The sequence below is a fragment of the aff. Roholtiella sp. LEGE 12411 genome, from assembly GCF_015206995.1.
Taxonomy (GTDB): domain Bacteria; phylum Cyanobacteriota; class Cyanobacteriia; order Cyanobacteriales; family Nostocaceae; genus Komarekiella.
In genome coordinates this window covers 1-57,189 of record NZ_JADEXR010000016.1, presented here as the reverse complement: position 1 = coordinate 57,189, position 57,189 = coordinate 1, and the positions used below count along the sequence as shown (strand labels likewise).

Genomic DNA, 57,189 nt, shown 5'->3' with positions numbered 1-57,189 from the left:
ACAAAGTGAGCGTAGGCGCAGCCCAAGCTAGGTATCGCTATCTCAATTCACAAAGTCTGTTAGCCTCTTTTCCTATTGATAACCAGCTGCTTGCAACATAAACAACTTGGCATAATGTCCTTTTAGCTGTAACAACTCTTCGTGAGTTCCCTGTTCTATGACTTCCCCGTTTTCTATAACTACGATTTTGTCAGCCATTCGTACTGTCGAGAAGCGATGAGAAATCAAAAGTACCATCTGATTTTGAGTCACAGCACGAAAATGATTGAAAATCTCAAACTCAGCTTGGGCATCGATTGCTGATGTTGGTTCATCTAACACCAAGATATCTGCTTGCGATCGCATAAACGCACGAGACAGAGCAATTTTCTGCCACTGTCCCCCCGAAAGTTCCTGTCCTCCCTTAAACCAACGACCAAGCTGAGTCTGGAAGCTTTGGGGTAATTGGTCAATAAATGATTGGGCCATGCCTTTTTGGGCAGCAGTTTGCCAATGGGTTTTGTTATCGAGATGTTCTACATCACCCACGCCAATATTCTCACCTACACTGAACTGGTAGCGGACAAAGTTCTGAAAAATCACACCAATGCGACGCCGCAACACATCTACATCCCATTCTTGCAAGTCCAAGCCATCTAAGAAAATCAGCCCAGAGTCCGGAGTATAGAGTCGGGTAAGTAGTTTGATTAAAGTCGTCTTTCCAGAACCGTTTTCACCGACAATTGCTAGTTTCTCTCTGGGTTTCAAGTGTAGCGAAATGTTTCTCAATGCTGGCTTAGAACTTCCTGGATAAGTAAATGATACGTTCTCAAAACGGATACCATCTTGAGGATTTAAACCAATGATTGCCTTACCCCAAGACTTTGGTACTTCTTCTTCCAAGAAATCGTAGAGATTGGATAGATATAGGTTGTCCTCATACATTCCTCCAATGGAGGTGAGGGCATTGGAAAAAGTAGACTGTCCTTGGCGAAACACAGTGAGATACATTGTCATATCTCCCAAGGAAATCTTACCTCGCACTGTTTCCAAAACAATCCAAGCGTAAGCTAGGTAAAAAGCACCAGTACTGACTAAACCCAGGAGATAGCCCCACAGCCCTCGCCGCAGAGTCAAATCACGGTCTTCGCCATAGAGTTGCTCAAACAGGCTGCGGTAACGCCCTAGCAGCATCTTTCCCAGTTGGTAGAGTTTGACTTCTGTGACAAAATCTTCTCTTGCTAGCAGATTTTCTAAGTAATGCTGTTGACGTGTTTCTGGCGCACGCCAACTAAACAAGCGAAAGCCTTCTCCAGCAAACTTTGTCTCTGCAATAAATACAGGCATAGCTGCCAAAATCAGTACCACCACCGCCCAAACCGAGAAATTTACTAGCAAAACACCGTAGGTGACTAGGGAAAGGGCGTTTTGCACCAACCCAAAGGTGCGGCTTACTAAAGAAAGGGGACGAACTGATGCTTCTCGTCGGGCATTGGTTAATTTGTCATAAAATTCTGAGTCTTCAAACTGCCTAAGATTCAGTGTCAGCGCTTTTTCTAAGATGAGTACATTCACTCGCTGACCCATTAGCGCCCGCAATAACGACTGACAAATGATGATTCCTCGCTGACTACCTGCTAGTAAAATTACAGCGATCGCCTCTAATCCTACATAAAATAGGGAAGGATAAATATTGACAAAACCATTATTTTGTGAATTAGCTTGAGATGCAAATACCACTGCATCAACAATTAATTTACTGATATAGGATATCGCCGCCGGTAAAAGACCAGCAACTATTGTTAAACTAGCCAGAAGAATAGTAAGCGATCGGCTAGTAGTCCATACTAAGCTTACAGCCCGTCCACTGTAGCGGAAAACCGTCAGTGATTGGCGCAGGATATTTCTTTTTTTTTAATTTTCATCTTTCTTTGGGCAAGATACCCCAGCTTGGGCGGATCTTTCTAAATCTTTTAATCTTTATAAATTTTACATTTTTATTAGAATGTTGGCTGAAAACCCCGAAGTTGAAACCTAAAAACTAGTTTTGTAGGGTGTGTTATTCCGTAGGCTAACGCACTAGGGTGTTAACTTTGTACCATTTTAGGTGTTCAAAATTCAGTCTCTTTGTTGAGTCCGAGAGGTTGCTTACGGCGGGCGGGTGAACGGGGGCGTTCGGCGGCTGCGCGCGGCTTGGCATTGTCCATCAATAAGCAGCATTACTGTTTTAGTTGCTCCATCAGTGAAGCTGTACCTGAATAAAGGCGTACTTTTGGTTATAATTTCTACACAATACAGGGGAAAGACAACAAGTATTTAGACCGGAGAGTGTCAACCCCACAATCTCCGACCTGCTTTCCCACTCAATTTTTGATGAGTATCTGCTAATAAAGCTGGAATATCTAAATTTTCTGGACATCGTGGCAAACAGTCGCCGCATTCTGTACAGCGATTAGCTTTCATTCCAGCAAACCAGTGTCCAGCATTTTCAAACATTCCATAACGATATTGCCCATAGTCTGTCATATCGTATGCTACTGCGAGATTTCGTAATCGCAATACTTCAGGAATATTGATATTTTCTGGACAGGGTAAACAAGCATAGCATTGACTACATTTATTAATTTCTAAAGTAATTTTTTGGTGATTTTCTAACCGCTTAAAAGCACAAATTTCTGCTGATGTTAGCCCTCCATTACTGTCAGCAAATCGCAAAGGTTCTATTAATTCGTATGGGTTTGCTGGCCCTATACTTAAAGTATTAATACGGCTATCACTAAGTAAAAATCGGTAGTTTAATTCTAAAGGCGAATACGGCTGACATAGATCTTTGAGAATTTGCGATGGCGTGAAGAGGCGTCCTCCTTTATCAGCAGGGGAAATAATGAAAACGCCCATATCCTTCTTTGCTGCTAGCTGAATCGCTGATGCGTGCCGTTGGAAGAAATAGTAATAATGCAGATTGACAAATTCAAAAAAATCTGTGTTAATGGCCGCCAAAATTATCTCTAATGATCCGTGGGTAGAAAAACCAATGTGTCGCACTCGACCATCAGCAACAGCTTCTTGCACGGCTTGCATACAACCACCTTTAGCTTGCACCCACTCCAAATGTTGCCAAGTGTTTAAACCATGAATTCCTAAACAATCTAGATAATCTAGCTGTAATTTTTCCAAGGATTCATCAATACACCGACGCATGGTATCAGCATCATCTGTAGGAGGAATTTTGGTGGTGATATGAAGCCTTGTTCGAGGTACTGACAACCCAGCTTTTAAGACTCCACCAAGATACTCCTCGCTTTTGCCGTAGCCTTTGGCAGTTTCTATATGATTAATTCCTAGCGCTAAAGCCTGTTCGATAGTTTGCTGAGCATTTTCAAAACTAGCTAAGTGGCGCATTGTTCCCAAGGAAAAGACAGAGAGGCGAAGATTTGTTTTCCCAAAGCGTCGGTATTGCATAAATCGAGTCCTGTTAGCGTAGTGGGGCGTAGCCCGTAGTGAGTGCTGAATCCTGAGTAGAAACACGATTAATAGTGTCTGTACAAAAGTGAAAGGTGAAAAAGAAAGAATAAAAACCTTATTTTATTCTCTAAATTCTCTATTCTTTCTCAGCACTCATAACTCAGCACTTTTCTAGCTGTCGCCATCACCAAAACGCTTGATCAAATCTTCAGGACGGAGATTGGAAATAAATTCACGGAAGGCTTGCTGTTCAGCTTCATCAGCATCGCGGTCAACAGGGATAGAAGCATCAGCAATTACTTCTTCCATTACCCAAATGGGCGTATTTGTACGAAGTGCAACGGCGATCGCATCACTAGGACGAGCGTCGATTTCTTTTTTAACATCGCCTTGCTGGACAATTAAAGCTGCATAAAATGTATCCTTTTGTAGGGAATGAATGATAACTTTTTCTAGAGTCATGTTCCATGTCTCTAGCATATTTACAATTAGGTCATGGGTTAAGGGTCTGGGAGGCTTTTGATTCTCCAATGCGCCCATAATTGCCCTAGCCTGTTCCTGACCTATATAAATTGGCAAAGCGCGTCGATCTGAAGCATCTTTCAAAAGTACAATCGGGCTACGGGTTATGGCATCTAATGCTATGCCAGCGACTCTCATTTCAATCATTGGCTAAGCCTCTACAATCCTTTGAGCGATTGGGTGCTATGTAACAAACAATACTCTTTATTAAGTGAACTAGGGACAGGAATAAACATAGGCATTTGTTCTCTATAATTGCTTCTATTAAACTCCGAACTTGTGGTGAACACCAGAGTAAGACAAATTGGTCTAATTAGACAATAACCTTCTTACCCAAGTATGCCTTGTGCAGGATGCTAATGTATTAACAACCTTATAATGAATAAAGTCAGAAATTATACTCTAGATGTTCTGCATTATTGTGAGAATTACCAGTTAATTTCAGACAAAATTAAGCAATAAATAGAGTTAGTTTGGCAAAAAAGCCGTGTTTACAGGATTAATCCAGGCATTAGGAACAATGAAACCCTTAAGGGGCGATTCTTGGCAAATTACTTGTGTAAGTCAGCCATCTGAAGTAATTATGCGGGATTTGGCTTATGGTGACAGTGTTGCAGTAGATGGCGTTTGCTTGACAGTGGAAGAAGTTTTAAAAGACGGGTTTATTGCGACTGCTTCACCGGAAACGCTACGTCGCACAACCCTAGGAGGTGAGCAAACACAACAAAAATATGTCAACTTAGAAGCGTCGCTACGGGTAGGTAGTAAAGTCGGCGGTCATTTTGTTATGGGTCATGTAGACGGCATAGGTCGATTGCTAATAGCAGAACAAACAGCTAGTTCTTGGGAAATGACCTTTAAAGCATCCGAGGCGATCGCACGGTACATTGTCCCTAAAGGTAGTATAGCTGTCAATGGCATCAGCCTCACAGTAGCCGCTTATGAACCAGAACTCTCTCAATTTAAAGTGGCGGTAATTCCCCTCACTTATGCCGAAACAAATCTTCGCTATCTGGTTTCTGACAGTTTGGTGAATCTAGAAGGGGATATTCTCGGCAAATACGTGGAAAAATTCATTTATTATGACAAACCGCACGCTAAAACCCAAGATGACACCAGTTTAGATGACATTACACCTGCATTCTTAGCAGAACACGGGTATTTGTAATGGGGCATGGGGCATGGGGCATGGGGCATTAGTATATTCTTCCCCCACTCCCCTGCTCCCCTGCTCCTCTTTTAGCTACCTGGTTGCTGAGTTATCTGAGCTGTCTGTGAGACTTGTAACAACTGACCAAGAGCAGTTTGTAACTGAATGCCTGGGTCAACAGCAACCCACCCGTTCTGTGTCAGGTGGCGGACTTCAAAGTGTAAATGAGGGCCTGTGGAGTTACCTGTGCTACCAACCCGTCCAATGACAGTTCCGGGTTCCACCCACTGACCGGGTTGAACAAAGATTTCTGACATGTGACCGTAGAGGGTTTGTTGAGCAGATTGGTGGTTCAGAGTCACAGCCAAACCATAACCGCCCATATAGTTCGCAGTTTCCACTTGGCCTTTTGCGGCTGCCAAAACTGGTGTACCCATAGGCGCACCTAAATCTGTACCAGCATGGAAGCGTTGATTACCTGTGATTGGATGAACTCGCCAACCAAATAAAGAAGTAATGGGAGCGGGGATAGATAGTGGGTACATCATTCCCGTACCACCATAGGCAACTGCACCAGTGTAGGGAATTTGTGGTAATACTGATGCTAGCGAAAAGTCATAAGCGACAGTGCTGGGACGAGGTGCAACGTTACCGTCTGCCATTGGTGGAGGCAAAGTACCACCACTCGGTGCAATGGGAGTTGCACTCACTCTCGTTGTGGTGCTGAAATCGCCGGGATTAGGGATAAACCGATTAGGGCGAAATGCACTCTTGGTGGCACCACTAGAAACACTCCGACTAGCGCGCCATCCGGCGTTATTGCTAGTAGTTGCAATTTGCCGACTTGGTGGAACTGCTAACTGTGCGTTTTGACTTCTTCTGAGCCAATTTGGTTTACCGTCAGAACCAGCTACACGCTGATTGCGCGATGGTACTTTGGCGCAAACGCCACCCAATAAACCTTGTCCTGAAGGTAAAATTGCTTGACAACCACTAGAACGTTCTGTGATGATTACGGAATTTGGTGCTTGATAAGTACCCGTGGTACTACTGTCGTAAGTATTGGGGTCAATATAGGCGTTATTATAATCCTTGGTTTTCCCCGCTGTACCGTTGACAGTGCTGTTTGAGTTATTCGATGGCTGGGCAACTTCTGGGAGTTTCTCAGGTAAAGAACGAGGAGGAGCGGTGGGTTGGGCTACCTCTATTTTGGTTTTTTCCTCTCTGGTACTTGCTCTGGGTTGGAGTTCGAGCTTGGGTTTTTCTTGGCTGACCCTTGCAGGTGCAACCCGCGAAGTTTCTACCTGGGGAATAGAGCGTCTCAGACCAGTGGCAGGCGCGGAAGCTTCAATTTTGAGTTGATATTGTCTAACTGGTTCTTTCGATTGAGAAACCTCTTGCTTGCGGAGTCTCTGTCTAAGCAAGGTTCGCCGTTGGGAAAAGTCTGGCTGTGCTTGAGCTGCTTGCGGTGCAACAGTTGCTTTTTTTATGGGATTTGTAACTGCTGCTGGCTGGGAATTTTCAATAGTGGGAACGATATTATCTATTGATGTTTCCGTTTGAGCAAATACGAAACCGCCGCTAAGGAGGCTAACACTGCTAAGCCAACAAAGGCTTTGTGCTGGTAAGGTAGAGGCGAAGCGTTTCGTAGTTTGACCCCGCGGCCATGAGTAGTGCAAACGATTGTGGGCAGAGTGATTGCGCTGCGTCATTTGTTCTCTCAGTTGTGTGTAATTAGCCTAAACAGATGATGTCAGTGGTTTGTCTTGCCCAAAGAGCGAAATTTTAAACAAACCTCAAATTTAAACGGAAGATTTACTGTAACCCAAACTGATTGTACCGGGTTCAACGTAAATTTCTGGTTTTATTAGTTCGTTTGTATCATGTGTTTCTAGATCAACTCGTAAATTCCCCTGAGGAGTTACTCCAACTACAGTGCCTGAAAGATTATTGACGTATACCTTATCACCCATGTTTGTAAGCAAATCTAAATAGCGAGACAAGAGTATGCTTACTCCTTCTTGGCAAAGGCACTCGATACCGGATTCTATTCCCAGCAAAACCGTAGAGGTTAACATTTCCAGACAGAAAAGTGGACTGGAATGTTGCGAGGCTTGCCACGATTTCAGATTGATTCCCGTTTCTGGTACTGGGTTTGCCCAATTGATACCAACACCTATCACTGCTTGCGTGATTTTTCCTTTGTTTACTTTCGTTTCTGTTAGAATTCCACCTAATTTAAGACCATTTAAGACTAGATCATTAGGCCATTTAATTCCAACACTTACACCACACTTTCGTAATTGCCAAGCAACGCCCCAAGCACTAGCCAAAGTTAGCTGGTAGCTATCGGTAGCTTCTATTTTAGGAGCGATCGCAACCGAAAGATATAATCCTCCAGTAGGAGAAACCCATTGGCGTCCCCATTGTCCCCGTCCCGCGGTCTGTTGAGTCGCAATCACTACACACCCAGCTTCAGCTCCTTGAGCAAGCAACTCCCAAAGAATTTGGTTAGTAGAGGAGACGCTTTCAAAAATGTGTAGGGAAAATGGTAAATATTCAGACTTACGCCCTGCCTTTAGGGCTAATTCCAGGTTTTGCCGATCAAATTCCACAGCAGTTAGCCCAAATCGCGTTGTTCAAGTTAGCATTAATTGGCTGATAAGTGATTTCTGTTTAGGTTTGGTTCAAGATGCACACTTGGCATTGGCGCAATTGGAAAGGACTGCCCTATCTGACTTGTAGTCTCTTAGAATTTTGGCATCACGGCTTCTTTACCCAGCAATTTTGGCCGCGTTCGCCACAAAATCTGACAGAAGTACTGCAACCAGAGGCATCAGTCTATCGCTTGAAGCAAGTTCATGGCAATACTGTTCTCACCCCACAAGAAATTAATCAAAAGTTAAGTTCGGGTGAAGATGATTTAGCATCGGCAGATGGTTTAATTAGCGAGCAGCCTCTACAAGCATTATGGGTCGCTAGTGCAGATTGTACACCCGTGCTGATTGGGGATGTGAAAACTGGACAAGTGGCAGCACTACATGCAGGGTGGCGGGGTACTGCCAAGAAGATTGTACCCCTAGCGATCGCTCGATTACAATCCCAAGGCAGCAAACTCGATAATTTACGCATTGCAATGGGCCCCGCGATCGCTGGTGAGGTTTACCAAGTCTCTGTTGAAGTAGCTGCTGAAATTGGGGCTAGTATTATACCACACGAAGACGAAAAAAATATCGTGGCTGCGTTGCATAAGCTATCCAATTCACCCTTGTTAGAAGATCCAAATCCAGGTAAGGTAAGGCTAGATGTACGACGGATAAATGCTTTACAGTTAGAAAATATGGGGATTAGTGCAGAACAGGTTGCGATCGCTCCATACTGTACTTACCAAACTCCAGAGCATTTCTTTTCTTACCGTCGAGAAAAAGAGAAAAAAGTTCAGTGGTCAGGGATTGTTAGCGGCAAAACAAGTCACTAGAATTGCTGCTATATTCTCATCACAGGATAGTTAGGATGCTCAGGATTCGGGATAAGTCGCTGATTTCTACAATCCACTAGCAAATCTAGTGTCTCAAGCACCGTTTGTCCAATCAGGACTATATTACCTGTAACTAATGTTGCTTCAGTAGTTTCCCGTCCTGCCAATTCAATAATTACGGGTTCAGTCACGCCGATTGATTCTTCACTACCATTGGCGTATTGAGCTACCTGCTGTCCTCGAATTCTCAGACCAAGTTGTTGCACAATAGACATGGGTAGTACAGTACGTACTGCCCCAGTATCTACGAGTGCTTCTGTTTCATACACCCGCAACATATTTGGATTGAGCATTCCTCGGCTGACAAGTGCTTCATCAATAGCATTGGTGAGCTTGACTTGGACTCGAACTGCACCCATAGGTTGATTGCTGGCAGGATGGGAACGATTGAGATTTACCATAATCGGTGTATTTTGGAAAATCATTGAATCTATTTCTAGAGTATCCCGCTAGGTATTATCTATAAATTAGTGCTGCATTGCTAACTATGAACTTTTTACAAATGCCGTAGAAAAGATTGGGGATTATTTAAAAAAGCTTTTGTTAAAGGAAGATTAAAGGGGAAAGAATCAATATTTTTATTGACTTTTTTTTAGCGATCGCTCTTAAATGGATCGTTTAATCATACTTACCCATTTACAGCACAACTATATAATTGTGCCGCATCTCAGCTAGGCTTGGTACATTAAAAGATATAATTCCAAGAATCCTTCTATGAACCAGACTTCAACTAATCAAGTACGATGGACAACTGCCGATTTAGAGTTGTTGCCAGACAACGGCAATCGCTATGAAATTGTAGACGGAGAATTATTTGTGACACGCGCACCACACTGGGGTCATCAAAAAATTACTGACAATATTTGCATGGAGTTAAAACTATGGTCACGGCAGACTGGTTTGGGAGAAGCAGTAACGGGTGCTGGGATTATCTTTACCGATGCTGATAACGTCATACCTGATGTAGTTTGGATTAGTAATCAACGATTAGCTTCTGTGCTGGATGATGCTGGCCATTTAACAGCTGCACCAGAGTTAGTAGTTGAGGTACTCTCTCCTGGACAGGAAAACGAACGACGTGACCGACAGGTGAAGCTAAAACTCTGCGCTGCTCAAGGTGTCCGAGAATACTGGATTGTTGATTGGCAGTTACAGCAAATTCAAGTTTATCGACCAGAGCAAGCAACACTGATACTAATAGAAACGTTGTTTAGCAACGATAATCTGAGTTCACCGCTATTACCTGGGTTTACTTGCGATATTGCGCGTTTGTTCAGTTAAGTTAATCTTTAGCCAGTGCTTCATACAATACTTCACTATGCATTAACGCCCGATCTACCAAAGATTGAATTTGCTCAGATGATAACGGCTCACCATTAGCGTAATGCTCCATCCAAGTTAGACTAATCGAATTGGGATCATCTGGCAAATTCGCCAAATCCCACCCAGGTATCGCCAACTCTTCCATCAGACGATTTACCTTGGGGTCGTAACTCAGGGCAAAACAGCGACAACCTTCAGCAGCAGCCATAATCAAGCTGTGTAGCCGCATTCCAATTGCCATTTCAACACCGCGAAATACACCTTTTAAAAGTTGCGGGTCTTCCAAACATAAAATCTGGCTGACATCTTTAAGATGTGGTTGAATAGCTTCGGCAATACTCAAATCTTCACTTTTCTGAAATGGCAGCAATAAAATAAAAGCCTGGGTAGCTTTTTGAAAGTCAACCAAAGCACGAGTTAAATTTGCTAAACGTGTTTCCGTTAGTTGGGGATGCGATCGCAAAGTCACAGCAACTCTAGGGGCAGGTAAATCCCAAAGTCCTGGTACTGGTTTAGACTCCAACGCCCAAACTGGGTCAGGAGCAAGGATACAAGGAATTTGCCAATCAGATAATAAACTAGCACTGGCGCGATCGCGGACACTAACTCTGGTACAATATCCGAAGGAGTATTGTGCCAAAGCGCGAGTTTGTGCGCGTGTTAACGGGCCGATACCCTGCGCCCAAGCAACGGTTTTTAATCCCATTTTTTGAGCCAATGCCATCAGTCCCCCATAATAAAATGGGCTGATGGTACTGGTAACATCCTGAATTAAACTTCCACCACCCCAAATCAAAGCATCGCAAGAGCGTAAAGCTTGCAGCACAGGTAAAGGAGCCATGCGATTGTGGGTTTCTACATTGTAGCGATCGCGGGTTTCCTCTGGATTGCCCGAAAGAACTACAGGCATTACGTGAGATGGTAACATTTGCAGAAGCGTTGCCAACAAAGCTTCGTCACCACCATTGCCTTTGCCGTAATACCCAGATAATAACGCCCGTATCTTTGCCATTTTGGATTTTAGATGATCAACTTTTTTCTCAATAGTTCAGCACTTACGCAAAATATCTCTCAAACTCTTATTTATCCGTGTCGCGCCAGTTGCTACAACGGGGGGAACCCCCGCAACGCACTGGCTTCTCTGTGCCTCTGCGGTAGCCTGCGGCAAGCCGCTTCTCTACGAGACGCTGCGCGAATACGTCTACGTTATTCCTTAAGGCACTTGCCAAGAATAAATCAGCCCAGCCGTCGCTTTCGCCTTGAGGGCGAAAGCGCCTAAATCTCTCGGTTTTGCCAAAAATATTATTGATACGGCTGGGCTGATTTATTTATTGGATCTCCCTAACTAGTGCGTAAGTCCTATAGTTGACGAGATGTTAACCATCCTGCCAACAGAAAATGAATTTTCTTGTGGGAAGATGATGTTATGGAAAAACAAGATAACTAATTACTCTTGATTATTGACTATTGACTTTTTTATGCACGCCCTTTCGATTCCCACTTGGATTATTCATATTTCTAGCGTTATTGAGTGGATTGCCGCCATTTGGTTAATCTGGACTTACGGCGAACTCACTAATAACCGCACTTGGTGGGGATTGTCCCTTGCCATGTTACCAGCTTTGGTCAGCGCTATGTGCGCTTGTACCTGGCATTATTTCGACAATGCCGAATCTCTAGAATGGCTGGTAACGCTTCAAGCTACCATGACCTTAGTTGGTAATTTTACGCTTTGGGCAGCGGCATTTTTTATTTGGCGCTCTACCAATGCCAATACTGTAACTAAAACTGTTGAGCCAAAACCGATTAAATCAGAATGATGTCTAAAGAAACCCTGTTTGCCCTTTCACTGTTTCCCTACTTGGGTTTCTTGTGGTTTATCAGCCGCAGTCAGCAAATGCCGCGTTTAGCGCTATATGGGTTTTACGGCACTCTAGTGTTTGTTGCCATCACTATCCCAGCGGGAATTTATGCTGTATTGCATTATGGCGAGTCTTTGGCAAATGTAGATTGGTTGCACGGTGGTGCAGAAGTTTTTTTGACGCTTTCTAATATATTACTTGTGCTGGGTTTCGGCCAAGCTGTCAGGCAATTAAAAACGGAAAAAACCCAGCCATAGCAAGATTTTCACTGGATTGAGTTATGAGGAAAAAGTAAATGGATGTAATTCCAGCGATTGATTTACTAGAAGGTCGCTGTGTGCGACTCTATCAAGGAGACTATCAGCGATCGCAAGTTTTTAGTGAAAACCCTGTTGATGTTGCCAAACAGTGGGTTGATCAGGGTGCTACCAGATTGCACATAGTTGATTTAGATGGTGCAAAAGCAGGTAAAGTAGTAAATCTGGGCGCAATTGAAGCGATCGCTCAAGCAATATCAGTGCCTATTGAAGTTGGTGGAGGGTTGCGCGATCGTGCTAGCGTACAACAAGTATTCAATTTAGGCGTACAGTGGGCAATTCTCGGAACTATTGCCGTAGAACAACCCCACTTAGTACAAGAACTCTGCCAAGAATTTCCCAAACAGATTATCATCGGCATTGACGCCCGTAATGGTCGAGTAGCAACCCGCGGTTGGCTAGAAACCTCGGAGGTTTTAGCAAATCAACTGGCTGTACAAATGCAAGAATTGGGCGCAGCTGCCATTATTTACACTGATATCCACCGTGATGGTACTCTCACAGGGCCGAATTTAGAAGCTTTGCGAGAACTTGCTACGACGATTTTCATACCAGTAATTGCTTCTGGTGGGGTGAGTTCCGTTACCGATTTGTTAAGTTTATTGGCGTTAGAACCACAAGGCGTGACTGGTGTAATAGTAGGTCGTGCGCTGTATACTGGAGATATTTTGTTGAAAGAAGCATTGCAAGCGATCGGGTCAGGGCGAATTCAGGATATTCCACCCAATCTGGGTTTCTCTACCTTTGCTTGACGTTTTCTGTTGTTACTAAAAGATTTTGCTCCATCTCAACGAATGCACAGATATGTCTTTATGTCGAGACATATTTGTGTGAGAATTGTTTTATGTTTTCAAGCTTCCTCAGAGTACAGCTAACTGGCTCTACAACAATCCTGCACTATTTTTTTTCAAATTTCCGGATTTGCAATTTGTATCCTTGTATCCCCACTTGTAGAGGATTCATACTCATTGAGTCTGTTCTCATAAGCTAACAACTGCTTAACAATGACAATCCACATAAAACTGAGCTTGATAATGCTCATTTGAAAAGTAAAAATCAACTGCTTTAAATAAATTTACTAATAACTAAATTTAAAATATTAGCTAAAAAACTTATTTTATATAATTTTTATTTAGACTTATTAAAAATAAAGGGTTTTCTCTTTTATAGAGACGTAAAAATTACAATGTCTCTATTTTTTTATTTTAAATTAAATTTATTATGATATTTTTCTGGAATATATCATACTTAGAATGTAGCTAAAATCGTAATTAATTCAAAAATTTAGTTTTATGTCTAACCAAGAACACGACCAACAACCGAGAGGAGAGAAACCACAGCCCCCTAACACTTTAGGAAAACCCCGAAAGACTGAATTTAAAAAACCAATCAAAAAACCTCAAATATAAGATCATAGTTATTTATAGAGACGTAATTAGAGCTACGTCTCTATGAAACAAATGGTTGTATTAGTTGTTGTTTGCTGTCCTTAACTGTAACTTTAGTCATAACTTCAACTCCTTTAAAAAAACAATGAACTATGGGATAGCAAGTCATACCAAGAAATACTTGATGCAGACATCAAGGTAGCCTTAAAACTAGCATTTTTAGCGCAGTATAAATACTGGAATGATTAATTATACAGATAACACTTGGTTATGGACTTAATTATTTAGTGCAGTATTAAAAGCATAGTATTTTTGTACTAAAACAATGCCCTTAAACTCATCTCCTATTGTCAAGACAGCATCAAATTTATTTGGTAATTCCAAGAATTATAAAGATACAAATACCATTGGTGGCTTGCAGCCACATTGATTTACAATATAGAGGCTACTGTTATATATGTTACGTATTGTCAAGAAATTCTCTACCCTAAAAGTGTGGATGCACTGAGACTAGATAATTGACTCAATTGCCATATTGATACAAATACAGTCCCAGAGTTTTATGATATCAATGTATACTAGTGAATCGACAAAGTATTCTACCAGAGCCGACATCGGGCAAACCAGCCGTATTCTAGTAGTAGAAGATGAAGAACTAATTCAGGAAATGCTAGCTGTAGCATTGGAAGAGGAAGGTTATGGTGTAATAACTGCCCCTGATGGGCGGTCTGCCATAGAGTATCTCAAAAATTTTGAACCCAACTCAGGAGATCTTCCCTTTGATTTGATCATTCTTGATTTGATGCTGCCTCAAATCAATGGGCTAGATATTTGCCGCTTGCTGCGTCATCAAGGAAACCCAGTACCAATTTTAATGCTTAGCGCCAAGGGTAGTGAAACAGACCGAGTTCTGGGGTTAGAAGTAGGGGCAGATGATTATCTTACCAAACCCTTTAGTATGCGCGAGCTAGTAGCGCGTTGTCGAGCTTTACTCCGCCGCCAACGTTTAAGTACTTTGCCACAATTACCTGTGTTAAAGTATAAAGATGTTGCCTTGAACCCTCAAGAGTGCCGCGTACTGGTTCGCGGTCAAGAGGTGAGTTTGTCCCCTAAAGAGTTCCGCTTGCTGGAACTGTTCATGAGTTATGCTCGTCGGGTATGGTCGCGGGAGCAATTGCTGGATCAGGTTTGGGGGCCGGATTTCGTCGGGGATAGTAAAACTGTAGACGTTCACATCCGCTGGTTACGCGAAAAATTAGAGCAAAACCCCAGTCACCCTGAATATATTGTGACTGTGAGAGGTTTTGGCTATAGATTTGGATAATTGGTTGAGATAGTTGCTAGTTTTTAGTAATCACCAAGAAACTAACAACTCAAATGCTCTTACTGGGATTTTTTTTGGGCTTGGCGATAGGCATTGGGTTTTGGGTTTGGCAACAGGTTAAATTGAACCGCTACCTGGGGCAAGTACTCCAACCGCTATCCTGCCGCTATACTAAGGTGGATGTGCCACTTATACCTAGCCTTTGGCAAAAAGTAGCAATGGTGAAGCAGCTGCGGCAAGATTTGCAGCAGTCGTTACAAACTTATCAAGATCTGTTAGATTTTGCACCAGTGGGATATTTGCAGGTGGATGAGGAAAATCAACTGTTGTGGTGCAATAAGCAGGCGCAGGAGATTTTGTACTTGCAAAGATGGCAACCAGGACAAGTGCGCTTGTTGCTAGAGTTAGTACGGTCTTATGAACTTGATCATTTAATTGAGCAAACTCGTGATTGGCAAAAACCCCAAAAGAAGGAGTGGGTATTTCATCCTTCTTGTGATAATGCCGCAGAGATGCAAACAATAAAATCTCTCACTTTGCGGGCGTCTAGCTTACCTCTACCCCAAGGACAAGTAGGAGTATTTTTAGAAAATCGTCAACCTCTGCTGGATATACATCAAGCACGAGATCGTTCTTTTTCTGATCTAGCTCACGAACTGAGAACACCACTAACTTCGATTCGTCTGGTTGTGGAAACGTTACAAAACCGTTTGGAACCACCTTTAAATCGCTGGATTAACCGCCTGATGCAGGAAGTTGATCGGCTGATTAACTTGGTACAAAGCTGGTTAGAACTGACTCAAATAGAAGCAAATCCAGCTATTCAATTGCAAGCTGAATCTGTGGAATTGCGATCGCTAATTGCATCTGTGTGGGAAACACTAGAACCGTTGGCACAGCGGCAAAATCTGTCTCTTACCTATTCTGGCCCCGATCATCTTTGGATTAAAGCAGATCAAGCCCGCATTTACCAGGTTTTTCTAAACTTGCTGGACAACAGCATTAAGTACAGTCTTCCTCAGACAATCATTCACGTCCAAGCAAAAATCTTATCAAAAGAGGATACTGATCAGGGCAATCCTGCTTACCCAACTGTGGAAATAAATCTTATTGATTCTGGAGTAGGTTTTTCGCAAGCAGATTTACCCCATGTTTTTGAACGATTTTACCGAGGAGATAAAGCGCGGACTCATTCCCCGTTGCCAGAAAGTAATTCCATAGGAACGATTGTTGGTAATGGGTTGGGTTTGGCGATCGTCTGGCAAATTGTTCTCGCCCACGGTGGTTCAATCAAAGCTATGAACCATCCAGAAACTGGTGGTGCATGGATACAACTCCAACTTCCGGAAGTTATGGCAAACTCCCAAAGCCAAGACTATAGTTAATAGTATCTTCACGTTTTAGACTACAAGTGTGAAAGCTGTCCATTACAGTCCCGATCCTCAAAGATCACACCAGCTGGCGCGCGCCATGAGGCGCTTAGAGCGGGATGTATTGAGCATGGGAGCTTTGGTAGAAAACTCATTTCGCCTCAGCCACCAAGCCTTATTTGCCCGCAACTTAACAACCGCAGAGAAACTTCCCCGGTTAGATAAAAAAATTGATCGCTTTTATAGACAAATAGAATCAGACTGTACAGCAATCATGACCCTACAAGCGCCTACCGCTCAAGATTTACGATGCTTGAGTGCCTTTATGCAGCTTGTGCGAGACTTAGAGCGTATTGGCGACTATGCTAAGGATTTAGCTGAGATTGCAATTAAAATTTTTCCTTATCCGCCTCATACGTGTTTATCAGAGATTGAGGCCATGTCTCTTCACGCGCAAGCAATGCTAGCAACTAGCTTGGGGGCTTTAGCAGATTTGGATGAAGCTGGTGGGCGAAGTTTAAAGCACTTGGATGATACTGTAGATGATGCCTATGAGCGTGTTTATCAGACTTTAGCCCATCAACGAGATATTCAAGGAGTTGTCGAGCCAATTGTGCTGCTGGCGCTGGCAATTCGTTGTCTAGAACGCATGGCAGATCACGCTACTAATATTGGTCAAAGAGTGGCATACATTGTCACTGGTCAACGCTCTTAATTAGAGCTTATAAGCTGTTACGCATTTAAATTATATATTTCGCGCTTAGGTTGTCAAGAGTCAAAAGTCCACAGTCAAAGGCTAGTTTGGACTTTTGACTCTTGACCTTGGACATCCTAAGCATAAGAATATTTGATCTAGACGCGCATCAGCTTATCAAGGTTGTCATTGTTTGTCATTCTGAGCGTAGAGAATAATCTCACTAGATGCTTCTCTACACTGCGTTTTGCTCAGAATGACAAAATAAAAATTTCTCAATTCAGGCGACTGTCTCCGATGTTTTATCTGATCTATAAGTTGTATTTAATACTTGTTTTGAAAAAATTACTTAATGAATTTTGTTTTACAAAAGATTAAAAATTAGTTAACTAACATATATTTCACTAAAAGCTTACCTATTCTTAAACTTACACGATTAAAGTAACCAGAGTTGACTGTTTAATAGCATCTGTATCTTTATCTTTAGGCTAAATTTGCTAATTACAGGTACTAGTATTCAATGATCCTGAAGTTATTCAGCATAAAATCATGGCTTATAGAAAATTACCAGGACACATCCGATAAATTTTAAATTAATCAAATGGTTCCGCTCTCTCAAACCCTGCAATCATGTATTCCACAAGTTTTACTCCTAATTATTCTGTCGCGTCAAATAACTCTGTTTTAGGCGGACAGTTATCTCAACGTCTATTTACCCGTCGAGAAGTTATTCCACCTCAGAAGAACGTGCTTTGGCGCATTGAGCGCGGAGCAGTTCGTACCTTAACCTGGAGTGAAGACGGAACATTTGTAACTCTAGGTTATTGGGGGCCAGAGGATCTGATTGGTTATTCTTTTTCTAAAGTCATGCCTTACCAGATTGAGTGTCTTACAAGCGTGGAAGTTAGCATTGTACCACCTCATCTTTGGCATCAAGATGTCAATGCTTTGTTATCTCACATTCAGCAGGCAGAAGAACTGTTAAGCATAGTACATCGCAAACCTATGTCGTTACGTCTATGGCAATTTTTAGTGTGGTTAAGTGAAAAATTTGGTCGTGACGTAGAACAAGGCAAGCTAATCGACCTAAATGTTACTCATCAAGAAATAGCAGAGGTATTAAATACTACACGAGTAACCGTGACGCGTTTATTACAGCAGTTTGAGGAACAGGGAGCACTTTTACGCCACAAACGTCGCATTGTTCTGCGTTTACCAAAGCAATTAACTAAACTATAGTTCAAAACTGTAGCCTTGACTTGTGATAATTGCTGGAAATAAGGTATAATTAATGCTGAAATTGTGGGTATAATTCCTGAAAAACTTTTTCTTGTAATTTTACCATGAATTGAACTTATTAGGTGTGAGTGAGAGTAAAAACATGACAAAACTATTTTGGAATGTGTTGAAGGTCAGTCCAGTCATTTTCGCAGCCACATTTTTTGCTGCTAACAGCACTTTAGCTGGGGAAACCAAAGAACAGGTAACAACTGTTGCCCAGTTGTCTCAAGAAGAGTCTAATAGCTTTGGTCAGGTAACATCCGTTTCTCAGTTCTCGGATGTACAGCCCACAGACTGGGCATTCCAAGCTTTGCAGTCCCTAGTTGAGCGATACGGCTGTATTGCAGGTTATCCCAATGGTACTTATCGTGGTAATCGTGCTTTGACCCGTTATGAATTTGCTGCTGGCTTGAATGCCTGTTTAGATCGCGTTAATGAACTGATTGCCACAGCTACAGCTGACTTGGTAACTAAGCAAGACCTAGCTACCTTACAGCGTTTACAAGAAGAATTTTCTGCCGAACTAGCAACCCTGCGTGGTCGCGTTGATGGACTAGAAGCTCGCACATCTGAACTTGAAGCTAATCAGTTTTCCACCACTACTAAATTGGTTGGAGAAGCGATTTTCAACGTATCTGATGCTTTCGGAGATCAGAGAGCTGGCGGTGCCGACTTGAATTCCAATACCGTTTTCTCCGATCGCGTACGTTTAAGTTTAGAAAGCAGCTTCACTGGTAAAGACAAGTTGCAAGTTCGTTTACAAGCCGGTAATATTGTCCAAAATAATACTGTAACGGGTACTAACATGACCCGCTTGGGTTATGAGGCTGATACTGGCAACGGTGTTGAAATCGATAAAATTAACTATGCTTTCAACCTGAGTGACGCAATTAGAGTCAAGATTGATGCTAACAACGCTGAGTTTTTTGAGAACACCAACGTCTTTAACCCTGACTTCAGAAGCAGCGGTTCAGGTGCTTTATCCCGCTACGGACGTTTCAGCCCTATTTATCGCCAAGGTGCTGGTGGTGCTGGTGTTACTGTTACCTTCAATCCTAATGATGCTCTTAGTTTGACGGGTGCTTATCTGGCTCCCAGATCTAGCAACCCCAACGACGGTTTCGGAGTTTTCGACGGTGATTATGCAGCCTTTGGACAGATAGCATTCCAACCTAGCAAAGCTTTCAACATCGGTCTAACCTACGCCCACACTTATGACGGTGGTAGAGATCCTGACCTCACGGTTGCTGGTAATCCCAACGATATTAACCTTACAGGAAGTACAGGTAGTGCTTTCGCCGCTCGTCCCTTTGGCAATGGTGTCGCTACTTCAGCAAACCACTATGGGATAGAAGCTACCTTCCAACCCAGCTCTAAATTGACTGTTGGTGGTTGGGTTGGTTATACAACTGCAAAATCGGAAGCTGGTGCAACTAGAGGTAGTGATGCAGACTTGTTCTTCTGGGCTGCTACTGTTGGTCTTAAAGACTTTGGTAGAGAAGGCAACTTGCTTGGTTTGATCTTTGGTCAATCACCCAGAGTCACTAGTAATGATATCGCGGGTAGAGAAGATCCGGACACCTCTTATCATGCAGAAGCCCTCTACAAAGTGAAACTCACCGATAATATTGCCGTTACTCCTGGTGTATTGGTGATATTCAATCCTGAACACAACGACGCAAATGACACTATTTATATAGGTACACTACGTACTACCTTCACTTTCTAAAATTGTTTATGGGTTAGTGGTGAGTACTTAAGTGCTCACCATTAGCTAATCAGATAAACACAAACCCGCCTTGGTGCGGGCTTTTGTTTAGGAAAAATGGGGTTATGTAGGATTATAATCTCGCTGATTAGATATATCTGTTGGGGGGCGATCGCTACTCCAAGCCCACCACACACAATCACAATGACAGTAGTAAAACTCCTGCCATTTGCGGCGACGGTCTTCTGTGATTACAGGCGATCGCCGATTCAGCCAAACTTTTGCAGCTTCTAGGCTGCTTGAGTGGCAGTTAGGACAACAAAAATCGTAAGCGTGTGTTGCCTTGTTCGTCCATTCAGGCGGGATGGGAGCAAAAGCGTCCATGTAGTTATAAAGTGTAATCTTAATGGTTATCCTAAATTTGGAGGTTTTGAACTTGGGGGCAAACGGATACCATAAAATCCCGCCATCTGATAAAACCACTCAACCAGTATTTTTTTAGTGTTTGTTCTATTTGCAAACCGTAATTTGCCCAGGTTTTCACCAATAGAATATTTCTTTTGAAAAACTATCACAACGTTTTACAAATCAAAGATTAACACGAAAAGTTTATCTTTTGCAGAATTAGTTACCATGCATATTATGGCTAATAATTAAAAATATGGAGCCAAATGTTGAAATTCGCCGTTTGTTAGATGTCATGCCTGCTTCTGGTCGAATGACGACAAAAATCGTTAGTAAGCCAGAGCAGACAAAGGTAATGCAAGCTTCTTTTCCTCTACCCTGGAATCGAGAACGACCCATATATATTAACTTCGATTTGTGGCGTCGCCTGACGAAGCCGCAACGTGATTTGCTGTTATTGCAAATGGTTAGCTGGTTGATGGGAGTGAAATGGTTTAAACCCGATGTTTATCAAGGTGTGGTACTGGCGGGACTTTTGGGTGGATTAGTGGAATCAACACAGTCAGATGTCGTGGGTATAGCTGTGGCTGGGGGATTAAGCGCGATCGCCTTGGTTCGCATTTGGCGCACAAATAAGTCTCAAGAGTTAGAATTAAATGCCGATGCTGTAGGAATTCGGATAGCACAACGGCGTGGTTACTCAGAAACTGAAGCAGCGGAGCATCTGTTATCTGCAATTGAAGCAGTAGCTAAGATTGAAGGGCGTTCTGGTTTAAATTTTACCGAGTTGATTCGTTGCCAAAACTTACGGGCGATCGCAGGTTTGTCGCCAGTGGGTGTGCCAGAAAGTTACAAAAAGTAATTTTGCTGCGATTAATTTTTCCCACAATGATAAATTTTGTACTCATAGCCGTTCACTACTGGCAAAGATTGGGTATGAGCAACACATTTTTTGACTTCTTCTGCTACAGGAGCGCGAAAATTCACCAGCCACAAGTCAAATGGTCGTGGTAGCTTCTTTAAGTTCTTTTCTAAAGCAATTGTAGAAGCGTTAGGGTCTTGGTCTTGATGGGCGAGGAGAAACAGAATATTTGGGAAGCGGGAACTCTGCATTTTAAACTCTCTGGCTACTCCCATCATCTCCCCAATATGTACATGAGTTATTTGAGTGGTAGCAATCAGTACTGGAACTTGGGATGTTTGTTGAATTAGTTGTGCAAAAAGGTCAGGGCGATAATATTTTTGATAACCAAGATTGCAGATGACTGTTACGGCGCTAAAAAATCCCATCAACCAAATAAGCATCACGGCTTTTTTACCAGTTATTCTCCTAAAGTTCCAAGGCTCAATTTTCGATTTCCGGACTTCTTTCCATTGGCCTATCTCTTTGGAAGTCCTTTTCAAAGAAGGCTGAGCGCCCAATTTATTTTTATCTCTCTCTGCTATTAATTTTTTGGGAGAATGCCAACAAACTGCGAGACTTGCTCCTAGTAAAACCATGACAGCCGGAAAGTAAACAAAGTTATAACGAGCACCCCTTGTCAAATCAATACCAAGAAAGTACGTAAAGATAAAAAATAAAGCGATCGCCCCTACAACTACCCCAGCCAATACTTGAGTCATCAAGCGATTTTCTGAATGCCGTAGCTGAAATTTCAGCCCACGAACTAGGATTGGTGCTGCCCAAATCAAGAACATCAGCATTACCAGCCCAGAACCAATTACAATCGCTAACTGTGGTGCTTCAACTGGTAGCAAGTAAATCATGGTTATCCATGCCGCAAAAGCTTGGAAAATTGGGCTTAACCAAGCAAATCCCACACGTGGTTGCTGTATCCAATCTGTCAGTTTACTGCCATAACTGTTGTGCAAAAATATTGGTAGCCAAACTGCACCTGCGACGAAAGTGCCAATTGCAACCGCATAAATGCGCCCCCAGGGAGAGAAAGATGGAGAGAATTTTTTGAACCAATTCCCAGTTTTCTCTTGTTTAAACTGTGTGTGGTATTGCCAAGCCAGAACAATTAAAACTAGAGCTTCAGCACAGAGTGTGAGAGCGAAAAAGTAATGAGTAGCAATACCCAAAGCATTAATTACTACCCAGGAAATTGCTAACCAGACGGGTAGTTGTATGCGATTTTGGATGTGACGTGTGGTAATTACCAAACAGGCGAGGGAAGCAATCACCCACAAAATTGCCAAAGTGTAATGACGCGCTTCTTGTGCTAGAAAAATGCCGTAAGGTGATACTGCCATCATGGCAGCTGCTAAATGGCCAACCAAGCGAGAGCGAAAGCTTAGCCAGCCTAAAGTATAGATAGCTGGGATAGATACAGCACCGAAAAGAGCCGCAAGCGATCGCGCCCCCCACAAAGAAACTAGACCTCCTTGTGTGGGAAATAACTGCATCCACCAGTGAGCAAGGAAAAAGTAAAGTGGGGGATGATTAGTCTCATGACTCAAGTGCGCCCATACGTCTTGGATGTTAGCGGTGGGTTGTGGTTGCAGTGGTTGCAATAAGATGTCAGGGGCGATCGCTTGATCTAGGGGTACTTCTAAAAAACTATTCCCCAAACTAAACACTAAGGTGGAAAACTCATCAGTCCAAGGAGGCTTTGCAGTCAAGTTGGCTAGGCGCAAGCTGATACCGATGATAAACCACATCAGGCAAAGCAAGGGGTGAAGCCAGCGAGAGGATAGAGAAGCCCGCCAATTATACAAATGCGTTTGTTGTGAGGCAGAAGTTTCACCTGCCAAAGGTACACGGCGGTTAGCGTCGGTAGGTAGCAACGAGATCATCCTTCTGTAAAAGTGAGATACACTCCAAAAAATAGCTTTCATAGCCGTGCCATCAACAAGTCAATATACATGACGACTTACCACCGAATCTGCGCCCCTTTTAATCGTACGATACACTTGCATCAACACCTCCAGTGGATGCTGCAAATCATTATCAATCACTCTTAAAATCAGCCCTCCAGTCGTCTCCAACCTGGGAATCTAGTTCAACAAACTCTATATTTTGAGTAATGTCAATTTAGTCAAAATATTTTATTTATCATTAAATCAAGATAATTTTATCGTAAACTGTTGTTGTTTCTCAGATTTAATAAACTGAAAAATAACAACATTTTATCTAATTTTGTAATAATGCTTATTATATTGCCTTTACTCTGTCTAATCAATATTTTTTTGATAATTAATAAACACCGGACTGATTGGCGTCAGGCTCTGATATTATCAACTACTTACTGGGGAGTTTTACTCACTGCAATCACAGAAATCTTGAGTTATTTTAAATTAATTACTTTAGTTTGGCTTTTAGCAGTTTGGGGAGTAATGTGTATAATCTTAATTTTTACAAATTATCGACTTAATTCTAAAAATGTTGATATTTTAATATCAAATAGTTGTTTTATAATTAACGATTTAAAACTAAGTAAACCATTAAAAAATCTATTATTCGGCATAATTTTTTATGTAATTACAGTTGGATTAATTGCTATTATAGCACCACCTAATAACTGGGATTCTATGGACTATCACATGAGTCGTGTTGCCCATTGGATACAAAATCACAGCGTAGCTCATTATCCAACAAGTTATACGCCACAGCTATATCAAAACCCTTGGTCAGAGTTTGTAATTTTGCACTTTCAAATTTTGAGTGGTGGTGATTACTTCGCTAACTTAGTTCAATGGTTAAGTATGATTGGCTGCATTATTGCAGTCTCATTAATTGCAAAACAACTAGGAGCAAATTTACGAGGTCAAGTTTTCTCTGCTGTTGTAGTTGCAACAATTCCTATGGGTATTTTGCAAGCATCAAGCACTCAAAATGATTACGTAGTTGCTTTTTGGGTACTTTGTCTTGCTTATTATCTGCTATTAACTGTACAAGCTAATAAAAACAGCAATTGGATTAATTGGTTCCAAGTTGGTAGTAGTATAGGACTAGCGATTTTGAGCAAGGGAACAGCTTATTTTTATATATTTCCCTTCTTACTTTGGTTGTGTTTCTCCCAGATTAAACGCTTACGTTGGCAAGTGTGGAAACCAGCTTTGATGATAGGTAGTATATCTTTATTGATTAATATTGGTCATTATTTCCGTAATTATAATTTATTTGCCTCGCCGCTTGGTGAACCAAGTAGTTATAGAAATGAAATACTTGGTATTAATACACTTTTTTCCAATATACTCAGAAATGGGGCTTTGCATATAGGCACACCAATTGGTTTATGGAATGGGATAGCCAATAAATTAATCCAAATTATACATATATTTATTGGTCTAGATGTTGATGACCCCCGGATAACATTTTCTCGAACATTTTTTGTGCCAGGAGGTTGGTCAACAGTTGGAATACCTGGTAATGAAAACAGTGCTGGCAACCTCATACACTTAATTTTAATAATTATATCTATTACTGTTTTTATAACTCAACCAAATATCCGTAAACAAAATTATATTCTTCCTTATTTGGTTACTGTAATTTCGACCTTTTTTATGTTTTGCTACTTGGTAAAATGGCAAGCCTGGAATAGTCGTCTGCATTTGCCTTTTTTTGTGTTGATGTCTCCATTTATAGGCGTTATTTTATCCAAGATAAAAAAAGACAAAATAGCATTTTATATAATAACATTTCTACTAATATCATCATTAAGCTGGGTATTTTTCAACAGATACAGACCGATAATTGCTAACAATAGCATACTGAAAACAAACAGGATTGAGCAGTATTTTAGTAATAGACCATATCTCCAAAAAACTTACATAGGAGCAGTTGGATTTTTAAACTCAGAAAAATGCTCAAATATTGGGTTATCGATGGGGAATGATCCTTGGGAATATCCGTTGTGGGTAATTTGGCAACAAAATAAGCAAGAAAGGGTTCAAATTCAACATATTAATGTAAATAATATTTCGGCATTTACAGAAAAAGAGTATCCTTATAAAGAATTTATACCTTGTGGAATTATTTCAATGGAAACTAAAAGAAGCAAGCAAAAGAAACGCCAAGAGATTAGTTTTCAAAATAAGATTTATGTTCGAGCCTGGGATTCTCCAGACCTTGGTGTATTTACAAACAAGTAGGATTTGGAATAATTTTATTGGTTACATCATCACAAATTTAAGATTTACTGAGAAAATTAAAAGAGTGATACTTTAGTTTTCGAGATGTAATGTGACGAAAAGTGCTGTCGAAACAATTCTTGAGCGTGCTCTGATGGGGTACGATTTATCTCCTTCAGAGGGAGTGGTATTATTAAAACAAACTGATCCAGAGGCGATCGCAGCGATTCGCGCCACAGCTGACAAACTCCGCTACAATCAAGCAGGTGACACAGTAACCTACATAATTAACCGTAATATCAACTTTACTAATATCTGTGAGCAGCACTGTAGTTTTTGTGCTTTCCGTAGAGATGATGGTGATGTTGGTGCGTATTGGTTAGATTGGGCGCAAATTTTAGAAAAAGCTACAGATGCAGTGCGGCGAGGTGCGACGGAAATCTGTATGCAGGGGGGATTGAACCCACAAGCACAGATAAACGGCAAATCTTTAGCTTATTACCTCAAGGTAGTGGAAACCATCAAGCAGGAATTTCCCCAAATACATTTACACGCTTTCTCACCGCAAGAAGTGCAATTTATAGCCAGAATTGACGGACTTGAGTATGCGGATGTAATTACCGCTTTGCGAGATGCTGGTGTTAACTCAATGCCAGGAACAGCAGCTGAAGTGTTAGATGATGAAGTACGGCGGATACTATGTCCAGAGAAAATTGACACAGCCACTTGGCTAGAAATTGTCAGTACAGCTCACAAATTAGGCTTACACACCACTAGCACTATGCTATCTGGGCATATTGAAACGCCAGCACAACAAATCGAGCATTTAGAAAAATTGCGATCGCTCCAAAAAACTGCGATCAATCAGGGATATCCAGCTCGCATTACTGAATTTATTTTATTACCCTTCGTCGGGCAAGAAGCGCCTAAGCCCTTACGTCGTCGTGTCGGACGCAATCAACCAGTTTTAACTGATGCGCTACTACTAGGAGCTGTAGCGCGGATTTTCTTAGGTAATTGGATTCCTAACCATCAGCCAAGTTGGGTAAAGCTGGGGCTTGCGGGTGCGAAGGAAGCCTTAGTTTGGGGTTGCAACGATATCGGCGGTACATTGATGGAGGAGCATATTACCACAATGGCAGGTGCTCTAGGTGGCACATGCATGGAAGTGGAAACCTTGCAAGTGGCGATCGCTTCTTTAGGAAGACCTTACCAACAACGAGATACTCTTTATCAAACAGTTAGGAATTAAATAGGACTTACGCAAGTGTCATATTTTTTTCGTGGACAGGACGCAAGTGTCATATTTTTAACGCCAGAGGTTGTCCAGAGTCAAAGGTCAAAAGTCCAAGAAACCTTGATTCTTGACCCTTGACCCTTGACTCTTATACCAGAAGCTTTGTGTGCCAGTTGCGTAAGTCCTAGTGGAGATTGTCCAGAGTCAAAAGGAGCCATTGCGTTGGGCGGGTTCCCCTTGACCCTTGACTTCTCACTTAGCACTGAATTGATCCCCAAGATACCAATCCAAGATACGATGGACGTTGATTTGCGTAGTATTTCACTTAATGCATATGAAGCGCTATTGGTCGCGTCTGCTTGCACTGGCTTTGGTTCTAACCATTGGCTTAATGGGCTGTTCTGGTAGTCCAGATAGTTTAACAGGGGATTATCGCCAAGACACCTTAACTGTAGTCAATTCCATGAGGCAAGCTCTAGATTTATCAGAAGATTCACAAAACAAAGCAGCAGTTCAAGCAGAAGCGCGTCAAAAAATTAATGACTTTTCAGCTCGCTACCAGCGGGTTAACTCTGTTTCTGGTCTTAGCTCCTTTACAACCATGCGAACAGCTCTCAACTCCTTAGCTGGACACTACAGTTCTTACCCAAATCGTCCCGTACCCCAAAAACTCAAAAATCGCCTAGAGAAGGAGTTACAGCAGGTAGAGACATCACTGAAGCGTGGCGCTTAACCATCCGCTAACCTACTATCAAAAGTCAAAAGCAAAGTCGAAGGCGCTCCGCCTTTAGTCAAGAGTCTAAACCTTTAACTCTTGACTACTTTGTTATTTTTAGCTAAGTTTTGCTTTGAAATTTGGAATCGCAATAAAATAAATAATCTGCACCGATTTTCAATTGAGTAGATTACAACAAATAGTTCCTTGATTATAGGGTGGGCAGTATAATGCCTACCCCACTGTAGTGTATTCATATTATTTTCCAAAAAGCAGGTTAAGCCTGCTTTTTGTTCAGAGTTTTTGCACTTCTTGTTATTATATTTTTCTCAAAAAATCTGGCAACAGAAATAGGAGTTTAGCAGTCTTGAAAAAGTAGGCTAAAAATTCCTTATTACCTAGAGAATTTAATATCATGTCGCACCATAATGATCTGAATTTAGGAGCGATGATTGTTTTGTCCATCTATAGGATTCCTATTTGATTTTTGAAAGAACTGCGTACACCTCTAACTCCCTTTTTTCGCATTTCCCATTCCCTATCCCCCATTCCCTGTCTCTACAAGTCAGTTCACGAATCAAATCGGATTACTATATATCTGTACGTATGTCTAATCGTCCATTGAACGTTACAAGACCAATATTATTTTGGCAACGCCTGTGTACTGTAGTTTTCAGTAGTAGTTTGTTGCTCTGCAACTTAGGGAGTCAACCAGCAGAGGCGCAAGTTACCCAATATTGTCAGTTATCACCAGCTGCGGCGCAAAAAAAAGAAAACTTGCGTTTGTTAACTTTCAAAGGCAATCAAGATGCCCAGACTAGCTACCAAAAGCTGGTGCAAGAACAAGCACAGGAATTGCAGGAGTGCCGCACTCGTACTTGGCCGCAAATTCAAGCAATCTGGTTGCGCTTGTATCCCTGCGACATTCGTCCGGGAGCAATTGAGCAGATTATGGATCGGATTGTCGATCGCGGCTATAACCAAGTTTATTTGGAAGTATTTTACGATGGACAGGTATTATTGCCATCTGGCGCTAATCCTACGGTTTGGCCTTCTGTGATTCGCACCCCAGGAACTGAAAACATCGATCTGCTCTCAGTTGCGATTCAAAAAGGTCGGCAACGCGGTTTGAAGGTCTACGCCTGGATGTTTACCACCAATTTTGGCTATACCTACGCCCAGCGTCGAGATAGAGAAACAGCGATCGCCCGCAATGGCAAGGGTCAAACAAGCCTATATGTAGTAGCTGACGGTAGTCAAGTATTTATCGATCCCTACAACTTGCAAGCAAAACGCGACTACTACCAAATAGTACAGGAAGTGCTGCGCCGTCGCCCAGATGGCTTGCTATTTGACTATGTGCGCTATCCTCGACAAACAGGAAGTAATTCCATCGCCACCAAAGTCACAGATTTGTGGCTATTTAGCCCAGCAACTCAAGAAGCTTTATTTCAACGGGCACTAAATTACAAAGGGCTGGATATGATTCGGCGCTTTTTGAGTAGGGGATACATCACATCGGGAGATATAGCTGAAGTCGATAAACTTTACCCCCAAGAAAAAGAACCCCTCTGGCAAGGCCGCATTCTTCCACCACAACAAAAGTCAATCGTGCCCGCAACCGATAGACAACCACTTTTGCAATGGGAGTTGTGGCAACTCTTTGTTGCTCATGCCATGCAAGGAATTCTAGATTTTGTAACCATAGCTAGTTACCCAGCAAAGCAACAAGGTATTCCCGCAGGGGTGGTGTTTTTTTCCGATGGCAACCAAACATTAGGGCAAGGGTATGATTCCCGGTTGCAACCTTGGGATAGATTCCCTAGTACGCTGGAGTGGCATCCCATGTTATACGCGACTTGCGGTAACGTCAGTTGTATTGTGGCGCAAGTACAGCGGGTTTTGAGTATGGCAAAACCAGGTACGCAGGTGATTCCAGCTTTAGCTGGCAAATGGGGACAACCAATCAGTAATCGTCCACCGCTAGAAGCACAAATGCAGGCACTCCGCCAATTTGCTCCCCAACTGAAGGGAGTGAGCCATTTTGCTTATTCTTGGCAATACCCTGAACATGATAGCGATCGCAAATTCTGCCGTACTCGTTAAACAATTCTAGGCATTAATTTACTTGGTCTCCATCCAATTCTCACCTGCACGCACATCCACTACCAACGGCACACTTAACTGCACCGCATCTTGCATCACAGACTTAATTTGCGGTTGTAATTCTTCCCACTCATGATGAGGGACTTCAAACACTAATTCATCGTGAACTTGCAACAACAAACGCGCCTGATATTTATACAAAATCTCATGCAATCTTACCATCGCAATTTTGATAATATCAGCACTCGAACCTTGAATTGGTGCATTAGCAGCAGCGCGTAGTAAACCTGCATCATAAGCCCCCAAATTCTTCAATTTACTCAAGTCAATCTTTTCTGGGTTCTTACCTTTTAATTGACGTAAACTGTTGTTAGTAAACTCTACATAACGACGACGACCGAGAATAGTTTCTACATAACCTTGAGCGATCGCTTGCTTTTTTACCCCTTCCAAATATGCAAAAACTTTAGGATAGCGTTCGTTAAATCGCTTAATGAACTCGTTGGCAATAGCTTTATCTATCCCTGTTGAACGTGAAAATCTCAGAGAACCCATTCCATAAATCACACCAAAGTTGATGGTTTTCGCTAACCTTCGTTCATCTGATGTTACGTCTTCTTTTTCAAATACTAAGCGAGCCGTTACTGTGTGAATATCTTCATTTTGCTGATATGCTTGCACCAATATCGGCTCTTGACACAAATGAGCCAAAATTCGCAACTCAATTTGTGAGTAATCAGCAGCCACCATTAACCAGCCTGGTTCTGGCAAAAATGCCTTACGAATCTGGCGACTAAAAGCTGTGCGAATAGGAATATTTTGCAAATTTGGATTAGAAGAAGACAACCTACCAGTTGATGTTGCTGCTTGATTAAAATCAGTATGCACCCGCTGGGTATCTGGACGCACTAATGCTGGCAGAGCATCTACATAAGTAGACTTTAATTTAGATAGGGTGCGGTACTCAATAATCGCATCAACAAACCCTGTCTCATCAACTTCTCCAAGTTTCTCTAGTGTTGCCGCATCTGTAGAGTAACCAGTTTGGATTTTGCGAGAATGCTTGGTACTTAATCCCAATTTTTCAAACAATATTTGGCTCAATTGTTTAGGAGAACCCAAGTTGAATTTTTCCCCAGCTATTTCAGTTGCTTTCTGTTCCAACTTTGCTAAATCTGTCTCTAATTGCTGAGAAAGCTCTTGAAGATAAGCTGAATTAATGCGGACACCTGTATATTCCATTTCCGCTAAAACTGCTTCTAGCGGTTGTTCTACTTCCAACAATAGCTGATACAAAGCTGGAACTTTTTCCAGTTCCTCTCGCAATTTGGGTACTAAACCAAACGTAGAATAAACATCCATACCGCAGTAATCTCCTACAGCAGGAATATCTATATCAGCAATAGTTTTACCTTTAGGAACTAAATCTACATAACTTTTCCCAACTAACCCTAAATATCGCTGTGCCAAGCTACTCAGATTATGGCTAGAATCTGGATTTAAAAGGTAACTTGCCAGCATCGGATCAAACACTACTCCGCTCAAGTTAATTCCTTGACAGCGAAAAACTAAGCGGTCAAATTTGGCATTCTGTAAACTTTTAGGATAATCAGCACTTTCAAGAATTGGGCGTAGTGCTTCTAGCGCCATATCTTTTTTGAGATTTTCCCCGGTTTTATGTCCAAGGGGAATATAAGCTAATTCGTCTAGTTCCGTTCCCCAGCAACAACCTATTCCCACTAACTCAGCATCTCGTGGTTCTAAGTCAGTGGTTTCAGTATCCCAAGCAACAGGCCTCTCTGGGTTGGTAAATTTTTGCAAAAGTTTCACTAACTCAGTTAGTTTGGCTTTTGTGTCGATGATGCGTGGTTGAATTGGAGAAGCAGATTGCTGTTGTGCAGCTTGTGTCTCGGCAAAACTAAAAAACGCAACATCTTCGCCTTCAAATTCCGGTTCTGTATCAGCTGTATCGGCTGTTTCTATTTTTGGCGTTGCTTCAACTTTGCCACCAAACCGTTGCTGAAGTTCGTTAATTTTGCCTAAAAAAGTTTTGAATTCTAACTTTTCTAAAATTGCTGCCAGGACACTTGTATCAAAACCTTTTAATTTACAATCTTCTAAATCAATTTCTATAGGAACATCAATAACTATAGTTGCTAAATAGCGAGATCTATCGGCGTCTTCTTTACCTGATGCCAGTTTTTTCTGAGTTGCTCCTTTAATTTCATCTAAAGCAGCATAAATATGGTCAAGAGAACCGTAGGCGTCCAGCAGTTGTACAGCTGTTTTTCCGCCAATTCCCTTGACCCCTGGGATATTATCTGATTTATCACCGCAAAGAGCTTTGAAATCAACGATTTGCGAAGGCAAAACGCCTAATTTTTCTTTAACTTGTTCTATCCCAAATTCGGTGATGCTGTTGGTGGAACGCTTAAGTGCATCTGGACTAAAATTTAGAACAGTGATTTCCTTGTTAGGGTCAATCAACTGAAATAAATCGCGATCGCCAGTGAGAATCTTCACTCTGTACCCAGCATCAGTTGCTCGTTGTGCTAAAGTTCCCAAAACATCATCCGCCTCGTAACCAGGGGCAGTTAAAATTGGGAGATTAAAGCCATTGAGCAACTCGTGCAGGTTTGCTAAGTCCGGAACAAAGTCTTCTGGTGTCTCTGGACGATCAGCTTTATAAGTATCGTCAGCTTCGTGGCGGAAGGTTGGCAAACCCAAATCAAAAGCGATCGCCATTGCTTGTGGCTGTTGTGTTGCCATTACTTCCAGCAGGCACTTTAGAAAACCAAAACATATACTAGTCGGAATGCCCGTTTTTGTACGTAGTCCTCCATCTCGCCCTTTGGCAAAAGCAAAATATGAACGATAGGCAAGGGAGTGCCCATCTACGAGGATGAACGTGGGGCGTGTTGCGGTTGCGGAATCGGAAGTCAACTGATTAAAAGAAGTTTCAGACATAACCCTATTTTAGCCAGTGGCTTCCGCCGCGTGAACAAATAGTCTAATTTAAGCTGACTCTTCAACTGTGTTTTGGCGACGGCGACGCAGTTTCAACATACCAATTGCTCCTACACCTAACATCGCTACTGCTGTAGATGGTTCTGGTACAGAAGAAGCTATCGTATTGTCTTTGCCAAAATCCACAACAAAAACTACGTCATTGAAGTCGCGATCTGTAGGGCTGATATTACCGCCATCCATCGAACCTAATGAACCATACAAATCCTCAAACCCAATTAGAAGATAACCATTATATTCATAAGCAACCAAGTGTTCTAGTCCGTCTGGATTTGCAGCGTCAGGAGCACCGTAAACATTGTTAAAAGTTCTGTTGGGGTTAGCTCCATCTGCATTCAACCAGAAGCTGACTTGTGTACCACTAGTGATTCTCCCTAAATCAACATAATCACCGACGTTTAAGATTCCATCTTGACTGGGTTTTTCGCATAGATTACCTGTTATGCAAGAGGCATCTTCAAAAATCAATCCTTTTTGGGACTGACTACCATTGATTGTTTGATAAGCTAACTGATTTTTATAGCTAGCGCCTTCGTTGAGAAACCAAACGCGAACATTGGTGTCAGATTTCAAAAAAAGCTTAGTGGGATCTAGTTTATTGAGATTTTCTAATGCTATTCCTTCTGGTTGCACCAATTGTTGGAAATCAGGAATCAAAGATTGGAACCCTGATGTGTCAGTTGCTCCACTTTGAACGCCGGAAGTTTTAGCATTCCAATCACCCCAAGTAAAGTCGGCTGCACTTGCAGGAGCCATTACAGAAATTACACTAGTTAAAGTAGCCGCTACCGCAATTAGTCGAGTCAAGCCTTTATTGTTCATTAAAATCCTTGTATTATTCACTCGATTTATCGAATTTTTAACTTCACTTAGCCCATAAATGAGCTTTCAAAAATGACTAAATTTAGCCTTGAAAACTTACTTATAGTGAAGTCAATTAGGTTGATCATTTAATTGATAACTCTAAAAACAACAAAATGTCTACATTTGTTAACTAGTTTTTGATATTTTTAAGAATTTTGATAATACAAATACAAAAGATAGATTATTTCCTATTTTTTATTAAAAAAGTATAATTACTGAAACTTATTAGTAAGATTACAGAGTTAATAATTTCCAAAAATTAAATGCCAATTTACACTTGTGTAATTCTTCTTGGTTAGACTTAGTATCGTTAACAAAATTAATACAATATTGTGCTAACCCTGCCCAGATCATCGTTATGTATGTAGTCGATTTTTTCAGCATTAGCGTAGAAATTCAGTTGCATGTTCTAGTTGATCCATTTTTTTCCTACTACTCCCCGCTAGCTACTAGAGCCTGTTAACCTCATACTGGGAGTTAAACCTAGGGAATTTATGGAGAAAACATCTGCTAGCCATTTGGCATCCACTGGTAATCAGATCATGGCTGCAAGAGATATAAAACTACTAGTTGTAGATATTGATGGCACCATCGCCGGAAAGTCTAACAACTTAAGCGAGGCTGTCAAGCAAGCGATTTTTGCGGTACAAGCACGAGGAATTCAAGTGGCGATCGCCACAGGTCGCATGTATCGATCAGCCTTGCGATTCCACCGAGAAATCAGCTCTGTCCTACCATTATTAGCCTATCAGGGAGCCTGGATTCAAGACCCAGCCACTGAAAAAATTCATCGTCATTTGGCTGTTTCCAGAGAAATTGCCCACCAGCTAATTGACTATTTTGAACAACCTCAGTTGCGATCGCTTCTATCTGTTCACTTCTACATCAATGACCAGCTCTATGTGCGGGAGTTAACAAGAGAAACCCAAATTTATGCAGAACGTTCTGGCATTAATCCCATTCCGGTGGGTGATTTACGTAAAGTCTTAACTAATGAACCCACAAAAGTTCTAGCTTTGTGCGATGACACAAATTTGATCAATGAGCTATTGGGGAATTTACGCCGTCAATACACACCGGCTGAACTCTATCTCACAACATCTGTTGCTACCTTCTTTGAAGCAACTAACGCCTCTGTTAACAAGGGATATGCTGTGCGTTATCTAACTGAAGAACTGTTGGGATTACAAAGAGCTAACGTTATGACTATTGGTGATAACTTCAATGATGTGGAAATGCTAGAGTACGCTGGCCTTGGTGTAGCGATGGGCAATGCACCAGCCAAAGTTCAAGCGATCGCCCAGTGGGTAGCTCCTGGTGTAGAAGAAGACGGAGCAGCAGTAGCAATTGAAAAGTTTTTACTGTAGTTAGAGCACTCTTTTAAATGTGCCCCACTTAAAATCAGAAAGGACACCGACGACTGGCCGTGTTTCGTCTCGGTGCCCCTACTGGTTCGCTCCTCACACACCTGCCAATATAGCTGAGGTGATTTACTGAGTCAATAGCTGTTATAAAAATTTTTGTTTTTTATCCAAAAAATACTAATTATTCATAGCTCCAAGGGTGCAAAAACCTCTAATTTGTCTTCTAGTAAAAACTTCAATACAGACTGAGTAGCCATGATCAATCCGAGTCTAGCTTGAGCTAGCTCTAATGAGGTGATTTTCACCTCGCCCCAAATGCGGCAATTACACCAGAAGTTTTCAAATGCTCGGCTCAGATTTAGCGCTGCTTTTTTCAAGTTCAAACAACTGCTCACCTCAGGGCATTTCATGTTGTCTACCACTTGCACTAACTCGGCAATTAGACGACGCTCATCTGGGTGATTTAGGTGTAGTTTTCCGTCACAGTTGAGCCAGGGAAGGGGGTTGGAGGAGATCAGACTCCAAAAAGCTGGACTAGTATTTGGAACTGGTTCCCTAAGTTTAATTAATCCCTCTTGGTGAGCTAATAATATCAGAGAGCAACAGCGTGCGTGAGCATATTGAACAGCAAACAAAGAATTGGGAAACTTAGAGTCCTCTTTTAAAATTAAGCATTTTTCCTGATCCCCGACTCTCCTCATCCCCCACTTTCCCCATCCTTCACTCTCTCCATCTACCTCTGAATGCCCGACAGCGAGACTTTGTAACCAAAGCGCTAAGCAAGAGTGAGTTAATTCTAAATGTATCAAACCGGGGGGAACTATTTGGATGCTGAAAACGTCGCCACAGATCGCTGATAAATGAGAGGCGATCGCATTGGCAAGCTCCATAGGTTTTTTATTCTGAGATTTTGATAACCGCAGAGCCATACCTGAGATATACATTACTCTCATATCATTTCTATCTTTATACAGATGAGTTTTTTTATCTTCTGTGTATATGTTTTTATTAGTTTTAGTATAAATACTTAGCGCATTTGCTAAATAACCATATATTAACCATTTGATTGCTATATATTTGCTAATTAGTAGTCTATAATGCACGTATTTTTGTGTAAATAAGTCTTTATTTCTTATTTGTTGATTTTCAGACATCTATCTTGAGATATAAGTTTAATCTCGATGAAGAAAAATGAGAGTACGATAAAATTTGATGAATAATCGATGAATAGTAAGTAAACTTTACTACCATCATTGTACAGTAGGAAGTATAACAAAAGAGTGGAAGGCAATTAATTTGCTTTTTGCTCTTTGTATGGCTGGCGCTGTTAGGCGTTAAGCCTATCTCGCCAACACAAAGACACTCCTTGCACCTTTTTATGACGTCTTTGTCTTCAGCCGAACGCTCTTTGTTACCTATGCAATCTCCATCCTCCTTTTCAGAGGCTTCACGGCCTTTCTTAACTTGGCAACGAATTCTTGATTGGGCTCAAGAACACTATCGCTGCCGCACCTTTAGCAAAGATGAGCGCATTCCAGCCCGACCTGGATTGCTATATTTGGTGCAAAGGGGTGCGATCCGTATGGTAGGAACCGCCCAGGTTAGTGCTACTGCCAGTCAGCTAACGTCTCGACGAATCAATAGAACTCCAGAAGAAGCTTTCTTGGGTTTTGTGGGAGCGGGACAGCCATTTGAAATTGTTGCCCAATCACCATTCACACTCCAGGCTTACGCCCATGTTGATCAAACTGCGGTGCTGTGGATGTACTGGCACGATTTAGATAATTGGCCTCACTTCCGCCGCGAAGTTATGGATGCCTTTAGATATCAGCACCAGCGCAAGCTGCTGTGGCTGAGTGCCTTGGGACAACGACGCACAATTGACAGACTCTTAGGATTTCTCACATTGTTGATTGAAGAATATGGAGAGCCGGCAATGAGCGATACTGATCCCGATGTGATTCGCGGCTATTGTCTGCCTTTCCCCCTCACTCATGCCCAAATTGGTAGCGCGATTGGTTCGACTCGTGTCACCGTCACCCGCTTGATGGGTAAACTGCGTCAACGCGGCTTAATCCTCACCCAAGGGGATAATCTTATTTGCTTGCCAGCAGAATCGATTAATAGAGCCAGCTAGAGCATCAATAGCAGGTGTCAGCGAATCTTGACGAACCCAGTTTGGGTAATCAGTTCCTGTCCCTGCTCAGTCAGCAGTAAGTTGGCATAGGCAACACCTGCTTGTTCCTCAGCTTGACCATTCTGTTTGACCACCACAAACAGATTGCGGGTAATCGGGTATTTTCCTGACTGGAAAGCCTCAATGTTCAATTTGTTCCTTTTACCAGGACATTCAGAAGGGAGGACAAATGGTTCTTGGTAGGGAGCAATGTATTCCCCTTGCGTCCGCCCCAACGGCAAGGGCTTGATTGAACACTGAGGAACTACCTCTGGTGCAGAAGCGTAGTAAATGCCACCAGGACTAACAGCCAATTTTTGCAAGGCTTGGGTGGTTGTAGAAACAAACTCCACATTAGAGCCAAAAGCTTGATCACCCAATATGTCTTGGACAAAAACTTCAACCGTACCGCCATCAGCAATGCGGCGGGAATAAGGCTTAATTGGGAGATTAGCACCGCCCAATTGATTCCAATTATTAATTTTTCCTGTGTAAATTGACTTTAACTGGTCTATCCTCAGTCCTGAGATGTTAAGACTGGGGTTAACTGCTACTGCCAAACCATCAATTGCCAGAGGAATTTGTTTCAAATTAAAGCCACGCTGCTGGGCACGGCTTAACTCCTGATCTAGAACTGGTCGGGAGGACTGGGCAAAAGCTAGTTGTCCATCTATCAGCGACTGTATCCCAGTACTAGAACCAGGAGATGCACTGTTAGGTTCTACATAACGCAACCGAAGCTCTGGTCGCGCTGCTTGAATTGCTGGATCAACCACCAATCGTATCGGTGCCCAAGATGTACTACCTCCATAATTGAATAATCCCGTAGGAACATCCTTTACTGAGGCAAAAGTCGTGGCGTTAGGTTTTTCTGATAAGGCTTGAGGCATGTTGGTGCTATCTAAATTAATTTTATTTAGGTCAAGACCAGATTTTCTGTTAAACCACCAAAATCCACCTGCTATAAGCCCGACCGTGATTAGGATGGATAAGACAAGAATAGGTATTTCATTTTTTTGAGACATAGCAAATCACCCCCACGTCCATTCAATACAAGTACTTAATAAATGCTTACTATAGGATTCCTATTTGATTTTTGAAAGAACTGCGTACACCTCTAACTCATTTCCCATTCCCTATCCCCTATCCCCCATTCGGTGTCTCTACAAGTCAGTTCACGAATCAAATCGGATTACTATACTTGAGATTGTATTTGGAGAACGGGTATTTTATTAGCGAATTATGTTAATTTTACCTATGTAAATGTCTTTGAGTTGAGCGACAGTTATACCAGGGATGTTGAGATTGTAGTTGACAGCGATCGCAATGCCATCAATCCCCACTGGAATTGCTTTCAAACTAAATTCTTTTTGTAATGGTGATGACAGCGGCTAAAAAAAGTTAATTGTTTTGTTTTTCTGAGATATAGGTGGCTGTTAGCACCAAGAGTTTTTTAAAGTATGAGAGATAGTAATTTATAAATAAGTCGAAATATAGCTGTCACTGAAATGGCAACTAAGCCTGCTACAACTGATAAAATTACTACTGTTTGAATGTCAAGACCCCCTTGTAAAAAGGGGATAAAAAAAATAATAGCAAAAGTTATTGTCGGAATAATTAATAAATCGAACTTTTCAATCCACCGCTTAGTTTGGGCAAATATCAATATTCCCAAAATCACAGATGCAATACTTAAAGTAACTATTGATGATTTGACTAGACTGAAGAGAGCGATCGCTATTAATGCCCCCTCAAACCCACTAAATGCCGCCCCACCCAATAATTCCACTATAGTAAACGCTGGTTGATTTGGTTGCCGGGGAGGGACAGGATTAGAAGTTTTTGGTAGTCGTGGCGGTAGTGTTACAAGGTGCTGATTGAGTTGTGTAGGGGCTAGAGGCTGTAAGTCCAGTGCATCTAAAACTTCCTGGGCTGACTGAAAGCGTTGATTAGCAGCAGGTAAAAGCATCTTGTCTAAGATATCAGCAAGGCGAGGGTTTACAGTCGCTTTCATTCGCCATTTCCACTGGTTGCTATAGGCATCAAACAGTTGAATTGCTTCCTGACCTGTTAGCAAGGTAAGAATGGTTACAGCCAAAGCGTATAAATCTGTAGATGGGAATACTTGACCTCCAGCCATTTGTTCAGGCGGTGCAAATCCCATGGAATAAATTCCTGTGGAAGAAGCAGCAGAACCAGATGGGACGTTTGTTACTTGCTTAACTGCACCAAAATCTAGCAGAAAAAGTTTACCATCACAACGGCGCATGATGTTAGAAGGTTTGATGTCTCTGTGGATTATGCCTCTGTTATGAACAAACTTTAGTACTTTGAGGATTTCTTGCAGTAACTCTAATACTTGCTGTTCAGAAAATTTGCCCTTTTGAACTAATTCTTCTTCTAGGTTTTGCCCATCAATGTATTCTTGCACCAAGTAAAAAAACTGCTCTTGCTGTCCTGGTTGCAGGCTATTAACTATCACTGGAAAGAACGCAAACAAGTCAGGAATTTGCTTGTGTTCGTTACCAATCTGTGCTAGAACTTCTGCCTCTCTCTCAAACATCTGTTGCGCTTGTTGCAGTTGAGTTGAGGTTAAATTTCCCGCTGGTTGGAACTGCTTAACCACACATTGACGCATTCCTGGAATTCGGCGATCGCGTGCCAAAAAAGCTGCTCCAAATCCTCCTCTTCCCAGCAGCTTAATTGGTACGTAGCGACCATCTAGTATCAGTGGCATACCACAGGTAGTGCAGTATTTTTGCTGTGCGGTTTTCAGTGTCGTAATATCATCTAAATCCACAAAATAGTTTTGTGGTCGTGGACAGCGTGGACGAGTGCAGTGAACTTCCATTTTTTGTTTTTGGTCAGTTGTCAGTTGTCAGTTGCCAAAAGTCAAAAGTTCTTTACCAATTAACTACTGACTATTGACTACTGAATGCTAGTTCACTTAACGGGGGAATTCCCTGATTGCCTTTGGCGTCTTTGCAGTTGTTTAACTTGAGGAAACACCGCAGGTTACGCGCAGCGCTGACCATCGACGAGCGGCTTTAAGTCTATAGAGAAACCCTACTCTCAGATATGTTGGAAGCTGGTGCTGTGATAACTCTGAGTATGTGACTCGCTGTTCTTGACGCTGGACTCAATTTTATACTCCTCCAGCATTGGGTGTCGCTGCATCCAACGTAGTTACCACTAGATTTTTTTGCGTTAATTTTAACATATCTTGATTCCATCCAGGACTAGCGAATTGGGGTAAAATTTCCTGACTAAACGCTTCAGCGGCCTTAGATCTATAGCGATTGGGATTAAATATTAGCCACAGCGTTCGTTTGACGACAACGCCCTCAATGGGGGCACAGTGTAGAACGCCCATTTGTAACTCTTTAGCGATCGCCGAGGTTGAGACAAAAGCAGCTCCTAAACCAGATTGCACAGCATTTTTAATTGCTTCAATGGAATTTAGTTCCATTTCTACTTTAAAACGTCTTGTATCAATCTCACAACGTCCTAGCACTTGGTCAATTACCTTGCGAATAGTCGATTGAGAATCTAGAGCAATGAATTGTAATTTGTATAGGTCTTCTTTTTGGATTGTTTCAAGTTTGGCAAAGGGATGAAAGACAGGTAAAATTAGCGCCAGTTCGTCTTCAGCATAAGGAAGAACTTCTAAAGATTCTGTCAGTTCACCTGGAATTTCTCCGCCGATGATCGCTAAATCAACCTGTCCGTTAGCTACGCTCCAAGCAGTTCGCCGGGTAGAGTGGACGTGCAATTGCACTGCCACATCTGGATATCTTTGCCGGAACATCCCGATCATTCTGGGCAAAAGATAAGTGCCGGTGGTTTGAGAAGCACCGACAATCAAAGTACCGCCTTGGAGATTTTGTAAATCCTCGATCGCGCGGCAGGTTTCTTGGCACAGACTAAGGATTTTTTCCCCGTAGCTTAAAAGTAAATGCCCTGCTTCGGTTAATTGTGCGCGACGTCCTCCACGGTCAAATAAGGGGACATCCAGCTGCCGTTCTAGATTTTGGACTTGCAAGCTCACGGCAGGTTGGGAGACGTAAAGACTATCAGCGGCGCGCTTGAAGCTCCCTTCTACGGCGATCGCTTTTAGAATACGTAACTGATCTAAAGTGAAAGGAAGGTCAGACATAAGGCTCAACCCACAAACTTTGAAAGGAGCGGTGGCAACAAATCAGGTTTCATAGCAATCAGCCGGGCATGATTTGTTGCATCTTAGACTTGAAGGCTTGACTCGAAAGAGACAGTAACACAACATCTTGACTAAAGTCCTCTTTTGAACACTTTGTGGTATCGATGTACTGAATTAAGTTTTCTTGAAATTACTTTACCTGTGTATATGATGCTGAATCCTTGGTTAACCCCCAGTCATTTTGTCATACTGGGGTTACAATTAGCTTTTGCGATCGCTCACAGTGGGGGCGCTGCTTTGCGCCCTTGGGCAGAAAAATACATTGCACCAAGGCTTTATCGCGTTCTCTTTGCATTAATCAGCCTACCGCTGGCTGTGATATTAATTATTTACTTTTTTAACCACCGCTATGATGGTTTGCTACTTTGGCAGGTGCAGGGAGTACCGGGGGTACGGGAAGCTGTTTGGGTGCTGTCAGCGATTTCATTTTTGTTTTTATATCCTGCTACCTTCAATCTACTAGAAATTGCTGCCATTCAAAAGCCCCAAGTCCACCTCTATGAGACAGGGATTATTCGTATTACCCGTCATCCCCAGATGGTAGGACAAATAATTTGGTGTTTCGCTCATACTCTTTGGCTAGGTAGTACCTTTACTTTAGTGACATCAATTGGGTTAGTGTTACACCACTTGTTTGGAGTTTGGCATGGGGATCGCCGCTTGAGTTGCCGCTATGGAGAAGCCTTTGAAATTGTCAAACAACGGACTTCAATTATTCCCTTTCAAGCAATTATTGACGGTCGTCAATCTATCAAATGGCTGGAATTTCTCCGTCCTGCCTATTTCGGAGTTGCTATTTTTATAGCTTTACTTTGGTGGTCGCACCCTCTGTTGCTAGAAGCAACTAGTAAAATAGGATGGTAATCTTAGATGATCCCCAACATCAGCATGAAATACAAAACAGATAGAAGTTTGAGCTTATCAACTGCTACCGAATCAATGTAGGATGAATTCAAACATTTATGAGTGGGGGTGCATTCAGTCGGTTTAAGATTTTATATTGGTAGTTGTTGGTCAGTTGCCTTTCCTGGGAGTAAATTGCAGAACAGTCTTAATTTCCAGGTAGCCACGGCAATCAGGAGTTAAAAATCCAAAAAAGCCACCGTGAAAGTCGCGCTGGCTTTTTTGTCAGAGACACATCAACGCACTCATTATTTTGCCTAATTATCTGTGTCCTGATATCTGTGTCCTGAGAGCATCTATCGGCAGTTACTGGCTTGCGGTGCTGATAGCTAGTTTGATATAAAAACCCTATAATCCAAGAGGCGTCATGGTGTTGTCGGTTAGTGAGCGGACATTTACTCAAGAAGTTTTAGAATCTCCAATTCCTGTTTTAGTTAACTTTGAAGCACCTTGGTGTGGATTGTGTCGTATTATCCAGCCACTGTTATTGCAGTTTAAAGCCCAGTACGGTGAGGAAATTAAACTAGTTGGGGTTAACGCCGATCAAAATTTCAAATTGTCTAATACTTACAAATTAAAGTCATTGCCAACTTTACTATTGATTGAAAATGGTATTGTCCGGCATCGCTTGGAAAGTTTTCGCGGCAGAGAAGATTTACGTCGAGCCTTGGAAGAAATTAGAGTCAGCTACAGCAACTGCCCTAAAAGCTACAACAGCACAAAAACCGCAGATTTGGAGTGTCGCTCAGCATAAAGACAATTAACAGTCAATCGTCAATAGTCAATAGTCAAAAGTGAGTATTTAAACTCTTGACTATCGACTGTGGACGATGTAGTAGGTCAAGCAAATCTAAAACCATGCTTAACACCCCACCCAAAGACTATTGAGTGGGGTATTTTATCCTAAAGGGTGTGTGTCACAATTGTTAACAGTTTCGACTCGGACAGTTGCCTGCGGCGGACACCGTGTACAGCACTGTCCTACCTTAGTCAAGAATTTTAAAAGTAGGCGTCAGTGATGGAAGTAATCTATCAGTATGCCTGGCTGATTCCAGTATTTCCTCTTTTTGGGGCAATGCTGGTCGGTCTAGGGTTAATCTCGTTGAATCAGGTGACAAACCGCTTGCGGCAGCTTAACGCTGTAGTGATCATTTCCCTGATGGGAGCGGCCATGGGGCTGTCGTTTGCCTTGCTATGGAGTCAAATTCAAGGACATGCGCCTTATCTCCGTACTTTGGAATGGGCGGCGGCAGGGAATTTTCACCTGAGCATGGGCTACACTATTGACCACCTGACAGCCCTAATGCTGGTGATTGTGACAACGGTAGCCTTCTTAGTCATGGTTTACACCGATGGCTACATGGCTCATGATCCAGGTTACGTGCGGTTTTACGCCTATCTCAGCTTATTTGGCTCCTCAATGTTGGGACTGGTGGTCAGCCCCAACCTAGTACAGATTTATATTTTCTGGGAACTAGTCGGGATGTGTTCCTACTTGCTGGTAGGCTTTTGGTACGATCGCAAGTCAGCAGCAGAAGCCTGCCAAAAAGCATTTGTGACCAACCGCGTAGGTGACTTTGGTTTGTTACTCGGCATTCTGGGGCTGTTCTGGGCGACAGGAAGCTTTGAATTTGATGTGATGGGCGATCGCCTCGCACAACTGGTGCAATCAGGTTCTATCAGCAACTTTCTTGCTGTCCTGTTTGCGATTTTAGTTTTCTTAGGCCCGGTGGCCAAATCTGCCCAATTTCCTCTGCATGTCTGGCTACCAGACGCAATGGAAGGGCCCACCCCCATTTCTGCCTTGATCCACGCAGCAACGATGGTGGCAGCGGGTGTTTTCCTAATTGCCCGGATGTACCCAGTATTTGAACACGTTCCAGCAGCAATGAACGTGATTGCCTTTACTGGGGCGTTTACAGCATTTTTGGGCGCAACTATTGCGATTACCCAAAACGACATTAAAAAAGGCTTGGCTTACTCCACCATTTCCCAACTCGGTTACATGGTGATGGCAATGGGAGTAGGCTCCTACAGTGCTGGACTGTTCCACCTAATGACACACGCCTATTTCAAGGCGATGCTGTTCTTGGGTTCTGGTTCTGTAATTCACGGAATGGAAGGAGTCGTCGGACACGACCCCGCCTTGGCACAGGATATGCGGTTGATGGGTGGATTGCGGAAGTATATGCCCATCACGGCGATTACTTTTTTGATTGGTTGCTTGGCAATTTCTGGTATCCCACCTTTTGCTGGGTTCTGGTCAAAAGATGAAATTCTTGGGAAGGCCTTTGAGGCTAACCCATTTCTCTGGTTGATCGGCTGGCTAACTGCCGGCATTACTGCTTTCTATATGTTTAGAATGTATTTCTCGACATTTGAAGGCAAATTCCGGGGGAATGACGAGAAAATCCAGGAAAAGCTCAAGCAAGCAGCGACGACAATTGTCCTGGAATTAGAGTCAGCAGAACCAGCCCCGATTTTTGGCCCTGGGGCAATGAAAAAAGGAGAATTAGCAGCGACTGGTGCTCACCATGACTCTGATGACTCCCACGGGCATCACAGCGCTCCTCATGAATCACCGTGGACAATGACTCTACCGTTGGCATTGTTGGCTGTGCCTTCAATTTTGATTGGTTTGGTAGGGACTCCCTATGCCAATTACTTCGAGGAGTTTATTTTTCCTCCTAGCGAAACCCTCTCGGAAGTTATAGAAAAAGCCGCTGAGTTTAACCCGACGGAATTCTATATCATGGCGGGGGCTTCAGTCGGAATTTCCTTAATTGCGATTACCTTAGCTTCCCTCATGTATTTGCGAGGTAAAATCGACCCAGCAGCGATCGCTGCTAAAATTAAACCACTTTACGAGTTATCCCTCAACAAGTGGTACTTTGATGACATTTACCATCGAGTTTTTGTCATCGGCTTGCGTCGCCTAGCCAGACAAGTTATGGAAGTTGATTTCCGCGTTGTCGATGGCGCTGTTAACCTCACAGGCTTTTTCACCCTTGTTAGTGGTGAAGGTCTGAAATACCTAGAAAACGGTCGCGCTCAATTTTATGCCTTGATTGTATTTGGGGCAGTTTTGGGCTTAGTGATTGTCTTTGGTGTCACCTGATTTTAATCGGGGTGGGCAAATGTCCGCCCCTAAGTTTTTTCAGAGTCTAAATTAGACTCCTTTTTTTGCCTAATAGTTCATTAATTTAATATACAGTTTTCTAGAGTACTCAAAAACCTCGTAGTTCAGAAAAAGGTAGTGAATAGGCAAATGATTAAGAAGAAATACATTTACTGGCAAGATGATGATATGTGGTTAGGTTATCTCGAAGAATATCCTGACTATTGGACTCAGGGTGAAACCGAAGAGGAGCTAAGAGAAAATCTACTCGATATTTACAGTGAATTAACAAGTGGAAATATCCAAAATATTCGTAGAGTTGCAGAACTTGAAGTTTCATGAAACGAAGAGATTTAATCAGTAAGCTTGAAGAAATGGGCTGTATCTTCGTTCGTCATGGTGGCAAACATGATTGGTATCAGAATCCAGTAACAAAAATTTCTCAAGCTGTTCCCAGACATAGAGAAATCAAAGAGCAACTTGCAAAACATATTATTAAGATGCTTAAAGATGAAGCAGGCTAATGCTTAGAATAAGAGGTACTGTACTAGAGAGTTTAGGTACTGACTATGACCCTTGAACAGCTTGAAGCCGAAGTTCTTGCACTTCCAAAAGATTCTCAAGTGATTTTATTAGCAAGATTACTGGAAAGATTGGGTCAAGAAAGTGGAATAGATCAAGAAATTGCGGCTAGTTGGGCTGAAGAAGCCCAGAAGCGTGATGAAGATATGAACACTAATCAAATTACTGGTATTCCGGCTGAAGAAGTGTTTCGACGAGTTTGTGCATCTTAACAATGACAAGAATTGTATTTCATCCATTGGCAGAGCAACAGTGGCAAAATTAACCTTGTTCTTGGTAATAACGATCTAAAAAACTTTGGATGAGGGCAGAAGATGCACGAAAGGTGGTTAATTGCAATTTAGAAATGGCGTTAGGAAAATCAATTATATCTTGGGTTCCTGCACGATAAAGAACACCGAGTAAGCCTGTGACATTAAGACCTTGTGCGATCGCTGCTTGTCGAGCATCCATATCATCTAAGATAATTAGGGCGGCGTTGAGTTGGACAGCCAGAGAAATGGTTTCTTGCTCACCTATACCAAGTTTGCTAGATAAGTTGGGTAATAGAGGCGTGGTAGTTTGAATCTCTAACCAGCTTGGAGGTTGGGCAATCCAGTTTTGAACTTGGATGTAAGAACCTTCGGCAAGAAGTTCTGTGCAGACGGCATTGGGGATGGTGATGCGACCGAAAAGTTGAGGCAGAATTTCAACACAATCAATCAAGATGAGATAGCACAAAGGTGAAGTATCGCAAACAACTATCATTGCTGAGTAATTGCTTGGTCAATAGCTTGTAAGTCTTGCTCTAAGTCAGCTACGGTGTAGGGTAGGTAAGCTTCATAGGTTTTAAGAAAAGCATCGGTAGCTAGTCGAGAAGAAAGATTTAACAGACGTTGAACTTGAGCAGTAGAAATTTGTTGATGGCGATAAGCTTCAACCACTAAAGATTCTAAGGCGCGGCGAGAAAGTTGGTCAGGGGTATTAGCAAGTTGATGGGCAATGTCATCGGGTATTTCGATGGTAATTTGCATTTGCGGTGTCCTTTGGTGGATGTATGATGCTTCTTTTTAAGAATAACTGAGCAGCATCATACATTTTTAGCAATGCTCCGGTTGGGTTAGGCGTAGACGCGGAAGCGGCTTGTCGTAGACATCGCCTCTCAAATTAAACCACTGTAAGAGCTATTCCTCAATATCTTTTACATCATTTGGCGGTTCAAACATAATCTCAAAACCTCCGTTGGGAATAGTTCGATGCAAAAATCTTAAATGGTCGTCTGCATCTTGGCGGTTAGCAAAACGGGCGACGGTGTGAGATTGGGTAATAATTACAGTTTTTACTATTACCCAAGGATGATTTTGAGCAATAACTGGTTTTATCATGGTGAATGTCTCCTTTTGTTAGGGAGCCAAGAGCCAGCAGGAAGCCTCGGAAACTTATTTGCTGGCTTTTGACAAGATTTGTAATTTTGTTGCTGTGCTGTAAGTGTGAGTGTGTTTTCATCGCTTCTAAACACTCTCATCTCATAGATTTTGTGGTAAAAGCTGGGTTGCATCATGGTCGTGCAGTCCTGGGACAACTAGCCATAGCCACATCCGGCACTTGAACAACCGCAGTAATAGCAGTTCTTCAGGGAATATTTGATTTCTGTGACCTTGCCAGTGTCCAAGGTGTGCAAGTTGTTGTTTGGCGCAGATTGGGCAAAGGTCGCCTGGTTTTCCTTTGTCGATGGTGTAGTTTGAGTCTTCAGGATTGAGGGGTTTAATCCCAGGAAAGCGCCCTGCTTGGGAATGGGGGCAGGGTTTGCCGTCGAGTTCTGCGGGGATGATGCCGGTGCAAATTAGACTGTCCGGGTATACGTTGCCGTCAGGGGAGAGGAAGAGGGCTTTTAGTTCGGTGTTTTGAATATTCATGCTCTACCGAATAAAATGTTTGGCTAATAAACAATATATGCGGTAAAGTATTTTTATGTAAATAGGTTTAGTTTAAATTTTGAATCCAGCCTGTTTTGCAATTAAAGTCAAATACTTAGATGTGGCTAAAGTCGGCTCATATACACTTTTTTCCCATTGGCTCACTGTTGCTTGTCGCACACCTAGCCTTTGTGCAAACTCTGCCTGTGTTAAATCCATGTGTTGCCGCAGGGCTTTGATTAATTCAGCATTCCACAGTATAGTATCACCCTGAAGCTCAACTTGATATTTATCAGGAGGTTTACGAAATGTCACTTGTTGCTGATCAAAATCCACTTTTTCAACGCGATATCCCGCCTCCATCCAAGCATAAGCTTGTGATGAACCTTGTTTGCGATTACTCCACCATGCCTGTTTCTTTCTTGCTGATTCAGGCAAAACATCATTTATTAAAGTCTCAATTTCAGTAAATGATAAAGTTATTTCATTTTGCTCACTGCCACGCAAAAATTCAAGGAGTGGCTGGTATTTACTGCCCTCCTTCATGTCATATCTTCCTGTCCCAATATCATGCGCTCAACACGGGTTTTTGCTGATAAAAGTATATCTTCGGCTTGATGACGTAAAAAATTAGCTTTAGTACGTTGCTCATCTGCTTCTTGAACTATTTTATTTTGAATTTCAATCGCTGGTAGGGGGACTTTAAGTGCTTTAATACCCTCTATAGTAATATTCATTTGAATAGAACCTGTTTTCTGTTGTTCAACTTGGGCTTTACCAATTGCTGAATTCAAAAAATATGCAATAAAGAATGGATTTGCTAAACTTTTACGAAGTCGAAATTTAATTTGAAATGAACCGAAGGCAAACCCATTTGCCTCAGATGGCACAACTGCGACTATGCCCACAGAACCACTACGAGACATTAGTAAGTCTCCTTAATTTCGGCATGAGCTTCAGGAGAAATATATCTAACATCGTCAAGCCTAATTTCATTTTTAAACACATTAGTTGTACGAATTAATGGAATACCATCTGGTAAATGAGTCAGATAACCATGTTGTCCATCTGTTAGAATAAATGATCAACCCAACCTTCGCCCTCAGTCCCGCCAACTTTTTTACTTGGTTCCATAGCCTCCACCATAATGAAAGCTACATCCAAATTACCTACAGAATCGGCATAACGGTCATCGTAAACTACAACATCTACCCGTCCTAGATAGCGTCGCCCGCCTTGATGAGTTCCCTCAGCAAAATCTGAATTTAGTTCTAGTTCCATTGCCTCTAGTGGAACACCGTACTCTTCTACTAAAATCTCAAGCGCCCACATCGTCACAGGGTCTTCTGCTGGACGCACATAAGAACCATCAGCTTTAAATAACTTCAGTAGATTTATATGCTGGCGATAGTTCTGTGGTATGTTAGCCGGATTTTGGTAAGGATTAGTGAAATCGGAGAAAGGCATGAAGTTATTGCTATGAGAGACAGACTACACAGTAGATAAATGATATGGTATTGCGGGCAATAGAAGCCCAACATTTAGGAAAGATGATGAAATGCGTAATTTGTCAGCATGGAGAAACCAAACCAGGTTTAGTAACTGTGATATTAGAAAAAGATGAATGTATTATTATATTAAAAAAAATTCCAGCAGAAATTTGTGATAACTGCGGTGAATATTATTTAAGTGATGCACTTACGGAACAGGTTTTAGAAAAAGCAGATTTAGCTGTTAATAATGGAGCAGAATTGGAGATTATTAGATATGCAGTTTAGTGTTCTTATTTGTGTTTCTGCTTTAGCGATGGATTATTCAAAATATGCAATTTTATTATAAGTGGTAAATCAAATAGCGATCGTGTTATGAAAAAAAGCTTTCATAATCGTCATGGCTACCTATCCAGAACCATGTAACTGTATCACCCTCCAAAACCCCAATTGCTCGATAATTGCGAGTTATTCTGACAGACCAAATATTCTCCTCGTTATTTATACATTTGAAATGCAAAGACGGATGAAAAGGATTTTCTCTCCATAACTGATAAGCTTTTCTCGCACTCTGTCTAACTTGCTTTTCAAGAGACTGATATTTATCCCAAAAAGAAGGAAGAGTTGCAGACTTCATAAATTTTCATAGTTCATTGGTTTTGCAAGTCCTTCTGCAATCTCTCTTTTAGCAGATTGGGCAGATGCAATCAGTTGTTGTTGAGTTTTCTTAAATGATTTATTCCATTTCAATTCATCTTGCAAATCTTCTAGGTACTCTCGGAGATGTTCTGCAACTCTTTCTTGCACATCTTCAGATAAAGATTCCATCATCTTAATTACAGTAGCGATCGCTGGAGATGACATAATCAAATTTTCCTTCTCAACTTTACGTATCTATTTTACTAAAAAAACTCAATCAAATTGCTTACTGTAGTCCCAAAGCTCTGAAACGGGGAAAGTTTGTCCTACTGCTGCTTGTCCCACGGACTCTTGTAAGTCGGCTAATATTTGTGCTTTTGGCTCTTGTTCATCAATCCAAGCTAAACCACTGACATTATCAGAATTTATGGAACTTATAAGCAGTTGCCAAAGTTCTATAGGGACGAGTACATCTGTTGTTTCTCCATTTACGTTGGTGACATAACGAATCTGACTTTCAATTTGTGCGATTATCATTATGGTTATTTCTCCTGTCATGCTTTTTTGCACCAAATCGCTTTTTTCAACAACCACCAAATAGCATCGTGTATTTTTAGCGATGGGTTGGGCTACGCGTAGACGCGGAGCGGCTTGTCGTAGACATCGCATCGCTAGAATTATAGTTTAGCGGCTTTTTTGGGGTAAATTTTTGACTTGACTGGGAGTATCACAACCCACATTCCGCACCCCCAAGTGTCAAAATAGACCCCCAAGAGAAAAAATCGGAAATTGCCAATTTAATTAAATCAACCTAACGAGGAAGACCAAATACCGAAAAAGCTGTTAGTTAATAACTAGTGACTTTTTGCTAAACATGATTTTGATAGCAGACGAATTGCGATGAATACAGCTAATTTCCCGTGGCTGACGACGATTATTCTGTTTCCAATAGCGGCGTCACTATTGATTCCCTTCGTCCCCGATAAGGACGGCAAAACAGTGCGCTGGTATTCCCTGATCATAGGGCTGATAGACTTTGTACTGATTGTTTACGCTTTTTATACCAGGTACGATTTCTCCAATCCAGATTTGCAGTTGGTGGAGAGTTACCCTTGGGTACCACAAATGGATTTGAATTGGTCAGTAGGGGCAGATGGTTTGTCTATGCCCCTAATTATTTTGACTGGATTCATTACCACGCTGGCGATTTTAGCAGCTTGGCCTGTTACTTTCAAGCCGAAGCTATTTTACTTCTTGATTTTGGCGATGTATGGCGGTCAAATTGCCGTGTTCGCCGTCCAGGATATGCTGTTATTTTTCCTGGTGTGGGAACTGGAACTGGTACCGATATACTTTCTGCTGTCAATTTGGGGAGGCAAAAAGCGGCAATACGCAGCGACGAAATTCATTTTATACACAGCTGGCGGATCGCTGTTTATTTTGTTATCTGCCCTGACAATGGGATTTTACGGCGATACGGTGACGTTCGATATGCGATCGCTCGCCCTAAAAGACTTCGCTCTCAATTTCCAACTTGTGCTATACGCTGGCTTTCTGATTGCCTACGCCGTCAAATTGCCGATTATTCCCTTGCACACCTGGCTACCTGATGCCCACGGTGAAGCTACAGCCCCTGTACACATGTTGCTGGCAGGCATTCTCTTAAAAATGGGCGGTTACGCCTTAATTCGGATGAATGCCCAAATGCTCCCCGATGCTCATGCTTATTTTGCACCCGTGTTGGTGATTTTGGGGGTAGTTAATATCATCTACGCTGCCCTGACATCCTTTGCCCAGCGCAACCTCAAACGGAAAATTGCCTACTCCTCAATTTCCCACATGGGTTTTGTCACCATTGGTATTGCCTCCTTCACCGATTTGGGATTGAGTGGGGCAGTATTGCAAATGGTTTCTCACGGGTTGATTGGGGCAAGTTTGTTCTTCCTTGTAGGCGCGACTTATGACCGCACACACACCCTGATGTTGGATGAAATGGGCGGTGTTGGCAAGAGGATGAAGAAGATTTTCGCCATGTTCACTACCTGTTCGATGGCTTCTCTGGCATTACCAGGGATGAGCGGTTTTGTGGCAGAGTTGATGGTGTTTGTGGGCTTTGCTACCAGCGATGCTTATAGTTCTACTTTCAAGGTTATCGTGGTCTTTTTGATGGCAGTTGGAGTGATTTTGACTCCGATTTATCTACTGTCAATGTTGCGGGAAATTTTCTACGGTCAAGAGAATGAGGAATTAGTCTCTCACCAAGCGTTGATAGATGCTGAACCCCGTGAAGTATTTATCATTGCCTGTTTGTTAGTGCCAATTATTGGTATTGGTTTCTATCCGAAATTGCTCACTCAGATGTACGACGCCACAACTGTACAATTGACGGCAAGGTTGCGTGATTCCGTGCCAACATTAGCACAGCAAAAAGAAATACCAAAGATTTCTTTGAGTGCGCCGGAAATTGCTAATTAGATAGCGATCGCTAGTTTAAATTACCATTCCTTTAAGGGCGGGTTTTGTACCTGCCCTTTTTTATGTATTTTTATAACAAGCGTCATACCATTTTGAAAAAACAATGCAGCAGATAGATCACTCTAGAGACGTTGCATTGCTGTAGAGACGTTGCATTGCAACGTCTCTATCAAAGAATTTGTTGCAATCATTAATTGAATCGGTATTACCCAATTAAATTTCATCGAAAGGCGCAAGGTTAATGTTAATGGTCTTGCTCGTCAGGGAATTATATCTATAAAGTTACTCATAGCTTGACGGTTCAATCTGTGAAAGCTTGTTGCCAAATAAATTTGTTTACAAAAATCTTTATCAAAAATATGGAAGTTAAATTAGGATTCGGACAAACTCCAAAACCTCAATATGTCTTTGTTAGCAGAGAACCCGATCACTGTTGGTATATGCTTGCTGAAGATGAAAGACGTATCCCAATTTATGAGAGAGCTTTGACTGGAGTAATTACAGGAATAGAAATAAATAAAACTGTTGAAAATACATTCGGTAAAGTTATAAGAACAGATTTGTATGTTTTAGCGGATAAACCTTATATTATTCGCTCAGGAAGTGATACCTACTTCTGTAAAGGCTTGTTGTTATCTTTGGATGCCCTGACTTCTGAACAACTGCATCATCCACTCACTATTGCCGTTAGTCCTGGGGATAAAAAAGTAGTTTTCTGTAACATTTATGATCCACTTACTTATCGTTCTGTAGGCGTTAGTTGGTTTGATGAACGTGCCGAAAACTTTCGTGCTTTATTTACTGTCGTTGATAGTGCGATCACATCTGGTAATAATGACCAATTAGCCTTCACCTTAAATTCAATCACAGAAATTGCTAAATCAAGCCCTTTCAAAGACCTTGCTAACTTAGCTTCTGTTCGTGCTGCCTTAGATGATCCAGAGCACGAGTGGACATTTTAATTTTATAACAGTGCGATTGCTCTCTCAAAGCATCAAAAAAAGCCTGGCAATGCAGGCTTTTTTCATGTAGTGCGAGGCTTCCAAGGTAGAGGTACTCTAAGATAATGGCGATCGCCCCCCGCTTCCCATACCAAGAATTACACTCAGTGTTTACACTTTGCGAGTCTAATACAGTGTCAAAACTCCCAAATTTGGTTTTTTTTCAAAGGCTTGGATATCCTCTAAATGCGATCGCAAAATGTCTTCAATTTGATTGGTTGAACAATTGCCACGACGAATCCAGATCACTTTAGGTGGAAATCCTCGCAAAATACTCAACTCATTAAAATCAGCATCTCTTGTTACAACAATAAATCCACTTTGTCGCGCATACTCCCACACACTGTGATCATCTGCTTTATCCAAAGCTATAAGAAAAAGATGCTGAGAGTTTGGGTAAATATCAGCCAGTCGATCTACTAACCGAGGTGATAGATTATGGTCAAAAAGTAACTTCATGCTGGAATTGTCAGCATTTGCCTTTCTCTATCAGCCGCATAGCTTAGGCAAGCTAAAATGTCTTCTTGCGTCAAATAAGGAAAGTCATCAAGCACTTCCTTATATGTCATACCAGAGGCAAGATATGATAAAACATCATATACGGTAATTCGCATTCCTCGAATACAAGGCTGACCACCTCGTTTTCCTGGTTCAATAGTAATAATGTTTTGGTACGGCACAGCCATAAAAATCAATAGTTAGTTGCCTATAAAGCTTGTAATTAGTGACTACTTTATAACGTAGTACTACTTGAAATCAAACATAGCGATCGCCCATCCGTTGCATTGAGATTTTAGCCTGTGATCAGTGCGATTGGTTTCTCAAAGCATCAAAAAAAGCCTGCCAATGCAGATTCTTTCTTCGTATAATTTGGCTCATGCTTCAAAAATCTTCATCATCAACAAAAAATTCAGCGTCGTCTTCCAGTCGAGAATTACCCTGTCTAGAACCAGTTAAACCCCAAAATGGTTGTAGCAATGCCATGGTGATTAACCCGAAACCAGCACTAAAAGCCAACACTAAACCCGCTGGTATTTGAATCGATTGAAATGTTAAGAATCTTAAAGATACGGGTGTGGCATTTTGGACTGAAATAATTGCGATCGCTACTACCCAGATAGCTACAACTAGGGATATCAAAAAAGGAGCCAGAGTTTTCATAATTAGTCCCAAGTTATGACTGCCCTCTTTGTTGACAAAGATGGGTTAGGCGTGAGGTTCTTCTAAACTGCTACTACTTCTAGCTTAGCAATCATGCTCTCCATCTCTTGAGCAATTTGGGTAAGTTTTTCAGGAGAGTTGGTTTCTAAATAGACACGTACCAGCGGTTCTGTACCAGAAGGACGCAGTAAAATCCAGCTACCTTCTTCTAAATAAAGCTTAATACCGTCTTTACGCCCCACTTCTTTGACTTTAATTCCTGCAACTTCTGCGGGTGGGTTTTGAGTGAAGGAGTCGATGACAGCGATCTTGTGAGACTCGGTGAGGTGCAAGTCAAGGCGGTTATTGTAAAGCGGCCCATCGGCTTCGGCGATCGCTTCTTTAACAAGTTGACTTAGGGGTTTGCCTTCGTAGGCGATCGCTTCTGCTACTAGCAGATCGGCTAAAATACCGTCTTTTTCAGGAATATGTCCAATAATGCTTAAACCGCCTGATTCTTCTCCACCAATTAGTACGGTAGTTTCCCGCATCTTTTCACCAATGTATTTAAAGCCTACTGGTGTCTCATAAATTGGCAACCCATATTTTGCTGCGAGATTATCCAGCAGGTGGGTTGTAGCAACAGTGCGGACTATTGCGCCGCTTTTACCTTTGTTTTTTATTAAATGACGTGCTAAAACTAGCAGCACAGTGTTAGGAGTGAGGAAAGTTCCTTGTTCATCGATAATGCCAAAGCGATCGCTATCTCCATCCGTTGCTAAACCTAAATCTGCTTGATCGCGGCGTACTGCTTCCACTAACCCAACTAATTGCTCACCTTTGGGTTCTGGCATCCCGCCGCCAAATAGTACATCCCTCCAAGTATGGAAACTTTCTAAGTCAGCGCCACTATGTTGCAAAACTTCATCTAGATAGCCGCGAGAGGTAGAGTATAGCGCATCATACTTAACTTTTAACTGGGCACTTTTGATTCGTTCTATATCCACTAAGGTGTAGATAAATTTCAGATAGTCTGGTTTCGGATTGAAAATGGAAATTGAACCTGATGGACTGCTGCCAGGTAAGTCATCCGATGCACCTTTTATATTTGCCACAATAGTATCAGTGATTTCTGGAGTGGCAGGGCCAGCATAATCGGGGATATATTTAATTCCACAGTATGGTGCTGGATTATGGCTAGCAGTAAACATCAACGCCCCAGCAGAATTTAAGTGACGGGCGTTGTAGGCAATTACTGGTGTAGGGCAATCCCGATCAGTAATTTTGACAGCCCAACCCAAATCAGCCAAGACTTGGGCCGCTGTTTGAGCAAACTGGTCAGCTAAAAACCGAGTATCGTAGGCAATAAGTACTGGTCTATCTTTTTTATAGGCTGTTTCTAAGTAACTGGCGATCGCCCTTACTACTTTCCGCACATTGGGAAATGTAAAGTCATCGGCAATAATCCCTCGCCATCCATCAGTGCCAAATTTTATCTTGCTGAAATTGCTACTGGCGCTCATTTTTGCCACTTTCTCCCATTCATCATCATTACTATTAGGAGGCTTATCGCCAGGTTTGTGTAGCAGCAAGTATTCCCAAAGTTCCGTTTGTCATACCCATACAAAGAAGCGCAGCACCTACCACAGTAAAAGACAAGCCATCGAGCACTGAACTTTTGCTCCTAATGCGGGTCTTACTGTCCAACTATTTTTACAGAAAAGTTGCCTTGTATCCAAACAATACAAGGGAGAGATGCAAAGTCTTGTACTCTCGGCAGTGATACAGACCATCGGAGAAAGCCTATACTCAGAGTTCTCGCAAGCCCTCGCTCTGACTTCTCCCCACCGTATTTTCTCTCACTGTTCCTTAGCAATGTCAACCCCCGATCGACCTTTTGCCAGTTATCACCTTTGGTCTTTAGTTGCCCCAGCGACAGGGCAAGAACGCTGGCATTGCCAGATGAGACGGGGGTTTATCAAAGCTCGGCAACACGAACCACAAGTCAAAGCGCTATTAGCGCAAGCCACTGCACCTCAGCGGATTGGTATACTCGCCCAAAAAGGCGTTTATGAGTTTCATCATCACAGGCATCTGTTGAACCAATCAGATGGTGTAGAAAAAGTTGCCCAGCTACTGAAATTAGGCAACTCAAGTGATCAAGTTCAGCAACGCGTGCTGCAAATTTTGAAGAAATATCACGATGCTCCGTTGCTTTTAGATAAACACATCATCCAATTAACTCCGGGCGATGAAGGTTTCCCTAAACCAATTGTGATTGAGCAAGAGGATTATTGCTTTCGCTTATATGCGGCTATGGACTGCGTTTTCATTGAGTCTGATAGCACTTTACATATTATAGATTTCAAGACTGGTAAATCAGCTTTTGACCGACGGCAGGCATTAGTTTATTTGCTGGCGGCTCGTTATCTTTACCCTGGACGGCACGCTGTTGCATCATTTTACAATTTAGAAATAGGTAAAACATCTGAACTGATTAGCATTAATAATAGTGAATTAGAATCTTTGGGATTTGAGTTAGCTAATATTGCCCACAAGCATCAACATGATTTACATAAATATCAGGAAAAAACCAGTAATTTCAGCAAAATTTTTCCACCAAATCCCGGTTCTCACTGTCGCTTTTGCCCATTTAGCTCTATCTGTGAGTTTGGTGATTTTAAGTCGTCTGATTCAAATCCATTGCCAAGCTTAAAAGCTAACAGATGATTGGGAAATGAGGAGGATAGGGGAGATGAAGGAGAAAAGGTTATGAGGGTAAGGGGATGGTTTTTCCCAATGCCCCATGCCCAATGCCCAATGCCCCATGCCCCATGCC

At 42.1% G+C, this 57,189-nt stretch carries 57 protein-coding genes and 1 pseudogene; 29 read left to right on the top strand and 29 right to left on the bottom strand.

Features of this window, described 5'->3' with window-relative positions; translation table 11 throughout:
- Positions 1-72 precede the first annotated feature (72 nt).
- The 3 genes from IQ246_RS05915 to IQ246_RS05905 all read right to left on the bottom strand — a co-directional run bounded on the left by IQ246_RS05915 (position 73) and on the right by IQ246_RS05905 (position 4,113).
- A complete protein-coding gene (locus IQ246_RS05915; RefSeq protein ID WP_194001055.1) occupies positions 73-1,881 on the bottom strand; it encodes an ABC transporter ATP-binding protein in 1,809 nt (602 codons plus the stop codon).
- Between the two features lie 429 nt (positions 1,882-2,310).
- Entirely contained in the window at positions 2,311-3,441 is a 1,131-nt protein-coding gene (locus IQ246_RS05910; RefSeq protein WP_194001017.1) for an aldo/keto reductase, read from the bottom strand.
- Between the two features lie 174 nt (positions 3,442-3,615).
- Entirely contained in the window at positions 3,616-4,113 is a 498-nt protein-coding gene (locus tag IQ246_RS05905; protein ID WP_194001015.1) for a bifunctional nuclease family protein, read from the bottom strand.
- A 340-nt stretch (positions 4,114-4,453) separates the two neighbouring features.
- Between IQ246_RS05905 and IQ246_RS05900 the strand changes: the two genes are divergently transcribed.
- Positions 4,454-5,134 (top strand): riboflavin synthase, encoded by a 681-nt coding sequence (locus IQ246_RS05900; RefSeq protein ID WP_194001013.1) that lies wholly within the window; start codon positions 4,454-4,456, stop codon positions 5,132-5,134.
- A 71-nt stretch (positions 5,135-5,205) separates the two neighbouring features.
- Here IQ246_RS05900 and IQ246_RS05895 read toward each other — a convergent pair whose 3' ends face one another.
- Entirely contained in the window at positions 5,206-6,828 is a 1,623-nt protein-coding gene (locus tag IQ246_RS05895) for a M23 family metallopeptidase (protein WP_194001011.1), read from the bottom strand.
- A gap of 90 nt (positions 6,829-6,918) precedes the next feature.
- Complete coding sequence (locus IQ246_RS05890) at positions 6,919-7,731, bottom strand: biotin--[acetyl-CoA-carboxylase] ligase (protein ID WP_194001009.1); 813 nt, start codon at positions 7,729-7,731, stop codon at positions 6,919-6,921.
- 77 nt (positions 7,732-7,808) lie between these two features.
- On the opposite strand from IQ246_RS05890, the gene pgeF reads away from it, so the two are divergent.
- Entirely contained in the window at positions 7,809-8,594 is a 786-nt protein-coding gene (gene pgeF / locus IQ246_RS05885) for a peptidoglycan editing factor PgeF (RefSeq protein ID WP_194001007.1), read from the top strand.
- Positions 8,595-8,602: 8 nt separating this feature from the next.
- Here the strand turns inward: pgeF and IQ246_RS05880 are convergent, their stop codons facing one another.
- Positions 8,603-9,079: a retroviral-like aspartic protease family protein gene (locus tag IQ246_RS05880; protein WP_244141937.1), complete on the bottom strand. Its 477-nt coding sequence runs from the start codon at positions 9,077-9,079 to the stop codon at positions 8,603-8,605.
- Between the two features lie 289 nt (positions 9,080-9,368).
- Here IQ246_RS05880 and IQ246_RS05875 point away from each other — a divergent pair, with 289 nt between their 5' ends.
- A complete protein-coding gene (locus IQ246_RS05875) occupies positions 9,369-9,935 on the top strand; it encodes a Uma2 family endonuclease (protein WP_194001005.1) in 567 nt (188 codons plus the stop codon).
- 1 nt (position 9,936) lies between these two features.
- On the opposite strand, the gene csaB is transcribed toward IQ246_RS05875, so the two are convergent.
- Positions 9,937-10,989: a polysaccharide pyruvyl transferase CsaB gene (csaB, locus tag IQ246_RS05870; RefSeq protein ID WP_194001003.1), complete on the bottom strand. Its 1,053-nt coding sequence runs from the start codon at positions 10,987-10,989 to the stop codon at positions 9,937-9,939.
- Between the two features lie 12 nt (positions 10,990-11,001).
- On the opposite strand from csaB, the gene IQ246_RS05865 reads away from it, so the two are divergent.
- The 9 genes from IQ246_RS05865 (at position 11,002) to IQ246_RS05825 (ending at position 19,942) form a co-directional block, all read left to right on the top strand.
- Complete coding sequence (locus tag IQ246_RS05865; protein WP_194001001.1) at positions 11,002-11,256, top strand: hypothetical protein; 255 nt, start codon at positions 11,002-11,004, stop codon at positions 11,254-11,256.
- 199 nt (positions 11,257-11,455) lie between these two features.
- Positions 11,456-11,797, top strand: a complete 342-nt coding sequence (locus tag IQ246_RS05860) for a DUF2499 domain-containing protein (protein WP_194001051.1) — start codon at positions 11,456-11,458, stop codon at positions 11,795-11,797.
- On the top strand, positions 11,794-12,096 hold the full coding sequence (locus IQ246_RS05855; protein ID WP_194000999.1) for a DUF3593 domain-containing protein: 303 nt from the start codon (positions 11,794-11,796) through the stop codon (positions 12,094-12,096). The genes IQ246_RS05860 and IQ246_RS05855 overlap by 4 nt, the downstream gene beginning before the upstream one ends.
- A gap of 38 nt (positions 12,097-12,134) precedes the next feature.
- On the top strand, positions 12,135-12,908 hold the full coding sequence (hisA, locus tag IQ246_RS05850; protein WP_194000997.1) for a 1-(5-phosphoribosyl)-5-[(5-phosphoribosylamino)methylideneamino]imidazole-4-carboxamide isomerase: 774 nt from the start codon (positions 12,135-12,137) through the stop codon (positions 12,906-12,908).
- Between the two features lie 1,207 nt (positions 12,909-14,115).
- Complete coding sequence (locus tag IQ246_RS05845; protein ID WP_194000995.1) at positions 14,116-14,868, top strand: winged helix-turn-helix domain-containing protein; 753 nt, start codon at positions 14,116-14,118, stop codon at positions 14,866-14,868.
- A gap of 53 nt (positions 14,869-14,921) precedes the next feature.
- Positions 14,922-16,253 (top strand): cell wall metabolism sensor histidine kinase WalK, encoded by a 1,332-nt coding sequence (locus IQ246_RS05840; RefSeq protein WP_194000993.1) that lies wholly within the window; start codon positions 14,922-14,924, stop codon positions 16,251-16,253.
- A gap of 28 nt (positions 16,254-16,281) precedes the next feature.
- Complete coding sequence (gene phoU, locus IQ246_RS05835) at positions 16,282-16,953, top strand: phosphate signaling complex protein PhoU (protein ID WP_194000991.1); 672 nt, start codon at positions 16,282-16,284, stop codon at positions 16,951-16,953.
- Between the two features lie 609 nt (positions 16,954-17,562).
- Complete coding sequence (locus IQ246_RS05830; RefSeq protein WP_194000989.1) at positions 17,563-18,171, top strand: Crp/Fnr family transcriptional regulator; 609 nt, start codon at positions 17,563-17,565, stop codon at positions 18,169-18,171.
- A gap of 142 nt (positions 18,172-18,313) precedes the next feature.
- Positions 18,314-19,942 (top strand): iron uptake porin, encoded by a 1,629-nt coding sequence (locus IQ246_RS05825; protein WP_194000987.1) that lies wholly within the window; start codon positions 18,314-18,316, stop codon positions 19,940-19,942.
- A 102-nt stretch (positions 19,943-20,044) separates the two neighbouring features.
- Here the strand turns inward: IQ246_RS05825 and IQ246_RS05820 are convergent, their stop codons facing one another.
- Entirely contained in the window at positions 20,045-20,305 is a 261-nt protein-coding gene (locus IQ246_RS05820) for a hypothetical protein (protein ID WP_194001049.1), read from the bottom strand.
- A 277-nt stretch (positions 20,306-20,582) separates the two neighbouring features.
- Here IQ246_RS05820 and IQ246_RS05815 point away from each other — a divergent pair, with 277 nt between their 5' ends.
- Positions 20,583-21,188: a DUF3318 domain-containing protein gene (locus tag IQ246_RS05815; protein WP_194000985.1), complete on the top strand. Its 606-nt coding sequence runs from the start codon at positions 20,583-20,585 to the stop codon at positions 21,186-21,188.
- 11 nt (positions 21,189-21,199) lie between these two features.
- Here IQ246_RS05815 and IQ246_RS05810 read toward each other — a convergent pair whose 3' ends face one another.
- Positions 21,200-22,990, bottom strand: coding sequence for a glycosyltransferase (locus IQ246_RS05810; RefSeq protein WP_194001047.1), 1,791 nt, complete (start codon positions 22,988-22,990; stop codon positions 21,200-21,202).
- 528 nt (positions 22,991-23,518) lie between these two features.
- On the opposite strand from IQ246_RS05810, the gene IQ246_RS05805 reads away from it, so the two are divergent.
- The 4 genes from IQ246_RS05805 to IQ246_RS05790 all read left to right on the top strand — a co-directional run bounded on the left by IQ246_RS05805 (position 23,519) and on the right by IQ246_RS05790 (position 29,460).
- Positions 23,519-25,423 carry a glycosyltransferase family 39 protein gene (locus IQ246_RS05805; RefSeq protein WP_244141936.1) on the top strand — a complete coding sequence of 635 codons (1,905 nt, stop codon included), beginning with the start codon at positions 23,519-23,521 and terminating at the stop codon, positions 25,421-25,423.
- Between the two features lie 91 nt (positions 25,424-25,514).
- Positions 25,515-26,654 (top strand): 7,8-didemethyl-8-hydroxy-5-deazariboflavin synthase subunit CofH, encoded by a 1,140-nt coding sequence (gene cofH / locus IQ246_RS05800; RefSeq protein ID WP_194000981.1) that lies wholly within the window; start codon positions 25,515-25,517, stop codon positions 26,652-26,654.
- A gap of 313 nt (positions 26,655-26,967) precedes the next feature.
- Positions 26,968-27,372, top strand: a complete 405-nt coding sequence (gene psb27, locus IQ246_RS05795; protein WP_194000979.1) for a photosystem II protein Psb27 — start codon at positions 26,968-26,970, stop codon at positions 27,370-27,372.
- 588 nt (positions 27,373-27,960) lie between these two features.
- Complete coding sequence (locus IQ246_RS05790; protein WP_194000977.1) at positions 27,961-29,460, top strand: family 10 glycosylhydrolase; 1,500 nt, start codon at positions 27,961-27,963, stop codon at positions 29,458-29,460.
- 18 nt (positions 29,461-29,478) lie between these two features.
- Here IQ246_RS05790 and polA read toward each other — a convergent pair whose 3' ends face one another.
- Positions 29,479-32,427, bottom strand: coding sequence for a DNA polymerase I (polA, locus tag IQ246_RS05785; RefSeq protein WP_194000975.1), 2,949 nt, complete (start codon positions 32,425-32,427; stop codon positions 29,479-29,481).
- 48 nt (positions 32,428-32,475) lie between these two features.
- Positions 32,476-33,309 carry a DUF4114 domain-containing protein gene (locus tag IQ246_RS05780; protein ID WP_194000973.1) on the bottom strand — a complete coding sequence of 278 codons (834 nt, stop codon included), beginning with the start codon at positions 33,307-33,309 and terminating at the stop codon, positions 32,476-32,478.
- Positions 33,310-33,845: 536 nt separating this feature from the next.
- Here IQ246_RS05780 and IQ246_RS05775 point away from each other — a divergent pair.
- The gene (locus tag IQ246_RS05775; protein WP_194000971.1) at positions 33,846-34,718 is read left to right on the top strand and encodes a Cof-type HAD-IIB family hydrolase; all 873 of its coding nucleotides are present in this window, start codon (positions 33,846-33,848) and stop codon (positions 34,716-34,718) included.
- Positions 34,719-34,900: 182 nt separating this feature from the next.
- On the opposite strand, the gene IQ246_RS05770 is transcribed toward IQ246_RS05775, so the two are convergent.
- On the bottom strand, positions 34,901-35,605 hold the full coding sequence (locus IQ246_RS05770; RefSeq protein ID WP_339379166.1) for a DALR anticodon-binding domain-containing protein: 705 nt from the start codon (positions 35,603-35,605) through the stop codon (positions 34,901-34,903).
- Positions 35,606-36,477: 872 nt separating this feature from the next.
- On the opposite strand from IQ246_RS05770, the gene IQ246_RS31195 reads away from it, so the two are divergent.
- Entirely contained in the window at positions 36,478-36,852 is a 375-nt protein-coding gene (locus tag IQ246_RS31195) for a Crp/Fnr family transcriptional regulator (protein ID WP_370588454.1), read from the top strand.
- Positions 36,853-36,869: 17 nt separating this feature from the next.
- On the opposite strand, the gene IQ246_RS05760 is transcribed toward IQ246_RS31195, so the two are convergent.
- The 4 genes and pseudogenes from IQ246_RS05760 to IQ246_RS05745 form a co-directional block, all read right to left on the bottom strand.
- The gene (locus tag IQ246_RS05760; protein ID WP_194000967.1) at positions 36,870-37,916 is read right to left on the bottom strand and encodes a PstS family phosphate ABC transporter substrate-binding protein; all 1,047 of its coding nucleotides are present in this window, start codon (positions 37,914-37,916) and stop codon (positions 36,870-36,872) included.
- Positions 37,917-38,138: 222 nt separating this feature from the next.
- Positions 38,139-38,264 (bottom strand): annotated as a pseudogene (locus IQ246_RS05755) (phosphate ABC transporter substrate-binding protein); the annotation flags it as partial.
- A gap of 80 nt (positions 38,265-38,344) precedes the next feature.
- Positions 38,345-39,742, bottom strand: a complete 1,398-nt coding sequence (locus tag IQ246_RS05750) for a protein kinase (protein ID WP_194000965.1) — start codon at positions 39,740-39,742, stop codon at positions 38,345-38,347.
- A gap of 294 nt (positions 39,743-40,036) precedes the next feature.
- Positions 40,037-41,047 carry a LysR family transcriptional regulator gene (locus IQ246_RS05745; RefSeq protein ID WP_194000963.1) on the bottom strand — a complete coding sequence of 337 codons (1,011 nt, stop codon included), beginning with the start codon at positions 41,045-41,047 and terminating at the stop codon, positions 40,037-40,039.
- Between the two features lie 207 nt (positions 41,048-41,254).
- On the opposite strand from IQ246_RS05745, the gene IQ246_RS05740 reads away from it, so the two are divergent.
- The 6 genes from IQ246_RS05740 to IQ246_RS05715 all read left to right on the top strand — a co-directional run bounded on the left by IQ246_RS05740 (position 41,255) and on the right by IQ246_RS05715 (position 45,922).
- Positions 41,255-41,971: an NnrU family protein gene (locus IQ246_RS05740; RefSeq protein ID WP_194000961.1), complete on the top strand. Its 717-nt coding sequence runs from the start codon at positions 41,255-41,257 to the stop codon at positions 41,969-41,971.
- Between the two features lie 406 nt (positions 41,972-42,377).
- On the top strand, positions 42,378-42,764 hold the full coding sequence (locus tag IQ246_RS05735; protein WP_194000959.1) for a co-chaperone YbbN: 387 nt from the start codon (positions 42,378-42,380) through the stop codon (positions 42,762-42,764).
- A 264-nt stretch (positions 42,765-43,028) separates the two neighbouring features.
- Positions 43,029-45,128: an NAD(P)H-quinone oxidoreductase subunit 5 gene (locus IQ246_RS05730; RefSeq protein ID WP_194000957.1), complete on the top strand. Its 2,100-nt coding sequence runs from the start codon at positions 43,029-43,031 to the stop codon at positions 45,126-45,128.
- A 150-nt stretch (positions 45,129-45,278) separates the two neighbouring features.
- Positions 45,279-45,470: a type II toxin-antitoxin system HicB family antitoxin gene (locus tag IQ246_RS05725; RefSeq protein WP_194000955.1), complete on the top strand. Its 192-nt coding sequence runs from the start codon at positions 45,279-45,281 to the stop codon at positions 45,468-45,470.
- On the top strand, positions 45,467-45,652 hold the full coding sequence (locus IQ246_RS05720) for a type II toxin-antitoxin system HicA family toxin (RefSeq protein WP_194000953.1): 186 nt from the start codon (positions 45,467-45,469) through the stop codon (positions 45,650-45,652). The genes IQ246_RS05725 and IQ246_RS05720 overlap by 4 nt, the downstream gene beginning before the upstream one ends.
- Positions 45,653-45,697: 45 nt before the next feature.
- Entirely contained in the window at positions 45,698-45,922 is a 225-nt protein-coding gene (locus IQ246_RS05715) for an addiction module protein (RefSeq protein WP_152588362.1), read from the top strand.
- Positions 45,923-45,971: 49 nt separating this feature from the next.
- Here IQ246_RS05715 and IQ246_RS05710 read toward each other — a convergent pair whose 3' ends face one another.
- The 7 genes from IQ246_RS05710 to IQ246_RS05680 form a co-directional block, all read right to left on the bottom strand.
- The gene (locus tag IQ246_RS05710) at positions 45,972-46,457 is read right to left on the bottom strand and encodes a DUF3368 domain-containing protein (protein ID WP_118162837.1); all 486 of its coding nucleotides are present in this window, start codon (positions 46,455-46,457) and stop codon (positions 45,972-45,974) included.
- The gene (locus IQ246_RS05705; protein ID WP_194000951.1) at positions 46,454-46,723 is read right to left on the bottom strand and encodes a UPF0175 family protein; all 270 of its coding nucleotides are present in this window, start codon (positions 46,721-46,723) and stop codon (positions 46,454-46,456) included. Before IQ246_RS05705 ends, IQ246_RS05710 begins: the two co-directional genes overlap by 4 nt.
- Before the next feature lie 150 nt (positions 46,724-46,873).
- Complete coding sequence (locus IQ246_RS05700) at positions 46,874-47,074, bottom strand: hypothetical protein (protein ID WP_194000949.1); 201 nt, start codon at positions 47,072-47,074, stop codon at positions 46,874-46,876.
- Between the two features lie 141 nt (positions 47,075-47,215).
- A complete protein-coding gene (locus IQ246_RS05695) occupies positions 47,216-47,605 on the bottom strand; it encodes a hypothetical protein (protein ID WP_194000947.1) in 390 nt (129 codons plus the stop codon).
- Between the two features lie 72 nt (positions 47,606-47,677).
- The gene (locus tag IQ246_RS05690; RefSeq protein WP_194000946.1) at positions 47,678-48,151 is read right to left on the bottom strand and encodes a DNA-binding transcriptional regulator; all 474 of its coding nucleotides are present in this window, start codon (positions 48,149-48,151) and stop codon (positions 47,678-47,680) included.
- Positions 48,148-48,531, bottom strand: a complete 384-nt coding sequence (locus IQ246_RS05685; protein ID WP_194000944.1) for a restriction endonuclease subunit S — start codon at positions 48,529-48,531, stop codon at positions 48,148-48,150. Before IQ246_RS05685 ends, IQ246_RS05690 begins: the two co-directional genes overlap by 4 nt.
- 145 nt (positions 48,532-48,676) lie before the next feature.
- Entirely contained in the window at positions 48,677-49,072 is a 396-nt protein-coding gene (locus tag IQ246_RS05680) for a hypothetical protein (protein ID WP_194000942.1), read from the bottom strand.
- Between the two features lie 44 nt (positions 49,073-49,116).
- Between IQ246_RS05680 and IQ246_RS05675 the strand changes: the two genes are divergently transcribed.
- Complete coding sequence (locus IQ246_RS05675; RefSeq protein WP_244141935.1) at positions 49,117-49,383, top strand: type II toxin-antitoxin system MqsA family antitoxin; 267 nt, start codon at positions 49,117-49,119, stop codon at positions 49,381-49,383.
- A gap of 345 nt (positions 49,384-49,728) precedes the next feature.
- On the opposite strand, the gene IQ246_RS05670 is transcribed toward IQ246_RS05675, so the two are convergent.
- Together IQ246_RS05670 and IQ246_RS05665 are read right to left on the bottom strand one after the other, a co-directional pair.
- Positions 49,729-49,959, bottom strand: coding sequence for a hypothetical protein (locus tag IQ246_RS05670; RefSeq protein WP_194000940.1), 231 nt, complete (start codon positions 49,957-49,959; stop codon positions 49,729-49,731).
- A 48-nt stretch (positions 49,960-50,007) separates the two neighbouring features.
- Entirely contained in the window at positions 50,008-50,271 is a 264-nt protein-coding gene (locus IQ246_RS05665) for a hypothetical protein (RefSeq protein WP_194000938.1), read from the bottom strand.
- Between the two features lie 363 nt (positions 50,272-50,634).
- Here IQ246_RS05665 and ndhD1 point away from each other — a divergent pair, with 363 nt between their 5' ends.
- Both ndhD1 and IQ246_RS30170 read left to right on the top strand, forming a co-directional pair.
- A complete protein-coding gene (ndhD1, locus tag IQ246_RS05660; protein WP_194000936.1) occupies positions 50,635-52,209 on the top strand; it encodes a photosynthetic/respiratory NAD(P)H-quinone oxidoreductase subunit D1 in 1,575 nt (524 codons plus the stop codon).
- A gap of 359 nt (positions 52,210-52,568) precedes the next feature.
- Positions 52,569-53,171 carry a hypothetical protein gene (locus tag IQ246_RS30170; protein ID WP_244141933.1) on the top strand — a complete coding sequence of 201 codons (603 nt, stop codon included), beginning with the start codon at positions 52,569-52,571 and terminating at the stop codon, positions 53,169-53,171.
- A gap of 165 nt (positions 53,172-53,336) precedes the next feature.
- On the opposite strand, the gene IQ246_RS05650 is transcribed toward IQ246_RS30170, so the two are convergent.
- The 4 genes from IQ246_RS05650 to IQ246_RS05635 all read right to left on the bottom strand — a co-directional run bounded on the left by IQ246_RS05650 (position 53,337) and on the right by IQ246_RS05635 (position 55,873).
- Positions 53,337-53,669, bottom strand: coding sequence for a DUF5615 family PIN-like protein (locus IQ246_RS05650; RefSeq protein ID WP_194000934.1), 333 nt, complete (start codon positions 53,667-53,669; stop codon positions 53,337-53,339).
- Positions 53,666-53,890, bottom strand: coding sequence for a DUF433 domain-containing protein (locus IQ246_RS05645; protein ID WP_194001041.1), 225 nt, complete (start codon positions 53,888-53,890; stop codon positions 53,666-53,668). Before IQ246_RS05645 ends, IQ246_RS05650 begins: the two co-directional genes overlap by 4 nt.
- 202 nt (positions 53,891-54,092) lie before the next feature.
- On the bottom strand, positions 54,093-54,371 hold the full coding sequence (locus IQ246_RS05640) for a LapA family protein (RefSeq protein ID WP_194000932.1): 279 nt from the start codon (positions 54,369-54,371) through the stop codon (positions 54,093-54,095).
- Positions 54,372-54,433: 62 nt separating this feature from the next.
- The gene (locus IQ246_RS05635; RefSeq protein ID WP_194001039.1) at positions 54,434-55,873 is read right to left on the bottom strand and encodes a phosphoglucomutase/phosphomannomutase family protein; all 1,440 of its coding nucleotides are present in this window, start codon (positions 55,871-55,873) and stop codon (positions 54,434-54,436) included.
- A gap of 352 nt (positions 55,874-56,225) precedes the next feature.
- Here IQ246_RS05635 and IQ246_RS05630 point away from each other — a divergent pair, with 352 nt between their 5' ends.
- Positions 56,226-57,080 carry a PD-(D/E)XK nuclease family protein gene (locus tag IQ246_RS05630; protein WP_194000930.1) on the top strand — a complete coding sequence of 285 codons (855 nt, stop codon included), beginning with the start codon at positions 56,226-56,228 and terminating at the stop codon, positions 57,078-57,080.
- The last annotated feature ends 109 nt before the right edge of the window (positions 57,081-57,189 follow it).

Excerpts from the sequence above, each read along its gene's own strand:
- IQ246_RS05910 (WP_194001017.1), bottom strand. The coding sequence starts at position 3,441 with ATGCAATACCGACGCTTTGGGAAAACAAATCTTCGCCTCTCTGTCTTT.
- IQ246_RS05905 (WP_194001015.1), bottom strand. The coding sequence starts at position 4,113 with ATGATTGAAATGAGAGTCGCTGGCATAGCATTAGATGCCATAACCCGT.
- IQ246_RS05895 (WP_194001011.1), bottom strand. The coding sequence starts at position 6,828 with ATGACGCAGCGCAATCACTCTGCCCACAATCGTTTGCACTACTCATGG.
- pgeF (WP_194001007.1), top strand. The coding sequence starts at position 7,809 with ATGCACACTTGGCATTGGCGCAATTGGAAAGGACTGCCCTATCTGACT.
- IQ246_RS05880 (WP_244141937.1), bottom strand. The coding sequence starts at position 9,079 with ATGATTTTCCAAAATACACCGATTATGGTAAATCTCAATCGTTCCCAT.
- IQ246_RS05875 (WP_194001005.1), top strand. The coding sequence starts at position 9,369 with ATGAACCAGACTTCAACTAATCAAGTACGATGGACAACTGCCGATTTA.
- csaB (WP_194001003.1), bottom strand. The coding sequence starts at position 10,989 with ATGGCAAAGATACGGGCGTTATTATCTGGGTATTACGGCAAAGGCAAT.
- IQ246_RS05865 (WP_194001001.1), top strand. The coding sequence starts at position 11,002 with ATGATCAACTTTTTTCTCAATAGTTCAGCACTTACGCAAAATATCTCT.
- IQ246_RS05860 (WP_194001051.1), top strand. The coding sequence starts at position 11,456 with ATGCACGCCCTTTCGATTCCCACTTGGATTATTCATATTTCTAGCGTT.
- IQ246_RS05855 (WP_194000999.1), top strand. The coding sequence starts at position 11,794 with ATGATGTCTAAAGAAACCCTGTTTGCCCTTTCACTGTTTCCCTACTTG.
- hisA (WP_194000997.1), top strand. The coding sequence starts at position 12,135 with ATGGATGTAATTCCAGCGATTGATTTACTAGAAGGTCGCTGTGTGCGA.
- IQ246_RS05845 (WP_194000995.1), top strand. The coding sequence starts at position 14,116 with ATGTATACTAGTGAATCGACAAAGTATTCTACCAGAGCCGACATCGGG.
- IQ246_RS05840 (WP_194000993.1), top strand. The coding sequence starts at position 14,922 with ATGCTCTTACTGGGATTTTTTTTGGGCTTGGCGATAGGCATTGGGTTT.
- IQ246_RS05830 (WP_194000989.1), top strand. The coding sequence starts at position 17,563 with ATGTATTCCACAAGTTTTACTCCTAATTATTCTGTCGCGTCAAATAAC.
- IQ246_RS05825 (WP_194000987.1), top strand. The coding sequence starts at position 18,314 with ATGACAAAACTATTTTGGAATGTGTTGAAGGTCAGTCCAGTCATTTTC.
- IQ246_RS05820 (WP_194001049.1), bottom strand. The coding sequence starts at position 20,305 with ATGGACGCTTTTGCTCCCATCCCGCCTGAATGGACGAACAAGGCAACA.
- IQ246_RS05815 (WP_194000985.1), top strand. The coding sequence starts at position 20,583 with ATGGAGCCAAATGTTGAAATTCGCCGTTTGTTAGATGTCATGCCTGCT.
- IQ246_RS05810 (WP_194001047.1), bottom strand. The coding sequence starts at position 22,990 with ATGTGGTTTATCATCGGTATCAGCTTGCGCCTAGCCAACTTGACTGCA.
- psb27 (WP_194000979.1), top strand. The coding sequence starts at position 26,968 with ATGCATATGAAGCGCTATTGGTCGCGTCTGCTTGCACTGGCTTTGGTT.
- IQ246_RS05790 (WP_194000977.1), top strand. The coding sequence starts at position 27,961 with ATGTCTAATCGTCCATTGAACGTTACAAGACCAATATTATTTTGGCAA.
- polA (WP_194000975.1), bottom strand. The coding sequence starts at position 32,427 with ATGTCTGAAACTTCTTTTAATCAGTTGACTTCCGATTCCGCAACCGCA.
- IQ246_RS05780 (WP_194000973.1), bottom strand. The coding sequence starts at position 33,309 with ATGAACAATAAAGGCTTGACTCGACTAATTGCGGTAGCGGCTACTTTA.
- IQ246_RS05775 (WP_194000971.1), top strand. The coding sequence starts at position 33,846 with ATGGAGAAAACATCTGCTAGCCATTTGGCATCCACTGGTAATCAGATC.
- IQ246_RS05770 (WP_339379166.1), bottom strand. The coding sequence starts at position 35,605 with ATGGAGCTTGCCAATGCGATCGCCTCTCATTTATCAGCGATCTGTGGC.
- IQ246_RS31195 (WP_370588454.1), top strand. The coding sequence starts at position 36,478 with ATGTACTGGCACGATTTAGATAATTGGCCTCACTTCCGCCGCGAAGTT.
- IQ246_RS05760 (WP_194000967.1), bottom strand. The coding sequence starts at position 37,916 with ATGTCTCAAAAAAATGAAATACCTATTCTTGTCTTATCCATCCTAATC.
- IQ246_RS05750 (WP_194000965.1), bottom strand. The coding sequence starts at position 39,742 with ATGGAAGTTCACTGCACTCGTCCACGCTGTCCACGACCACAAAACTAT.
- IQ246_RS05745 (WP_194000963.1), bottom strand. The coding sequence starts at position 41,047 with ATGTCTGACCTTCCTTTCACTTTAGATCAGTTACGTATTCTAAAAGCG.
- IQ246_RS05740 (WP_194000961.1), top strand. The coding sequence starts at position 41,255 with ATGATGCTGAATCCTTGGTTAACCCCCAGTCATTTTGTCATACTGGGG.
- IQ246_RS05735 (WP_194000959.1), top strand. The coding sequence starts at position 42,378 with ATGGTGTTGTCGGTTAGTGAGCGGACATTTACTCAAGAAGTTTTAGAA.
- IQ246_RS05730 (WP_194000957.1), top strand. The coding sequence starts at position 43,029 with ATGGAAGTAATCTATCAGTATGCCTGGCTGATTCCAGTATTTCCTCTT.
- IQ246_RS05725 (WP_194000955.1), top strand. The coding sequence starts at position 45,279 with ATGATTAAGAAGAAATACATTTACTGGCAAGATGATGATATGTGGTTA.
- IQ246_RS05720 (WP_194000953.1), top strand. The coding sequence starts at position 45,467 with ATGAAACGAAGAGATTTAATCAGTAAGCTTGAAGAAATGGGCTGTATC.
- IQ246_RS05715 (WP_152588362.1), top strand. The coding sequence starts at position 45,698 with ATGACCCTTGAACAGCTTGAAGCCGAAGTTCTTGCACTTCCAAAAGAT.
- IQ246_RS05710 (WP_118162837.1), bottom strand. The coding sequence starts at position 46,457 with ATGATAGTTGTTTGCGATACTTCACCTTTGTGCTATCTCATCTTGATT.
- IQ246_RS05705 (WP_194000951.1), bottom strand. The coding sequence starts at position 46,723 with ATGCAAATTACCATCGAAATACCCGATGACATTGCCCATCAACTTGCT.
- IQ246_RS05700 (WP_194000949.1), bottom strand. The coding sequence starts at position 47,074 with ATGATAAAACCAGTTATTGCTCAAAATCATCCTTGGGTAATAGTAAAA.
- IQ246_RS05695 (WP_194000947.1), bottom strand. The coding sequence starts at position 47,605 with ATGAATATTCAAAACACCGAACTAAAAGCCCTCTTCCTCTCCCCTGAC.
- IQ246_RS05690 (WP_194000946.1), bottom strand. The coding sequence starts at position 48,151 with ATGAAGGAGGGCAGTAAATACCAGCCACTCCTTGAATTTTTGCGTGGC.
- IQ246_RS05685 (WP_194000944.1), bottom strand. The coding sequence starts at position 48,531 with ATGTCTCGTAGTGGTTCTGTGGGCATAGTCGCAGTTGTGCCATCTGAG.
- IQ246_RS05680 (WP_194000942.1), bottom strand. The coding sequence starts at position 49,072 with ATGCCTTTCTCCGATTTCACTAATCCTTACCAAAATCCGGCTAACATA.
- IQ246_RS05675 (WP_244141935.1), top strand. The coding sequence starts at position 49,117 with ATGGTATTGCGGGCAATAGAAGCCCAACATTTAGGAAAGATGATGAAA.
- IQ246_RS05670 (WP_194000940.1), bottom strand. The coding sequence starts at position 49,959 with ATGTCATCTCCAGCGATCGCTACTGTAATTAAGATGATGGAATCTTTA.
- IQ246_RS05665 (WP_194000938.1), bottom strand. The coding sequence starts at position 50,271 with ATGATAATCGCACAAATTGAAAGTCAGATTCGTTATGTCACCAACGTA.
- ndhD1 (WP_194000936.1), top strand. The coding sequence starts at position 50,635 with ATGAATACAGCTAATTTCCCGTGGCTGACGACGATTATTCTGTTTCCA.
- IQ246_RS30170 (WP_244141933.1), top strand. The coding sequence starts at position 52,569 with ATGGAAGTTAAATTAGGATTCGGACAAACTCCAAAACCTCAATATGTC.
- IQ246_RS05650 (WP_194000934.1), bottom strand. The coding sequence starts at position 53,669 with ATGAAGTTACTTTTTGACCATAATCTATCACCTCGGTTAGTAGATCGA.
- IQ246_RS05640 (WP_194000932.1), bottom strand. The coding sequence starts at position 54,371 with ATGAAAACTCTGGCTCCTTTTTTGATATCCCTAGTTGTAGCTATCTGG.
- IQ246_RS05635 (WP_194001039.1), bottom strand. The coding sequence starts at position 55,873 with ATGAGCGCCAGTAGCAATTTCAGCAAGATAAAATTTGGCACTGATGGA.
- IQ246_RS05630 (WP_194000930.1), top strand. The coding sequence starts at position 56,226 with ATGTCAACCCCCGATCGACCTTTTGCCAGTTATCACCTTTGGTCTTTA.